41 protein-coding genes and 1 pseudogene (2 of these 42 only partly in view) are annotated in these 57,671 nt (G+C 72.3%); 18 read left to right on the top strand and 24 right to left on the bottom strand.

The features are described from left to right. The 4 genes from wzm to A6035_RS02020 form a co-directional block, all read left to right on the top strand. Positions 1-25 carry the 3' portion of a galactan export ABC transporter permease subunit Wzm/RfbD gene (gene wzm / locus A6035_RS02035; RefSeq protein WP_108846401.1) on the top strand. Its footprint begins 863 nt before the window's first position, so the window shows 25 of its 888 coding nt (coding positions 864-888); its start codon lies off the left edge, out of view; it ends in the stop codon at positions 23-25. Between the two features lie 12 nt (positions 26-37). Then, positions 38-856, top strand: a complete 819-nt coding sequence (wzt, locus tag A6035_RS02030; protein ID WP_108846400.1) for a galactan export ABC transporter ATP-binding subunit Wzt/RfbE — start codon at positions 38-40, stop codon at positions 854-856. After that, positions 846-1,823 (top strand): galactofuranosyltransferase GlfT1, encoded by a 978-nt coding sequence (glfT1, locus tag A6035_RS02025; RefSeq protein WP_108846399.1) that lies wholly within the window; start codon positions 846-848, stop codon positions 1,821-1,823. Before wzt ends, glfT1 begins: the two co-directional genes overlap by 11 nt. A gap of 122 nt (positions 1,824-1,945) precedes the next feature. Further along, on the top strand, positions 1,946-2,545 hold the full coding sequence (locus A6035_RS02020; protein ID WP_108846398.1) for a TIGR03086 family metal-binding protein: 600 nt from the start codon (positions 1,946-1,948) through the stop codon (positions 2,543-2,545). 25 nt (positions 2,546-2,570) lie between these two features. Here the strand turns inward: A6035_RS02020 and A6035_RS02015 are convergent, their stop codons facing one another. After that, positions 2,571-2,762 carry a ferredoxin gene (locus tag A6035_RS02015; RefSeq protein ID WP_108846397.1) on the bottom strand — a complete coding sequence of 64 codons (192 nt, stop codon included), beginning with the start codon at positions 2,760-2,762 and terminating at the stop codon, positions 2,571-2,573. Positions 2,763-2,905: 143 nt separating this feature from the next. Here A6035_RS02015 and A6035_RS02010 point away from each other — a divergent pair, with 143 nt between their 5' ends. After that, entirely contained in the window at positions 2,906-3,379 is a 474-nt protein-coding gene (locus A6035_RS02010; protein WP_108846396.1) for a PaaI family thioesterase, read from the top strand. A 121-nt stretch (positions 3,380-3,500) separates the two neighbouring features. Further along, entirely contained in the window at positions 3,501-4,703 is a 1,203-nt protein-coding gene (locus tag A6035_RS02005; protein ID WP_108846395.1) for a TerC family protein, read from the top strand. Between the two features lie 33 nt (positions 4,704-4,736). On the opposite strand, the gene A6035_RS02000 is transcribed toward A6035_RS02005, so the two are convergent. Both A6035_RS02000 and A6035_RS01995 read right to left on the bottom strand, forming a co-directional pair. Continuing rightward, complete coding sequence (locus tag A6035_RS02000) at positions 4,737-5,708, bottom strand: hypothetical protein (RefSeq protein WP_108846394.1); 972 nt, start codon at positions 5,706-5,708, stop codon at positions 4,737-4,739. 112 nt (positions 5,709-5,820) lie between these two features. After that, entirely contained in the window at positions 5,821-6,687 is an 867-nt protein-coding gene (locus A6035_RS01995; RefSeq protein WP_108846393.1) for a potassium channel family protein, read from the bottom strand. 82 nt (positions 6,688-6,769) lie between these two features. On the opposite strand from A6035_RS01995, the gene A6035_RS01990 reads away from it, so the two are divergent. Then, a complete protein-coding gene (locus A6035_RS01990) occupies positions 6,770-7,315 on the top strand; it encodes a CPBP family intramembrane glutamic endopeptidase (RefSeq protein WP_108846392.1) in 546 nt (181 codons plus the stop codon). A gap of 58 nt (positions 7,316-7,373) precedes the next feature. Here the strand turns inward: A6035_RS01990 and A6035_RS01985 are convergent, their stop codons facing one another. The 3 genes from A6035_RS01985 to A6035_RS01975 form a co-directional block, all read right to left on the bottom strand. Continuing rightward, on the bottom strand, positions 7,374-9,245 hold the full coding sequence (locus tag A6035_RS01985) for a glycosyltransferase (protein ID WP_108846391.1): 1,872 nt from the start codon (positions 9,243-9,245) through the stop codon (positions 7,374-7,376). A 70-nt stretch (positions 9,246-9,315) separates the two neighbouring features. Beyond that, entirely contained in the window at positions 9,316-11,382 is a 2,067-nt protein-coding gene (locus tag A6035_RS01980) for a DUF6541 family protein (RefSeq protein WP_108846390.1), read from the bottom strand. A gap of 5 nt (positions 11,383-11,387) precedes the next feature. Beyond that, on the bottom strand, positions 11,388-11,936 hold the full coding sequence (locus A6035_RS01975; RefSeq protein ID WP_341867179.1) for a GtrA family protein: 549 nt from the start codon (positions 11,934-11,936) through the stop codon (positions 11,388-11,390). Between the two features lie 333 nt (positions 11,937-12,269). Here A6035_RS01975 and A6035_RS01970 point away from each other — a divergent pair, with 333 nt between their 5' ends. The 7 genes from A6035_RS01970 (at position 12,270) to A6035_RS01940 (ending at position 25,452) form a co-directional block, all read left to right on the top strand. Then, positions 12,270-12,452, top strand: coding sequence for a hypothetical protein (locus tag A6035_RS01970; RefSeq protein WP_063972292.1), 183 nt, complete (start codon positions 12,270-12,272; stop codon positions 12,450-12,452). A 95-nt stretch (positions 12,453-12,547) separates the two neighbouring features. Further along, a complete protein-coding gene (locus tag A6035_RS01965; RefSeq protein ID WP_108846389.1) occupies positions 12,548-14,035 on the top strand; it encodes a lipase family protein in 1,488 nt (495 codons plus the stop codon). A 443-nt stretch (positions 14,036-14,478) separates the two neighbouring features. Continuing rightward, positions 14,479-15,927 carry a decaprenylphosphoryl-beta-D-ribose oxidase gene (dprE1, locus tag A6035_RS01960; RefSeq protein ID WP_108846388.1) on the top strand — a complete coding sequence of 483 codons (1,449 nt, stop codon included), beginning with the start codon at positions 14,479-14,481 and terminating at the stop codon, positions 15,925-15,927. 50 nt (positions 15,928-15,977) lie between these two features. Continuing rightward, the gene (dprE2, locus tag A6035_RS01955; RefSeq protein WP_108846387.1) at positions 15,978-16,739 is read left to right on the top strand and encodes a decaprenylphospho-beta-D-erythro-pentofuranosid-2-ulose 2-reductase; all 762 of its coding nucleotides are present in this window, start codon (positions 15,978-15,980) and stop codon (positions 16,737-16,739) included. Positions 16,740-16,741: 2 nt separating this feature from the next. After that, the gene (locus tag A6035_RS01950; RefSeq protein ID WP_108846386.1) at positions 16,742-18,685 is read left to right on the top strand and encodes an arabinofuranosyltransferase; all 1,944 of its coding nucleotides are present in this window, start codon (positions 16,742-16,744) and stop codon (positions 18,683-18,685) included. Between the two features lie 106 nt (positions 18,686-18,791). Then, entirely contained in the window at positions 18,792-22,070 is a 3,279-nt protein-coding gene (locus tag A6035_RS01945) for an arabinosyltransferase domain-containing protein (protein ID WP_167400755.1), read from the top strand. A 22-nt stretch (positions 22,071-22,092) separates the two neighbouring features. Then, positions 22,093-25,452 carry an arabinosyltransferase domain-containing protein gene (locus A6035_RS01940; RefSeq protein ID WP_108846384.1) on the top strand — a complete coding sequence of 1,120 codons (3,360 nt, stop codon included), beginning with the start codon at positions 22,093-22,095 and terminating at the stop codon, positions 25,450-25,452. Between the two features lie 383 nt (positions 25,453-25,835). Here the strand turns inward: A6035_RS01940 and A6035_RS01935 are convergent, their stop codons facing one another. The 12 genes and pseudogenes from A6035_RS01935 to A6035_RS01885 all read right to left on the bottom strand — a co-directional run bounded on the left by A6035_RS01935 (position 25,836) and on the right by A6035_RS01885 (position 45,550). Further along, positions 25,836-27,329 carry an acyl-CoA carboxylase subunit beta gene (locus A6035_RS01935; RefSeq protein ID WP_108849019.1) on the bottom strand — a complete coding sequence of 498 codons (1,494 nt, stop codon included), beginning with the start codon at positions 27,327-27,329 and terminating at the stop codon, positions 25,836-25,838. 56 nt (positions 27,330-27,385) lie between these two features. Beyond that, positions 27,386-32,398, bottom strand: a complete 5,013-nt coding sequence (gene pks13 / locus A6035_RS01930) for a polyketide synthase Pks13 (RefSeq protein ID WP_108846383.1) — start codon at positions 32,396-32,398, stop codon at positions 27,386-27,388. Between the two features lie 92 nt (positions 32,399-32,490). After that, positions 32,491-34,437: a long-chain-fatty-acid--AMP ligase FadD32 gene (gene fadD32, locus A6035_RS01925; protein WP_108846382.1), complete on the bottom strand. Its 1,947-nt coding sequence runs from the start codon at positions 34,435-34,437 to the stop codon at positions 32,491-32,493. Positions 34,438-34,611: 174 nt separating this feature from the next. Further along, positions 34,612-35,577: a cutinase family protein gene (locus tag A6035_RS01920; protein ID WP_108846381.1), complete on the bottom strand. Its 966-nt coding sequence runs from the start codon at positions 35,575-35,577 to the stop codon at positions 34,612-34,614. A gap of 145 nt (positions 35,578-35,722) precedes the next feature. Further along, positions 35,723-36,214 (bottom strand): DUF732 domain-containing protein, encoded by a 492-nt coding sequence (locus tag A6035_RS01915; protein WP_108846380.1) that lies wholly within the window; start codon positions 36,212-36,214, stop codon positions 35,723-35,725. After that, positions 36,211-36,981 (bottom strand): LGFP repeat-containing protein, encoded by a 771-nt coding sequence (locus A6035_RS19405; protein WP_412523633.1) that lies wholly within the window; start codon positions 36,979-36,981, stop codon positions 36,211-36,213. The genes A6035_RS01915 and A6035_RS19405 overlap by 4 nt, the downstream gene beginning before the upstream one ends. 129 nt (positions 36,982-37,110) lie before the next feature. Further along, positions 37,111-37,821: pseudogene (locus tag A6035_RS19400) on the bottom strand (alpha/beta hydrolase); the annotation flags it as partial. Between the two features lie 606 nt (positions 37,822-38,427). Then, the gene (locus A6035_RS01905; protein ID WP_108846378.1) at positions 38,428-39,561 is read right to left on the bottom strand and encodes an alpha/beta hydrolase; all 1,134 of its coding nucleotides are present in this window, start codon (positions 39,559-39,561) and stop codon (positions 38,428-38,430) included. 195 nt (positions 39,562-39,756) lie between these two features. Continuing rightward, positions 39,757-41,889 carry an arabinofuranosyltransferase AftB family protein gene (locus A6035_RS01900; protein WP_208635554.1) on the bottom strand — a complete coding sequence of 711 codons (2,133 nt, stop codon included), beginning with the start codon at positions 41,887-41,889 and terminating at the stop codon, positions 39,757-39,759. A 16-nt stretch (positions 41,890-41,905) separates the two neighbouring features. Continuing rightward, positions 41,906-42,943 (bottom strand): decaprenyl-phosphate phosphoribosyltransferase, encoded by a 1,038-nt coding sequence (locus A6035_RS01895; RefSeq protein ID WP_108846377.1) that lies wholly within the window; start codon positions 42,941-42,943, stop codon positions 41,906-41,908. Then, on the bottom strand, positions 42,940-43,557 hold the full coding sequence (locus A6035_RS01890) for a phosphatase PAP2 family protein (RefSeq protein ID WP_108846376.1): 618 nt from the start codon (positions 43,555-43,557) through the stop codon (positions 42,940-42,942). The genes A6035_RS01895 and A6035_RS01890 overlap by 4 nt, the downstream gene beginning before the upstream one ends. Beyond that, positions 43,550-45,550 carry a glycosyltransferase gene (locus tag A6035_RS01885; RefSeq protein ID WP_108846375.1) on the bottom strand — a complete coding sequence of 667 codons (2,001 nt, stop codon included), beginning with the start codon at positions 45,548-45,550 and terminating at the stop codon, positions 43,550-43,552. Before A6035_RS01885 ends, A6035_RS01890 begins: the two co-directional genes overlap by 8 nt. Positions 45,551-45,847: 297 nt before the next feature. Between A6035_RS01885 and A6035_RS01880 the strand changes: the two genes are divergently transcribed. Further along, entirely contained in the window at positions 45,848-46,573 is a 726-nt protein-coding gene (locus A6035_RS01880) for a peptidylprolyl isomerase (protein ID WP_108846374.1), read from the top strand. A gap of 281 nt (positions 46,574-46,854) precedes the next feature. On the opposite strand, the gene A6035_RS01875 is transcribed toward A6035_RS01880, so the two are convergent. Next, complete coding sequence (locus A6035_RS01875) at positions 46,855-48,366, bottom strand: DUF5129 domain-containing protein (RefSeq protein ID WP_108846373.1); 1,512 nt, start codon at positions 48,364-48,366, stop codon at positions 46,855-46,857. 73 nt (positions 48,367-48,439) lie between these two features. On the opposite strand from A6035_RS01875, the gene A6035_RS01870 reads away from it, so the two are divergent. Next, positions 48,440-49,948: a hypothetical protein gene (locus A6035_RS01870; RefSeq protein ID WP_108849018.1), complete on the top strand. Its 1,509-nt coding sequence runs from the start codon at positions 48,440-48,442 to the stop codon at positions 49,946-49,948. A gap of 37 nt (positions 49,949-49,985) precedes the next feature. Here A6035_RS01870 and glf read toward each other — a convergent pair whose 3' ends face one another. After that, positions 49,986-51,188, bottom strand: coding sequence for a UDP-galactopyranose mutase (gene glf, locus A6035_RS01865; RefSeq protein ID WP_108846372.1), 1,203 nt, complete (start codon positions 51,186-51,188; stop codon positions 49,986-49,988). A 408-nt stretch (positions 51,189-51,596) separates the two neighbouring features. Here glf and A6035_RS01860 point away from each other — a divergent pair, with 408 nt between their 5' ends. Then, complete coding sequence (locus A6035_RS01860; RefSeq protein WP_244192509.1) at positions 51,597-53,651, top strand: N-acetylmuramoyl-L-alanine amidase; 2,055 nt, start codon at positions 51,597-51,599, stop codon at positions 53,649-53,651. Between the two features lie 269 nt (positions 53,652-53,920). Here A6035_RS01860 and A6035_RS01855 read toward each other — a convergent pair whose 3' ends face one another. Beyond that, the gene (locus tag A6035_RS01855; RefSeq protein ID WP_108846370.1) at positions 53,921-54,754 is read right to left on the bottom strand and encodes an HAD family hydrolase; all 834 of its coding nucleotides are present in this window, start codon (positions 54,752-54,754) and stop codon (positions 53,921-53,923) included. Then, positions 54,751-55,578 (bottom strand): lysophospholipid acyltransferase family protein, encoded by an 828-nt coding sequence (locus A6035_RS01850; RefSeq protein WP_200836444.1) that lies wholly within the window; start codon positions 55,576-55,578, stop codon positions 54,751-54,753. Before A6035_RS01850 ends, A6035_RS01855 begins: the two co-directional genes overlap by 4 nt. A 96-nt stretch (positions 55,579-55,674) precedes the next feature. On the opposite strand from A6035_RS01850, the gene A6035_RS01845 reads away from it, so the two are divergent. After that, positions 55,675-56,157, top strand: a complete 483-nt coding sequence (locus A6035_RS01845; protein ID WP_235026795.1) for a PaaI family thioesterase — start codon at positions 55,675-55,677, stop codon at positions 56,155-56,157. Positions 56,158-56,297: 140 nt separating this feature from the next. Here A6035_RS01845 and serS read toward each other — a convergent pair whose 3' ends face one another. Together serS and A6035_RS01835 are read right to left on the bottom strand one after the other, a co-directional pair. Then, the gene (gene serS / locus A6035_RS01840) at positions 56,298-57,560 is read right to left on the bottom strand and encodes a serine--tRNA ligase (RefSeq protein WP_108846369.1); all 1,263 of its coding nucleotides are present in this window, start codon (positions 57,558-57,560) and stop codon (positions 56,298-56,300) included. A 56-nt stretch (positions 57,561-57,616) separates the two neighbouring features. Further along, positions 57,617-57,671, bottom strand: the end of a protein-coding gene (locus A6035_RS01835; protein WP_007631885.1) for an ankyrin repeat domain-containing protein. Its footprint extends 389 nt past the window's final position; only the last 55 of its 444 coding nucleotides appear in the window; the start codon falls outside the window, past its right edge — the gene reads right to left on this strand; its stop codon occupies positions 57,617-57,619.

Genomic DNA, 57,671 nt, shown 5'->3' with positions numbered 1-57,671 from the left:
CTCCCGAGTCCCGTACTGGGTGTAGGAGGTACATCCCATGAGCTCCGCTGCGCCCACCCCCGGCGGCGTGTCCATCGACTGCGTGGACGCGTGCGTGGACTTCCCGATCTTCGACGCCAAATCGCGGTCCCTCAAGAAGGCGGTCCTCGGCTCCGCGGGAGGCGCCATCGGCCGGAACGCGTCCAACGTCGTCGTCGTCGAAGCCCTCAAGGACATCACCCTCTCCCTCCGCGAGGGGGACCGCATCGGCCTCGTCGGGCACAACGGCGCCGGCAAGTCCACGCTGCTGCGCCTGCTGTCCGGCATCTACGAGCCCACCCGCGGCGCGGCGCGGATCCGCGGCCGCGTGGCACCCGTGTTCGACCTCGGTGTGGGCATGGATCCCGAGATCTCCGGCTACGAGAACATCATCATCCGCGGCCTCTTCCTCGGCCAGACGCGCAAGCAGATGAAGGCCAAGGTCGACGAGATCGCCGACTTCACCGAGCTCGGTGACTACCTGGACATGCCGCTGCGGACCTACTCCACCGGCATGCGCGTGCGCCTGGCCATGGGCGTGGTGACCTCGATCGACCCGGAGATCCTGCTGCTCGACGAGGGTATCGGCGCCGTGGACGCGGAGTTCATGAAGAAGGCGCGGGTCAAGCTCGCCGAGCTCGTCTCCCGCTCGGGAATCCTGGTGTTCGCCTCCCACTCCAACGAATTCCTGGCCCAGCTGTGCGACTCGGCCATGTGGATCGACCACGGCCGCATCCGCCAGCGCGGGAGCATCGAGGAGATCGTCACCGCCTACGAGGGCCCCGAGGCCGGGCGCTCGATCGGCGAGTACATCGGCAGGATGCAGCATGAGGGCTGAGAGCGGGGCCGCCGCGGGCGGCGCGGACCGGGGAGCGGCCGACGCCCGCCGGGTCGTGGCCGTGGTGGTCACCCACCGCCGACTCGAGCAGCTACGCGAGTCCCTGGCCGTGGTGTGCGGCCAGACCCGTCCGATCGACCACCTGGTGGTGGTGGACAACGCCGACGAGCACGCCGTGCGCGAGCTCGTCGAGTCCCAGCCGGTCGAGGCCACGTACATCGGCTCCAAGCACAACCTCGGCGGCGCCGGCGGCTTCGCGCTGGGCATGCTGCACGCGCTGGCCACTGGCGCCGACCTCGTATGGTGCGCGGACGACGACGGCCGCCCCGAGGGGCCCGACGTCCTGGCCACCCTGCTGCACTGCATGGACCACCACGGCCTCGCCGAGGTCTCGCCGGTGGTGTGCGACCTCGCCGACCCCGACCGACTGGCCTTCCCCCTGCGGCGCGGGGTGGTGTGGCGGCGCCGGCGCTCGGAGCTCTTCACCGGAGCGGGCGCGGCCGGCGACGGCGAGAACACCGAGGACCTGCTGCCCGGCATCGCGTCGCTGTTCAACGGCGCCCTGTTCACCGCCGACTGCCTGGACCGCGTGGGCGTGCCCGACCTGCGCCTGTTCATCCGCGGCGACGAGGTCGAGGTGCACCGCCGCCTCGTCCGCTCGGGCCTGCAGTTCGGCACGTGCCTGACCACCGCCTACCTGCACCCCCAGGGCTCGGACGAGTTCAAGCCGATCCTCGGTGGCCGCATGCACACACAGTTCCCGGACGACCCGGTCAAGCGGCACTTCACCTACCGCAACCGCGGCTACGTCCTCACCCAGCCCGGCAACCGGCGCCTCATCCCCCAGGAGATCGTGCGCTTCGGCTGGTACTTCCTCGTCTCGCGCCGCGATCCCGCGGGCTTCCGCGAGTGGCTGCGCCTGCAGCGCATGGGCGCGGGCGAGCGGTTCGAGAAGCCCGGCGCCTGACCCGCGAGAATCCGCTACCCCGGCTCCGGATCCGCTATGCCCGTAGGGGTAGCGGATCCCGAGGGAAGGTAGCGGATTTCGGGGGCCAGAGCCGGTGTGCGGAAATGCGGCAGGATGGGGGCATGACCGACTGGATCGCCCTGCAGACCCGCGCCGCCGACCTGTACGACGAGGTGCTCCCCGCCGTCACCGACTGGGACGCCGCCACCCCGTGTAGCGACTGGACCACGCGCGAGGTGTTGGCCCACGTCGTGGACGAGCAGCTCTGGGTGCCGGGATTGCTCGCCGGCGGCACGGTCGATGAGGTGTCCGACGACCTCGAGGACCGCCTGCGTCGCCTGCGCGACGCCTCCGGTCCCGAGCTGGTGGAGGACTGGGAGTCGGTGAAGGCACCGGTCGCCGCGGCGTGGCGCGGAACCGGCGACGACGACGAGGTGCACGTGTCCTACGGGCTGGCGCCCGCGAAGCACTACCTCGCCCAGCAGGTGTTCGACCTGGCCGTCCACGCGTGGGACATCGCCTCCTCGCAGGGCATGGACCTGCGCTGGGGCGACGAACTCGAGCGGGCCGTGTTGGAGTTCGTGCGGACCGACCTCGCCGAGAACCCGGCCCCGGAGCTGTTCGACCCGGCGGTCCCGGGCTTCGACGGCCCGGACGTGTCCGCGCGGGACGAGGCGCTCGCGCTCACCGGCCGCGACCCCTCGGCCTGGCCGGCCCGGTAGCCGCGGGGCCGCGGAGCCGCGCTCGTCAGGCCTCGCGCAGAGCCGCCATCGGGCACTTGGCGACGGCCTTGCGGGCGCGCTTCTCGTGCTCCTCGGGGATGTCGTCGACCAGCAGGCGCACCACCTCGTCGTCGTCATCCAGCGCGAACACCGCCGGCGCCAGTCCCACGCACACGGCCTGTCCCTCGCACCGGTCCGGATCCACGATGATCCTCATGTCACGCCTCCCCGCCTAGGACCCGCGGCCCTGTAGTCGATGGTCGTGGCCCTGAAAGTAGACAAAGGTCGGGCTCGTGTCCAGAGAATGCGTGGGATTGCCGGGTCCGCTGAACTGACTCGCCGGTAAGTTAGGATCGGGCGGTGCCCAAGACCATGCTGCACCGATACACCTCCAGCCCCCGGGCGTTCCCCGTCCTGGCCTCGCTCTACCCACCGCTGCTGGGGTCGGGGATCCGCATCCGGCACGTCGCCCCGGACTGGACCCGCGGCGAACTGAACATGCACGTGGCGCCGTGGACCGCCAACACCAACGGCACCGCGTTCGGCGGCGCGCTGTTCGCCGCGACCGACGTGCTCTACGGGGCGCTGCTGTCCGGACAGCTGGGCGGCGGCTACCAGGTGTGGACCAAGAGTGCGACGATCGACTTCCGCTCCCCCGGCCGCGGCCGGCTCCGGTGCGTCGTCGAGGTGCCGCACGCGGAGGCGGACTCGATCCGCGAACAGCTGACCACGCGGTCCAGCACCAGCGTGGTCCACACCGCGGTCGTGACCGACAGCCGCGGCAGGACGGTCGTCGAGGCCCGGCACACGATGTTCATCCGACGCCGCGCCTAGCGCCGCCCCCTGCGCGAACGGCTCCGTTCCGGCCCGCGGCGACCGGCCGTCGGGGGGTCACCTCCGCCACGCGCGGGTAGGATGATCCGGTCAACCGGCCCTCCCCGGAAAGGACCCCCCGTTGGGAGCCACCCCGCTCGCATGGTCGTTGTCAGTCGGCCTGATCGTCGCGCTGTTGCTGTTCGACTACTTCTTCCATGTGCGCAAGGAGCACATTCCGACGATCAGAGAGTCGGCGATCTGGTCCTCGCTCTACGTGGGCGTCGCGGTCCTCTTCGGCTTCGCCGTGTGGATATTCGGCGGCACGGACATGGGTATCGAGTACTTCGCCGGGTACCTCACCGAGAAGGCGCTCTCGGTGGACAACCTGTTCGTGTTCCTGCTGCTGCTGACCAGCTTCAAGGTGCCCAAGGCGGGTCAGCAGAAGGCGCTGCTGTTCGGCATCGTCTTCTCGATCATCGCCCGCACCGCGTTCATCTTCGTGGGCGCCGCACTGCTCAACCAGTTCAGCGCGCTGTTCTACGTGTTCGGCCTGTTCCTCATCGTCACCGCCGGCCGCCTGCTGGCCGAGGATGACGAGGACGACGACGAGGTCGACAACGTCATGGTCCGGTTCGCCAAGAAGGTCATCCCGGCGACCGATCACTACGACCACGACAAGCTGTTCACCGTCGAGAACGGCAAGCGCGTCATGACGCCCATGATGATCGTCATGGTCGCGATCGGCGGCACCGACATCATGTTCGCGCTGGACTCGATCCCCGCGATCTTCGGCCTCACCCAGAACGTCTTCATCGTCTTCACCGCCACCACGTTCTCGCTGCTCGGCCTGCGCCAGCTGTACTTCCTGCTGGAGGGCCTGCTCGACCGGCTCGTCTACCTCAAGTACGGCCTGGCGGCGATCCTGGGCTTCATCGGCGTCAAGCTGGTGCTGCACGCCCTGCACGAGAACAACCTGCCGTTCATCAACGGTGGCGAGCACGTCGACGTGGTCGAGGTGCCCACGCTGCTGTCGCTGGGCGTGATCGTGGTGGTGCTCGTGGTGACCATCGTGGCCTCGCTGGTCAGTCCGGCCGGCAAGGCGCTCACCGTCCTGGGGAACCTCAAGCGCTACTCGCGGGAGTACCTCAACAAGGACTTCACCGACGACCCGGTCGAGCGCGCCCGGCTGTGGAGCAAGATCCTCGAGAACGAGGACAAGCTCGGCACGATCGACCGCAAGTACTTCGGCAGCGAGGGCGACGTGTGGGAGCTCGAGCAGCTCCTGCGTCGGGTCTGGGACGAGCAGGGCCGCTACGAGAAGGCCACCGACTACACCCGCTGATCCGCCGTACCCACGGAATCCCGGCCCGCGGCCTCAACGCCGCGGGCCGGACCACATCCCGTGCGGGTCGGCCGCGGGGTCATCGGCCGGCGGGTAGGAGACCTCTGACGAGGGCCACCGCGCCCGCAGCACGGCGGCCGCGCGGTAGCCCACGCCGTGGTCACGCACCGCTGGTGCCACGGCGGCGGGTCCGCGGACCACGATCACGGTCCATCCGGCGTGCGACAACTGTTCGCGGTACCTCTCGGCGTCGCGACCGGGGCCCGAAGGCGCCGCCCCGTTGCCGGAGCTGAAGACCACGCAGCGGGCTCCGGGGTCGGCCAGGGGCAGCTCCACCGTGAAGTGCCCCAGTCGGACGGCGTGGCCGTGCCCGAAGTCGCCGACTCCCGCCGCGCGGAGCTCCAGTCGCGCCCGCGTCGAGAGGGCCGACCCCGATCGCGGGTCCGCGGCGCGGGCGACGGCGGCGAAGTCGCGGGCGCCTCGCCCTGCGGGGTGCTCGACCGCGCCCACCAGCTGCCCCGGCAGCTCGGGCACCATCGCGCACAGCCGCTCCACGGACACCACCGCCTCCTCGAATCCCAGGTCGCCGGCCAGGTCGCGGCATGTGCGCAGCGGGGTGGTGACCCGCAGTCCGTCAATCTCGGTGACGGCGGCGGGCGGGAGGGATCCGTAGCGGTACACCCGCCCCGGACGGGACCGACGCGTCGAGGGCAGCCAGATCTCGGGCAGTGCGTCCGCGGGCACCGAGTCGTCGCCCCACAGCAGGGCGGCGCTGCGTCCGCGCAGCACCCCCTCCGGCCAGGTCCGGGCCAGGGCCACGCTGCGCAGACGGAGGTCGTCGGGTTGATCCTCGCGCCGGTACACCCCGTGCCAGATCCGCTCGTAACGACGGCGGGCCCGGGCGTCGGGGACGGCGGCGGCCAGCTCGGCGGTGGTCAGCGGGCCCGGCGGCAATCCGGCGAGGTCGGCGGTCGGGCGGGTGCGGTCCAGAGTGGATGGGTCCATGCCCCACACTCTGCGGCACGCCGCTGCCGGGACCTGGCTACCGACGACGTCCCCGGGGCCCGCCTGTGGACACGTCGGGCCTGTGGATGAACGCCGGCCGGTGCGCGGCGACCTACGGGTGATGTTCGTCCAGGTAGGAGGCGAACACCTCGCTGGGCGAACCTTCGTTGTGCAGAAACTGCTGGTCCAACGTGCTCGCGAGCCGGTCCAGGGCGACGGCGAGCTGGCGAGAGCCCAGCTGCACCGCGGTGTGCGACCCCTCCGACGCGAGCTCTGACAGTCGTACAGCGTGCGCCAACTGTCGTGGCAGGGACAGATCCGCGGACTTCTCCCGGAAGTAGAAGCCCTCGGAGTGTTGGAAGAAGTCGATACGTACCGCCTCGACCTTGTCGGTCACCGCCGCCAGCCGGGCACACACCGGGTCCACGGGCAGCTCCGGGATCCGCCGGGCGTAGTCCACCTCGGCCAGTCGCGAGAGCTCCTGCGCGAGAGCCCGACGCCGCAACAGGGGTGGGTACACCTGGTTGAACCAGGTCAGGGCGGCGGTGAGCAACGCGAACCCCATCAACGCCTGGAGCGGCGAGGCCCACCGGATCCACGATCCGGAGGGGACCATGTCACCGAAGCCGACGGTCGCCAGGGTGACGAAGGAGAAGTACAGGGCCTCGGCGAACGCCGGCAGACTGTGTGGATCGATCCCGTCGGAGTAGGTGAAATCCGCGGGCACGTGTGGGTAGTAGATCAGTCCCCAGGCCAGCCCCACGAGCGCGACCCACACCAGGATGACCGTGACCACGGCCGTCGGGCCCACCGCGCCCGCCACCCGGTGACCCGTCGCTCGGGACACCCGCCAGACCAGCGCGAAGACGTGGGGACTCATGTACCCGGAGCCGGCGGGGTGCATCAGCGTGTGGAACACGTCCAGCAGAACCAACACGATGAGCGCGAGGCCCACCACGGAACACACGATCTCGACCATCAGCCCACCCTAGGTGCCGGTGAGTGCGGTAGCCCGTCACATAGCCGTCCGTGGCCGATCGGACCGGCCTTAGGCTGAGCCGGTGACCGAGTTCGTCCTCTTCAGCGGACCGGCGGTCGTCTACGTGATCGTGCGGTCGCGCGGTAGAGACCCGTCGGCCGCGACCGCGCTCGACCGGATCGGGGCGAGTCGGGGCGCGCCCTCGGACTACGGGTGGGCGCTGGTCCTGCTCGCGCCACTCCTGGCAGCGAGCTGGCTGGCGATCGCGTTGGCGCCCGTCGGCGTGGTGGACGATCCCGGCGTCACGATCGCCCGGGTCACCTCGACCGGGGCCGTCGTCGGCGTCGCGCTGCGGGCGGTGGGCGAGGAGGTGTTCTTCCGCGGACTCCTCGGCGGCGTCCTCGTGCGTCGACTCGGATTCGCCCGCGGGAACCTGCTGCAGGCGGCCGCCTTCGTCGTCCCGCACCTCGCCCTGCTCCTGATCGACGCCGGCATGTGGCCGATCGTCGTGATCCAGTTCGCGGCGGGCTACGCGTTGGGCTGGCTCCGACACCGGACCGGGACGTTCGTCCCCGGCGCCGTCGTCCACGTCGTCACCAACATCGTGGCGGGACTCGTCACCGCCTGACCACGCAGCCGGCGGGAGTCCCCGCGCAGCGGGCGGGATCGCCGCGGCGGCGGCGCCGCTACACCCCGTAGAGCCGCGCCCAGTTCTCCCGGGTCGTGAGCTCGGCCTGGGCCGCGCGCCACCGCCGCTGCGCGGCGGGCGCCTCGCGGACGAACCGGGCCAGCAGCGACGCGAGCCGCTTCTGCAGCTCGGAGACCCGCGCCGGGTCGACCTTCCGGTGGTGCACACCGGTCTGCGAGGCGTCGGTCACGTAGACCTCGTCGAACAGCGACACGTGCCACCAGGCGGCGTCCTCGTACGGGATCGCCACCACACCGCGGCGCTGCCGGCCGAGCTTCTGCGTGAGCAGCCGCTTGGCCAGCACCTGATCCTCACGGTCCTCCCGCGGGATCCCCACCTTGCGCTCGACGCCGATTCCGGCAGGCAGCACCTCCACCGCGAGCTTGGCGGTCTCGGGGTACTCCGCGCGCTCGGCCCGGATCGCGGCGAGCGCGGCCTGCCCGCCGTCGCCCATCCCGCGGGAGCCGTCGGGCCCGTCGAGGAACGCCTCGATCCCCCGCATCCGCGTGGCCGCCAACCCGTACTGCATACCCACCATCGCCCGCAGGACACTGCGCCCGAGGTTCTTGGCCATGCTCTTCGGATCGATCCCCTGCCGGATCGCGGCGGTGACCAGTGAGTTGCGCTGGGAGAAGAACTGACCGAAGTCGTCGCCGTCCTTCCAGTAGAAGTCCGCGTGCCACACGGCCGCACCCTGCAGCGTGCACGTCGGGATCCCGGCCTGCCGGCACCGCAGGCCGTACTCGATGTCGTCCCACTGGAAGAAGTACGGCATCGGCAGGCCCACCTCCTCCACCGCCTCGCCGGGAACGAGGCAGGACCACCAGGCGTTGTACTCGGCGTCGATCCGCCGCTCCTGCCGGTTCCCGACCACCGACTCGTCGCGCAGCGCGTACTCGTCGGCGTCCAGGCCGCCGCGGAGCTCGTCGAGCTGCGTGCGCTCGGCCGAGACCAGCAGGTAGTCGGGGTTGAACAGGTACAGCATCTGCGCGCCGACGAGCATCGGCTCGCGCGTCACGGCGGCGAAGGCGAACAGGCGCAGCACCGTCTCCGGCTCCACCCGGACGTCGTCGTCCATGAGCAGCACGTCGACCGGGCCGGCGGCGCCCGGAGCGGTGGCCTCGTACAGTCCGCGGCTGAAGCCCCCGGCGCCGCCGAGGTTGGGCTGGCGCAGGTAGTGCAGCCGGTCGCCGAACTCCTCGGCCGCGTGCCGGAACGGATCGCGGGTCTCCACCGGATCGGTGCCCTGATCCGTGACGTAGAGGTCGTCGATGAGGTCCGCGACGAGGGGATCGGAGGCCAGCGAGTCCACCGTGGCCGCACAGTCATCCGCCCTGTTGAACGTGCAGATCGCCACGGCGGCGCGGCGGGCCGGCCTCGTCGTCGTCGCACTCCACACCACCTCCGACACGGTCGCCGGCGCGTCCACGGCGTGCAGCTCCAACCACATCGCGCCACCGTCGGTGAACGCGTCCACCGGCACGTGCAGCACCGCCATCCCGTCACCGTGGTGGTGGACCACGTCCACCGTCCGCACGTGGGAGCCGATGTCGGAGGCGCGGACCAGCACGTCCAGCTGCCCGGTCGTCTCCACGGACACGCGCACGGTGAGCTCGGTGACCCAGGTCCACCGCTGCCAGTACGAGGCCTCGAACCGGCCGAAGTAGGTGTTGGTGTCGACGATCGCGCCGGCGTCCAGGTGCAGCTCGGCGCGGGTACGACGCACGACCCCGCGCACGATGCGCGAGTACAGGTCGTCGTTGACCCACCGGCGCGGGCCCGAGAACAGCGTGCGCTGGAGCAGCAGGTCGCGCTCGGGCTGCGGGGCGGCGGTGTCGGGGCCCGCGGCGGTCACGGTGGTGGCGTCCATGAGGCGATGCGCTCCTGGTGGGGTCGGTGCGGGGGACACGGCCCGTGGGGGCCGCGCGGCGGCGGGCCGCTCAGGGCCCGGTCGCGCCGTCCAGGCTAGTCGCCGGCCCGGCGCCCGCCGCGTCGACGACCGGTGAGTCGGTGTTCGGGGGCTGCACGGGCGGGGTGAACGGGGGGATCCCCGGCGGCGGCAGAAGCGGCGGGTGGTCCGCGGGCACCGGCAGGACCTCGTACAACCGGGCGCCAGAGTTGCCCTCGACGAGCCGCAGGTGGGGGTTGAGGTCGAGCCCGATGAACCCGCCCGGCCGCCCCGGCCCGCCCACGACGCCGGTGCCGACGATCACCCAGCGCACGTCCTGTCGCAGCACCTCGTGCGTGACCGACGGGTCGAAGCCGTAGCGGTTCATCGAGGTGTACAGGGTCATGCGGTCGGCGCCGACCTGCGCGACCGGGTCGTCGGCGAGCGGCGCGCCGAACACCACGGGCACCCCGTGCAGCGCGTACGCCCACGCGGTGCCGTCGAACGGGTCGCCCAGGACCACGCCGCCCTCGTGCCGCTCCCCCAGCGCGTCGAGCACCGCACGTTCGCGGTCGTTGACCGCCGGGCCGTCGTCGTAGCCCCACACCCGCAGGTCGCGGGCCAGGACCGCGTGCCCGGAGACCGTGAGCAGCCCCAGCACGGTCACCACCACGACACCGGTCCGAGCGGCCGGGCGGCGGACCGAGCCGCGCGGGACGAGCGCCCGCACGCCCGCGCCGGCCAGCACGGCCGACGGCAGCACCAGCAGGGAGGAGAACCGGTAGAAGTCGTCCCACCAGAAGCCGGTGAGCGCGCGCACCCAGTCGCCGTGCACCGCCGCGGCCAGGACGTACAGCGCCCCGTAGGCCACGAGCGCGGCGGCGGGGGCGGCGAGCGGGCGCCGCCGCCGCGGGTCGGCGACCGCCACCGCCAGGCCCACGAGCACCGCGACCGCCATGCCGATCGAGGACAGCGCGGTGGGCCCGAGGTCGAACACACCGGCCACCGCGCGCGGCACGCCCACCTCGCGCGGCCACGAGAACCCGGCGAGCGACTCGGTGGTCCCGGCCGAGACCATCGTCGCCGACCACAGCACGTACGGGGCCGCCGCGACCGCTGCCAGCGCGAAGCCACCGAGGACCGCGAGGCTCGGCCGCGTGCCGGGCGCGGCGACCAACCCGGCGACGGCCTGGCCGGCCAGCGGGATCGCCGCGGCGAGCGCCACCGACGGGTGCACCGACCACGCCCCCGCCGTGCCCGCCCCGAGCAGCAGCGCGTGCGCCATCATGCACGGCCGCCGCGCGGCGAGCTGCTCGCCCAGCAGGACCAGGCCCGGGATCACCGCCACGCCCAGCGCGAACGGCAGCACCGGTCCGCGGCCCAGCGCGAGGTACGGGAAGGTCCACGCCGCGCCCGCCACGACCGCCGCGCCGACCGCCGCGAGCCTCGACCCGCCGCACAGCCGCCCCGCCAGCACCGCGACGCCCAGCACGAACACCACGCCCGTGACCGCCGAGACGGCGTTGAGGGCCTCCGGCAGCCCGCCGCCGACGCCCAGCAGCAGGGAGGCCAGGGCGTGATAGGTGTCCGGGTAGAAGAAGTGCGGGTTGGCGGGCTGGCTCACCGGCGCGAGGTCGGTGAGACCGGCCAGCCCGGTCTCGGCGATGAACCGCGTGGCGCCGCCGTGGAAGATGGCGTCCCAGCCCTGCGGGATGGCCGCGAGACCGCGGGTGGCGACGAGGACCTGGACCGCCGGGACGAGGGCCAGGGCGACGACGACGAGGTCGGCCACCCCCGGGCCCGGCCCGCGACCGCGCACCTCGTCGTCGTCATCGGACCCCTCGCCCCGCCGCCACCTCCCCCGGTCGGTGACCCGGGCGGCGATACCGAGCGCGGCGGCGCCGAGCAACCCCACGAGGGCGGTCACGCCCGCCGAGGCGAGGTCCCACCGCACGTCGGCGGCGGCCGTGACCGCGCACCCCACCGCCACCACCGCTGTGGTCAGGGCGGGGCCCGCGGCGAGAGCGTCCCGCCACCGCGCGCCGGCAGCCAGGCAGATCAGCGCGCCTGGCACCACCAGCAGCGCCAGCGCGGCGGCGAGCAGGAGCGCGACGGACATGCCGGTCAGCGGACCCGGAAGATCACGGTCCGCTGGACGATGAAGTTGGTGACCGTCGCGACGCCCTGGGCGATGACGTACCCGATGGTCGTGGCCCAGAAGGTGCTCCAGTCCAGGCCGTGGAAGAACGGCACGAGGACCATGAACAGACCCCACTGCACGCCGAACATGAGGGCGTACAGGCACATCGTGGCGATGAAGCGCGCCCGCGACGGCTCGGCCCGGAACGTCCACCGGCGGTTGATGCCGTACGCGGTGAGCGTGCCCGCGACGAACGACAGCGCCTTGGCAGGGCCGTGGCCCAGGCCGGCCAGCATGAGCAGCTGGAGCAGGCCGTAGTCGACGACCGCCGACAGCACCCCGGTGAGGAAGAACCGCACGATCTGCGTCCTGAGATCGGTGCCCTCCCGCGGGTCGGACTCGCGGTGCGCCTCGAGCGGGTCCACGGCGCCCCGCAGCGAGTCCAGGACGGAATCGGCGGGATCGACCGGGTCGGCGGGATCGGCGGAGTCGCTCCTGGCGTCGGCGTCTCTCGGGGAAGAACTCACCAGCACAGGGTAGGCCGCGGCTCCGACGAGTGAACATCCACACAGGGGCTTGTGCGGCACCGGCGGGCGTGTCATCCTTTTCTCCATCGCGGGCACACCGGCCCGTTTCCGGTCGAACCGTCCGGCGACACCTCCGCCGACCACGTCCGACCCCGCTGGAGCGATCCGCTCGCGGCACACCCCATCTCTTCTCGGCGCCCACACCACGAGGTCCGCGCCTTCTCCCCGGGTGAGCCGCCGTCGCCTCCACCCGCACGCACCCGAACGACCCCCGTCGTCGTCCCGCCCCAGCGGTGACGAGCCGGGGCCGTCGTCCTTCCACGACCAGGAGTGAGTCCCATGTCGCAGTACCGCAGTCCCGCCATGAACAACGCGCCGACCGCGTTCTCCTACACGCCAACCGGGCGGGCGATCCCGCCGTCGTCGCCGCTGCGCACGCCCAACCGCCGCCCGGCGTCGCCGTCGTACACGCCCACCGGACGCGTCGTCCTGTCGACGCCCGCCACCCGCGGCTCCGCGTAGGGCGAGCCCACCTCCGTACCCGCGGTTCGCGCGCGCCGGTCACCCCCGGCGCGCGCGACGCGTCCGCCGCTGACCGCGCCGTATACCGTGAGCGTATGAGGTCGCGGCGTCCCCTCCGTTCCGGCCGCGCGGTCGCGGCGGCACTTCTGGCGCTGGCGTGCGCGCTCTCCGCGTCGCCCGCCGGGGCCGCTCAGCCCACCGGTACGGCACCGTCCGCGGGGGCGGCGCCGTCCGCGGTCGCGGCGCCGTCCGCGGGCGCGGCGCCGTCCGCGGGCGCGGCGCCGTCCGCGGGCGCGGCGTCGTACGGGGGCGCGGTCCCCGATCCGTTCGCCGCGCTCCGGCCCGTTCCCGAGCACGAGCGCACGCCCGAGCGCTACCTGCCCAGCCCGTCCCCGGACCCGTGGTACTCGTCGCCGCCGGCCGTGGACCCCGCGACCGCCCCGGGGACGATCCTCGCCTCGCGGGACGTGACGATCCCGCCGCACAACGTCCGCAACTTCGGCCGCGGCTGGCAGGTCCTGGTCCAGAGCACCGACTCCCACGACCGCCCGCAGCAGATAGTGTCGACCCTCATCGAGCCCGCCACCCAGTGGCCCGGGCCCGGTCCGCGGCCGCTCGTGTCGTTCAACGTCACGATCGACTCGCTCGGCCTGACGTGCATGCCGTCCCACACGCTGCCGCACACGTTCAACCTCGAACTCCCGCCGTTCCTGCAGATCCTCGCCGACCGCGGCTACGGCCTGGTCGTCACCGACTTCCAGGGGCCCAAGGCGGCCTATGCGGCGGGGCGCGCCAACGGCCGCGCGGTCCTCGACGGGATCCGCGCCGCCCGCGCCTTCGTCCCGCCCGGTGACGCCGGCCCGTTGTTCGCCGACTCGCGCGTCGTGCAGGTCGGCTACTCCGGCGGCGGCATCGCCACGGGCTGGGCCGCCCAGCTGCAACCCGTGTACGCCCCCGAGCTGACCGGCGTGCTCGTCGGCTCATCGGTCGGCGGCGTGCCCTCCGACTACTCCGACCTGTTCGACACGATGGACGGCACGATCGCCTCCGGCCTCTACCGCGCCGCCGTCCTGGGCCTGGCGCGCGAGTACCCCGAGCTGTACCCGCTGCTCAACGACACCGGCGACGTGATCGCGCACCACCTCCGCGACGCCTGCGCCGCCGCCAACACCGCCGGCGGGCTCATCCCGGCGCCGCTGTCCGCGCTGACCGACGTCGACCCCCGCACCGACCCCACGGTCGCGGCCGTCCTGACCCGCAACCGCCTGGGCACCCCCGATCCCGCCCACGGCGCGGACCCGCGGGAGGTGCCGACCGGGCCGGTCCAGGTCTGGCACGGTGACGCCGCCGCCCCGATCGGCCCCGGCCCGGGCTCCTCGCAGGGGCCGGGCGACCTGTTCGTCCCCGAGTGGACGGCCCGCCGGCTGGCGGACGAGTGGTGCGCGGCCGGTGCCGACGTCGAGTACACGCCGGTACCCGGCGAGCACATCCTCGCGGCGTACACCGCGGTCGGCCCGGCGTTGGACTGGGTCGACGACCGTGCCCGCGGCGTCCCCTTCACCTCCGGCTGCAGGCCCGACTGACCGGCGCGGGTCGGAGAGGTCCGCGGTGGCGGACGGCGGGGTCAGCGGCGTTGATCCGCCCTGCGGTCGATCCGCAGCGCGGCGGGTCCACAGAGCGGCGGGTCCACAGAGCGGTAGGTCCGCAGCGCGGTGGGTCCGCAGCGCGGTAGCCGCTCCGAGGGCGAAGCACCCGCGGGCCCGGCGGGCCGAGCAGACCGCCAGCGCGACCGGCACCGGATGCGCTGCCTCATCGCCCTACGCTGGCTCTTCGCCAGATTCGGCGGGGTTGCGCTGGCGGAATCGACCACGGCGGGCGCGTAAGTCGAAGACGCAGCGTATGTCGGCGCGGTCGCGCTGGCTGAGTGCACACCGGCCGCGGCGGGCGTGGCGTGCGGGCCGCCGCGGGTGCCCGGCGGGGACGTCGCGGGAGGGCTCCGACGCCGGCGAGCGGTAACCTCGACCGCGTGAGCACCGCGCAGAACACCACACCGGCCCCGACCGCGCTGGACACCGAGCTCCGGCGCCTGACCGGCTGGGGCCGCACCGCCCCGGCGTTGAGCCACGTGCTGACCCCGCGCTCGGTCGACGAGATCTCCGCGGCCGTCGCGGCGGTCAACGACTCCAACGCCTCCTCCCCGGCCCACCTGCGGCGCGGCGTGGTCGCCCGCGGGCTCGGCCGCTCGTACGGCGACAGCGCCCAGAACTCCGGCGGGCTCGTCGTGGACATGAGCCGGTTCAACCGCATCCACGAGCTCAACGCCGAGAGGGCGCTGGCCGTGGTCGACGCGGGCGTCAACCTCGACCAGCTCATGCGGGCGGCCCTGCCGTTCGGACTGTGGGTGCCGGTCCTGCCGGGCACGAGGCAGGTGACCGTCGGCGGCGCGATCGGCCACGACATCCACGGCAAGAACCACCACTCCGCCGGCTCATTCGGCAACCACGTCACGCGCATGGAACTGCTGGTCGCGGACGGCCGCGTGCTCACGCTCGAGCCGGGCGGCTCCGCCGACGACCCCGACGGCACGCTGTTCTGGGCCACCGTCGGCGGCAACGGACTCACCGGCATCATCCTCAAGGTGTGGATCTCCATGACCCGCACCGAGACCGCCTACTTCCTGGCCGACTCCGACCAGACCGGCTCGCTCGACGAGACGATCGCCCTGCACACCGACGGGTCAGAGTCGAAATACACCTACTCGTCCGCGTGGTTCGACGCGATCAGCGCGCCGCCGAAGCTCGGCCGCGCGGCGGTCTCCCGCGGCTCGCTCGCCACGCTCGCCCAGCTCGAGGAGTACGCGCCGAAGCTGGCGAAGAACCCGCTGGCGATGGACGCCAAGCCGCTCATCACGTTCCCGGACGTGTTCCCCAACGGCCTGGCCAACAAGTACACCTTCGGCCCCATCGGCGAGGTCTACTACCGCCTCGGCGGGACGTCGCGGAACCAGATCAAGACGCTGCCGGCGTTCTACCACATGCTCGACCTGTTCTCGGAGTGGAACCGGGCGTACGGATCCAAGGGGTTCCTGCAGTACCAGTTCATCGTCCCGCCGGGCGCGGTCGAGGGTTTCAAGGAGATCATCGGCGACATCCAGCGCTCGGGGCACTACTCGTTCCTCAACGTGTTCAAGCTGTTCGGCCCCGGGAACCAGGCCCCGCTGTCCTTCCCCATGGAGGGCTGGAACGTGTGCGTGGACTTCCCCATCAACGACCGGCTCAACAGCTTCGTCAACCACCTCGACGCCAAGGTCATGTCGATGGGCGGGCGGCTCTACACGGCCAAGGACTCGCGCGTCCCGGCCGAGCGGTTCCACGCCATGTACCCCGAGATCGACTCGTGGATCGCCACCCGCCGCGGCATCGACCCCCACGGGGTGTTCGCCTCCGACATGGGCCGGCGGCTCGAACTGCTCTGACCGGGTGAGCGCCCCCGGCGGTGTCGGACGCCCTCGGTAGACTCCTGCCCATGATCAATGCCGTCGGCGTCCCCCAGACCCTGCTCCTGCTCGGTGGAACCTCCGAGATCGGCCTGGCCATCTGCGCCGAGTACCTGCAGCAGGGCCCGATGCGCGTGATCCTGGCCTGCCTGCCCGGTGACCCCGGTGTGGAGGACGCGCGGGCGGAGATGACGGCCGCCGGCGCGAGCGCCGTGGAGGTCGTGGACTTCGACGCCGCGGCCACCGACACGCACCCGGCGGCGTTCGAGACGATCTTCGCCGGCGGGGACGTCGACGTGGCGATCGTCGCGTTCGGCCTCCTCGGGGAGAACGAGGAACTCTGGTCCGACCAGCGCAAGGCCGTCCAGATCGCGCAGATCAACTACACCGGCGCGGTCTCGGTGGGCGTGCTGCTCGCCGAGCGGATGAAGGCCCAGGGCTTCGGCCGGATCATCGCCATGAGTTCGGCCGCCGGCCTGCGGGCCCGCCGCTCCAACTTCGTCTACGGCTCCACCAAGGCGGGTCTGGACTCCTTCTACACCGGTCTCGGGTACGCACTCGACGAGCACGGGGTGGACGTCCTGGTGATCCGGCCCGGCCAGGTGCGCACCCGGATGTCGGCGCACGTCAAGGAGGCGCCGCTGACCATCAACAAGGAGGAGGTCGCCCGCATCGCGGTGAAGAACGCCGGCGCCGGTAAGGGCGCGGTCTTCGCCCCCGCCGCGTTCGGCGGGGTCATGGCCGTGCTCACGCACGTGCCGCGCCCCATCTTCCGCAAGCTCCCCTTCTGACCATGCCGCCGGCACTCCGCGGACCCGGTCTGGCCGGGGCGGCGACGCTGCTCGCCGCAGCCGTCACCGCCGTGGTCCTGGTCGGCTTCTCGCTCGTCTCCTTCCCCGCCTACGGCAACTCCAACGTCCTGCGGGCGCTGACCGTGGTCGGTCAGACCGCCGCGGTCGCGCTGGTGGCGGCGGGCATCCTCGCCGCGCGCGCCGGAGAGCGGCCGGGAGGTCGGCCCGCGCTGGTGCGGCTGGGCAAGCTCGCCGCCCCCACCGGCTCGGCGCTGCTGGTGGCGGCCACGCTGGGCATCCCGCTGGCGGCGTCGCGGCTGTACCTGCACGGCGTGAGCGTGGACCAGGAGTTCCGCACCCAGTTCCTCGGCCGCTCGGCGACCTCGCTCGGGCTGCCCGACATGGCGTACATCGACCTGCCGTCGTTCTACCCGTCGGGGTGGTTCTGGCTGGGCGGCCGGTTCGCCAACCTCGTGGGTCTCGAGGGCTGGGCGGCGTTCAAGCCGTGGGCGATCCTGTCGCTGGCCGTTGCGGCCGCGCTGGTCACTGTGCTGTGGACGCGGATCCTGCGCACCGACCTCGGCGCCGCGGTGGGCCTGGTCTCGACCTCGATCGTGCTCGCCTACGGCAGCCCCGAGCCGTACGGCGCCGTGGTGGCGCTGTTCCTGCCGCCGGTCCTCATCCTCGCGTGGCACGCGGTCAGCCCGACGGCCCGCCACGCCGGCCGCGGCGCCACCGTGGCCACGACCCTCTTCCTCGGGGCCTCGGCCTGCACCTACACGCTGTACACCGGCCTGGCGGCGGGCACGGTCGTCCTCATGGCGCTCGTCGCGACCGTCGCCGCGGTGCTCGCCGCGCGGCGCGGTCGACGCGTGATCCCGCTCTGGCTGCCCGCGGCCCGCCTCGCCGTGATCGGGTTCGGGTCGATCTTCATCGCCCTGCTCGTGTGGGCGCCCTACCTGCTGGCCGCGCTCCGCGGCGAGCCCGCCGACTCCGGCACGGCCATGCACTACCTGCCCGAGGCCGGGGCGCGGTTGCCGCTGCCCATGACCGCGGGCGGCCTGACCGGTTGGGTGTGCCTGGCCGGCCTGGTGTGGATCATCGCGCGGGCGTGGACCTCGCGCCGCGCGCAGGCACTCGGCTTGGGCGTCGTGGCCGTCTACCTGTGGTGCCTGGCCTCGATGGCCGTCACCGTCCTGGGCACCACCATGCTGGGGTTCCGGCTCGAGCCGGTGCTCATCCTCCTCCTCGTGGTGGCCGGGGTGTTCGCCGTCGTCGACGTCGCCGGGGTCGTCGTCCGCGCGGCCGGGCGACAGGCCGGTGAGGCCCGGCCCGCCGCGGAGGCCGCCGACCGTCGTCAGCGCGCCGGTGCCGTGGTGGGCGTGCTGGCCGCCCTCGCCGTCCTCGCCCACGCGCAGGGGATCCCCGACCATCTGCACGACGAGATCCGGCTGGCCTACACCGACACGGACGGCCACGGCGAGCGGGCCGACCGCTACCCGCCCGGCCCCGAGTCCCACTACGCCGAGGTCGACCGCGTCATCGGAGAGTCGTTCCCCGGCCGCGACCGGACCGACCTCGTCGTCGCCAGCACCGCCGACGCGTTCCTGGCCTACCACCCGTACTTCGCCTATCAGGCCGTCACCTCGCACTACGCCAACCCGCTGGGGCGCTACGCCGACCGCAACGAGTCCATGGTCGCGTGGCAGGACGCCACCAGCGGCGACGAGCTGTTCGCGATGATGCGCTCCACGCCGTGGCGCGGCCCCGACGCGATCGTCACGCGCCGGTCGGGCGACGGCTTCTCCCTGCGCCTGGCCGAGGACACCTACCCCAACGACCCCAACGTCCGCCGCTTCGGCGTCACCATCCCCGGCGAGGCCGTCGAGGGGGAGCACTTCGAGGTCCACGACGTGGGTCCGTTCGCCGTGATCGTGGTGCGGTGATCAGCCGGTGACAGCGGAGCGGACGGGAACCGTGAGACAGGGCGACGACGACGAGGTGCGCGACACCGACGACGGGCGTCCCCTCGGTTTGCACCCGTACCCGGGCATGGACCGCGACCGCCGGTGGGCGGTCATCACCGGCTTCCTCGGGGCGGTCCTGGCGATCCTCGCCGGGTTCCTCCCCGTGCACCAGGACACCACGCGGGTGCAGTGGACGGCCGGGCCCGACTACGCCTCGGTCACCGCCCCGCTCGTCTCCGGGCGACCGCTCGACCTCACCATCACCGCGCCGTGCGCGCCGCTGGCCCAGGTCCCAGAGAACACGATCGTGTTCTCCACCCTGCCGGAGGACGCCCCCGGGCGGATCTCCGACGGGCTGGTGGTCCAACGCGCCGAGGACGCGGCGGGCGACCCGGTCATCGAGGTGGCGGTGCGCAACATCACGCTGCTGTCGGTGCCGCTGTCCACCCTGCGCGACCCCGCGTGCGAGACGCTGAACGTGCGCGCGGAGACGGGCATCCTCGTCGCCGAGTTCACCGGCCTCGAGCGCGACCCGGACGACGCCGACGACGCGGTCCGCGCCGCCGTCCCGGGGACCATGCGCCCGCAGGTCACCGGGGTCTTCACCGACCTCACGCCCGTGACCGCGCCCGACGGCCTCGGCTCGTCCACGGTCGAGGTCACCGTCGACTCCCGGTACTCCTCCAGCCCCACGGCGCTCAAGCTCGTGCTCATGGTGATCGGGGTGCTCGCCACCCTCGCCTCCGTGGTGTTCCTGCACCGCCTCGACGGCATCGACGGCCGCTCGCACCGCCGGTTCGTCCCGCGGTCCTGGTCGCGGCTGTCCGGGGTCGACGGGGTCGTCATCGGCGTCCTGGGCTTCTGGCACCTCGTGGGCGCCAACACCTCCGACGACGGCTACCTGCTCACCATGGCCCGCTCGGCCGGACCCAGCGGGTACATGGCCAACTACTTCCGTTGGCTCGGCTCCCCCGAGTCCCCGGTCGGCTGGTACTACGAGATCCTGCGCGTGTTCGCCGAGATTTCCACCGCCAGCCCGTGGATGCGGCTGCCCACCCTGCTGTGCGGCATCCTGTCGTGGCTCATCATCAGCCGCGAGGTCGTGCCCCGGCTGGGCCGCCTCGCCCGCACCTGGCGCGGACCGCGCTGGACGGGCGCCGCCCTGTTCCTGGCCTTCTGGATGGCGTTCAACAACGGGCTGCGGCCCGAGCCGGTGATCGCGCTCGGCGCCCTGCTCACGTGGTCGCTGGTCGAGCGGTCCATCGCCACCCGCCGGCTCGTGCCCGGCGTCGCGGCGATCGGCGTGGCCGCGTTCTCCCTCGGCGTCGGCCCCACCGGGCTCATGTGCGTCGCGGCGCTCGCGGCGGGCGCCCGCGAGTTCCTCCGCATGGCCCGCCGGCGCGCGCAGGTGGTCGGCTGGGCCCCGATCCTCGGCCCGGTCCTGGCCGTGGGCCTCGCGCTGCTCTACACCGTGTTCGCCGACCAGACGCTGGCCGCGGTCCTCGAGGCCACCCGCATCCGCACCGAACTCGGGCCGAGCCTGCCCTGGTACGGGGAGAAGGAGCGGTGGGAGGCGCTGTTCGGGGTCTCCGCCGACGGGGGCGTCGCCCGCCGGTTCCCCGTCCTGCTCATGCTCATGTGCCTGGTGCTGGTCACCGCCGTCATGCTGAGGCGCGGAAAGATCCCCGGCGCGGCCGCCGGGCCCTCGCGCCGACTCATCGGCGTCCTCGCGGGATCGCTGCTGTTCCTGGTGTTCACCCCCACCAAATGGACCCACCACTTCGGGGTCTTCGCCGGTCTGGCGGGGGCGCTCGCCGTCCTGGCCGTCATCGCCCTGCGCTCCTCGACGGTCTCGCTCAATCGGAGTCGCTGGCTGGTGTGGGCGGCGCTGTGCTTTGTCGTCGGCCTGTCCACCGCCACCAACAACACCTGGTGGTACGTCTCCGACTACGGCATCCCCTTCTCCGACTCCTTCCCCGCCGTGGGCGCGGTCCAGGTGCAGTACGTCGCGTTCATCGGCGCCCTGGTGTGCCTGCTCATCGCCGGGCTCATCCACTCCGGCCTCGTACCCGAGGAACCCGGCGCCGCCCTGTGGCTCCGGATCCGACGCACGGCGCCGTTCCTGCGGACGCACGCCGACACCCCCGCCGCCCGCCGCCGCACCGACGGCCGGAGCCGTGGGATCGGCGGCACCCCGCTGACGGTGGTCGCGTTCTCCGTGGTGATCTTCGAGCTGATCTCCGCGGTCACCGCCGTGTTCGTCCAGAGCCCCGCCTACAGCGTCGGGCGCGGCAACATCCGCGCGCTGTCCGGCGAACCGTGCGCGCTCGCCGACTCCGTGCTCGTCGAGGAGGACTCCAACGACGGCCTGCTCAGCGCGGTCGGCGCCGGACCCGAGATCTCCCTCGGCGCGGGCGTCGTCAACGGCTTCGCCCCCAACGGCCTGCCGGACTCCATCACCGTCGACAGCGCGGAGACCTCCGGCGCGCTCGCGACCTCCGAGTCCGGCGAACGCGACCCCGGTGACGGCGTGGACGCCGGCACCACCGGCGGCCGCGGCGCCGTCACCGTCAACGGCTCGACCGTCGCGCTGCCGTTCGGTCTCGACCCGGACACCACCCCGGTCCTGGGCTCCTACCGCCGGGGCCCGCAGGTCGCGGCCGAGCTCACCTCCGCGTGGTACGAGTTGCCCGCCCGCAGCGCCAACCGCCCGCTCCTCGTCATGGCGGCCGCCGGACGCATCGGCAACGGCGCCCTGCGCATCGAGTACGGGCGCCCCGGCCGGGTCGGCGCGACCGGGCCCACCGACTTCGAGGTCATGGGCTCCACCACCCCCATCGACGTCGGCCCCGCGCCCGCCTGGCGGAACCTGCGCATCCCGCTCGACTCGATCCCCGAGGACGCCCAGGTCGTGCGCGTGGTGGCCGCGGACGGCAACCTCGACCCCGACCAGTGGCTGGCCGTCACCCCGCCGCGGAACCCGCGGCTGCGGACCCTCGACGAGGTCGTCGGCTACACCGACCCCGTGCTCATCGACTGGGTCGTCGCGCTGGCCTTCCCGTGCCAGCGCCCGTTCGTCCACAACGGGGGCGTCGCCGAGATCCCCCGCTACCGGATCCTCGCCGACCGCGAGTCGTCGTCCGCTGCCAACTGGTGGCAGAGCGCCGGCGGCGGTGGGCCGCTCCTGTGGACCAGGCAGACCGTCGAGGCCATCACCGTCCCCACCTACCTCGACCACGACTGGGCCCGCGACTGGGGCTCACTGCAGCGGTTCGAACCCCTCGACCCGGAGGCCTCTCCCTCCGAACTCCTGCGCGGAAGCGAGGTGCGTTGGGGCTGGACCACGCCGGGTCCGATGAACTGATCGTCGCCTAGAATCGGCTGTCGTGTCAGACTCCTCCCCGGAACCGTCCCCGGCCCGTCCCCCGGCTCCCAGTCCGGCCTCCGGCGCGATCGCCGCCGACCCCCGGGTCGCGAGGCTCCGGCTCATCGCCATCGTCAGCGGCCTCCTGGGCACGCTGTGCTTCCTGGCCCTGCCGTTCCTGCCGGTCTCCCAGACCACCTCGACCGTGCAGTGGCCGCAGAACGGGTCGGTCGGCTCGGTCACCGCGCCCCTTATGGCGCATTCCCCGCAGCAGTTCACCGCCACCGCGCCGTGCGACCTGGTCGGTGAGCTGCCCGCCGACGGGGGCATCCTGCTGTCCACCGCCCCGGCGGGCGGCGAGGAGGCCGGCGACCGCGCCCTGTTCGTCCGGGCCTCCGTCGACACGGTCGACGTGGTCTCCCGCAACCGCGTCATCGTCTCCGCGCCCCGCGACCGGGTCGAGGCCGGCGACTGCACGCAGCTCAGCGTGGTCGCCGCGCCCACCTACGTCGAGGCGTCGTTCGAAGGCATCGACGATGCCGCGCGCCGCGTCGACGCCGACGACCTGCGCCCGATGGTCGTGGGCGTCTACACCGACCTGCCCGCCGACACCGCGGTGCCCGAGGGCCTCGACGTCACCGTGCAGGCCGACTCCCGCTTCACCACCGACCCCACCGCGTGGAAGTGGGCGGCGATCGTCATCGGCCTGCTGTCGACGGCCGTCGCCCTGTGGGCGCTGCACGCGCTGGACCAGACCGACGGCCGCCGCGCACGCCGCTTCCTGCCGCGCGGTTGGTTCCGGATCCGGCCGCCCGACATCGCCGTGATCGGCACGCTCGGCGTCTGGCACTTCGTCGGCGGCAACACCTCCGACGACGGCTACATCCTGTCCATGGCCCGCGCCGCCGATCCCGCCGGCTACATGGCCAACTACTACCGCTGGTACGGGGTCCCCGAGTCGCCGTTCGGCTCGCCCTACTACGACCTGCTGACGCTGTTCTCCCACGTGTCCACCGCGAGCCCGTGGATGCGGCTGCCCGCTCTCCTGGCCGCGATCCTGTGCTGGCTCGTCATCAGCCGCGAGGTGCTGCCCCGCCTCGGACGCGCCGCCCGCACCACCCCGGTCGTCGTGTGGAGCGCCGCCGCCGTCTTCCTCGCCTTCTGGATGGCCTTCAACAACGGCCTGCGGCCCGAGCCCATCATCGCGCTGGGCGCGCTGCTGACCTGGGTCTCCGTGGAACGGGCCATCGCCACCCGGCGGATGCTGCCGTTCGCGATCGCCGTCATCATCGCGTCGTTCTCGCTGGCCACCGGTCCCACCGGGCTCATGGCCGTCGCGGCACTGCTGATGGGCCTGCGGGCCGTCGTGCGTACCGTCGTCGTCCGCGGCCGCGTGATCGGCTCGCACCTCGCGCTCGTCGCGCCCGTCCTGGCCTCCGGCACGATGGTGCTGATCTGCGTGTTCGGCGTGCAGACCCTCGCCGCCGTGCTCGAGGCCATCCGGGTCCGCGGCGAAATCGGCCCCAGCCTGAGCTGGTTCGAGGAGTTCGTCCGCTACTACTACCTCATGATCCCGACGGTGGACGGCTCGCTCGCCCGTCGACTGCCGGTCCTGCTGGTGCTGCTCTGTCTCGCCGTCGTCGTCGGCACCCTGCTGCGCCGCGGCAAGGTACCGGGCGCCGCCTCGGGCCCGGTCTGGCGTCTGGTCGGCGTGGTCGTGGGCACCGCCTTCTTCATGATGTTCTCGCCCACCAAGTGGACCCACCACTTCGGTGTCTACGCGGGCATCGGCGGGGCGATCGCCGCCCTCGGCGCCCTGGCGATCTCCGCGTCCGCCGTCCGCACCGCCCGTAACCGCACGCTGTTCCTCGGCGTGATCCTCGTGGTGGTGGCGCTGGCGTTCGCCGGCCCCAACGGCTGGTGGTACGTCTCGAGCTACGGCATCCCCTGGTGGGACAAGGCGCCGAGCATCCGCGGCATCGACGCAGCCACCGTGCTGCTCGTCCTGGCGGTGCTCACGTTCGCCTACGCCGCGTGGCAGCACCTGCGTCGTGACTACACCGGAGACAAGGCGCCCCGGACCACGGAGGGCCGGCGCCGCGTGCGGACCTTCGCCGCGGCACCGATCGCCGTGGTCGCCGGCCTGCTGGTCATCTTCTCGATCGCCTCGTTCGCCAAGGGCGTCCACAAGCAGTTCCCGGCGTACACGATCGCCGAGGGTAACCTCTCCGCGCTCGCCGGGGACCCCTGCATGCTCGCCGACCGCGTCCTCGTCGAGCCCGACACCAACGACGGCATGCTCACCCCGCTCGACGCCACCCCCCTGCCCGACGGCACCGTCGACCCGCAGGACCGTGCCGCGGCCATCGAGGCCGGCGGGAACACCGGGTTCACGCCGGACGGGGTCGCCCCCGACCTGTCCGCCGACGCGGTGGTCGCCGATCCCGGCGCCGCGAACACCACCTCCGAGCCCGGCGGCGGCCCGTCGGTCAACACCGGTGAGAGCGCCGGGACCGGAGGCGGCCGGGGCGCCGAGGGTGTCAACGCCTCGACCGTCGCGCTGCCGTTCGGGCTCGACCCCGCCACGACGCCGGTGCTCGGCTCATTCCTCGTGGGCCCGCAGCGGGAGGCCAGCCTGGAGACGGGCTGGTACCGCCTGCCGGAGAACCGGGAGTCGCATCCCCTGCTGGTCATCTCGGCGGCGGGTCGGATCGGCCGCTTCGACGCGGACGGCATCTACAGGTACGGCCAGAGCGTCGTCGTCGAGTTCGGCCGCTCGGGCGAGGCCGGCGTCGATGCGGTCGGCGAGCCGGTCGTGCCGTTTGACATCGGCCCCGCCCCCACGTGGCGGAACCTGCGCGTGGACATGCAGGACGCCCCCGCGGACGCCGACGTGATGCGTGTCCGGGTCGACGACAATGACCTCACCCCCGAGCAGTGGGCCGCGATCACGCCCCCGCGCGCCCCCGAGCTCGTGACGGTCCAGGAGATGGTGGGGTCCGAGTCGCCGGTCCTGCTGGACTGGGCGGTGAGCCTGCAGTTCCCGTGCCAGCGACCGTTCGAGCACTACGCGGGCGTGGCCGAGCTGCCCGAGTTCCGGATCCTGCCGGACCGACCGCTGGCGGTCAGCGCCACCAGCACGTGGATGTCATACGAGGCCGGTGGGCCGCTGGGCTGGGTGGAGACCGCCCAGCGGGCCCGGACGATCCCGTCGTATCTGCGGCACGACTGGAACCGCGACTGGGGTTCGATCGAGGCCTACACCCCGCTGGGCACCTACCAGGAGGACCCGCCGGCCCCCGCCGAGGTGACCACGGGCACCGAGACCCGCTGGGGCTGGTGGCAGCCCGAGGGGCCGATCCTGGTGACCGACCCCGAGTGACCCGCACAGCGCGCGGGGCCGCGGCGGCCTGACGAGTTCCGCACCGGCCTGACGAGGGCCCGCCGGAGGCAGCAGCTGCCGGCGGGCCCGCGGTCGTTCACACGGGTCCAACCTGAGCTCTCTTCGCGAGCACAGCCGCCCGCCGACATGGCGTCTCGCGCGCACCGCGGCGACGGCGAGACGCCAGGTCCAGGAGCGGCTGCGGCCAGCGCAGGCAGAAGCGGGAGCGAGACGCCAGGTTGAGGAGCGGCTGCGGCCAGCGCAGGCGGAGCAGGCGGCCGGGCGAGTGGGCAGGCGGCGGTCGGGCGACGGCGGCGAAATGCGCGACGGGCGGCCCCCGGAGTCGGTGGGCCGCCCGTCGGAGCGCCGGTCGAGCTAGGAGATCACAGCGGGAAGATGGCGTGCTTGCGCGGCGGCTCGACCCGCGTCTTGTCCCGCAATTGCGCCAGCGCACCGCGCAGCACCAGGCGCGTGTGCGACGGCTCGATCACCGCGTCGATGTAGCCCCGCTCGGCGGCCGTGTACGGCGTCGCGATGAACTCGTTGTACATGTCGATGAGCTGCTTGCGGAGCTTCGGCCCCTCCTCGGGCCCCGCCTCCTCGATCTGCCGACGCTGCAGGAGGTCGACCGCGCCCTCGGCGCCCATCACGGCGATCCGGGCGGTCGGCCACGCGAAGTTGAGGTCACCGCCGAGGTTCTTGGAGCCCATCACGGCATAGGCCCCGCCGTAGGCCTTGCGCACCACGAAGGTCACCTTGGGAACCGACGTCGCAGCCACCGCGAAGCCCATCTTCGCGCCACGGTGGATGATGCCCAGCTTCTCCTGCTCCACGCCGGGCAGGTAGCCGGGGGTGTCCACCACGAAGACCAGCGGGATCGAGTAGGCGTCGCACAGCATCATGTGCCGGGTCGCCTTCTCGGAGGCGTCGATGTCCAGTGAACCGGACAGGTGCAGGGGCTGGTTGGCGACGACGCCCACCGGCTCACCGTCCACGCGCGCGAATCCCGTGATGATGTTGGAGGCGAACTGCCCCGAGGTCTCGACGAACTCGCCGTCGTCGAACATCCGGATCAGCACGTCGTGCATGTCGTACGCGGCGTTGTCCGAGTCCGGGATGATCGTGTCGAGCTGCAGGTCCGACTCCGTCGTCTCCGGCTCGAGTCCCGGGTTGATCCGCGGGGCCTTCTCGCTCGCCGACGACGGCAGGTAGCTGAGCAGGTTGCGCACGTACATGAACGCCTCGTGCTCGCTGACCGCCACGTGATTGACGTTGCCCCGCTTCGCCTGCTGGAGCGCGGAACCGAGCTCGTCCATCGTGACGTCCTCGCCGGTCACCTGACGGATGACGTCGGGGCCGGTGACGAACATGTACGCCTGGTCCTGGACGGCGACCACGAAGTCGGTCGTCACGGGCGCGTACACGGCACCGCCCGCGCACTTGCCCAGCATGATCGAGATCTGCGGCACGTAGCCCGACGCGGGGTACTGACGCCGCGAGATCTCCGAGTAGTACGCGAGCGAGGTGACGGCGTCCTGGACGCGGGCACCGCCGGAGTCGTTGATGCCGATGATCGGGCAGCCGATCTTGATCGCGAAGTCCATGATGGCGCAGACCTTCTTGCCGAAGCCCTCGCCGACGGACCCGCCGAACACCGTGTTGTCGTGCGCGTACACGGCCACCGGGCGGCCGTCGATCGTGCCGCGCCCGGTCACCACGCCGTCGCCGAACGGGTTGTCGGGATTACCCGGCGCCTTGGCCAGCTGGCCCATCTCCACGAAGCTGCCCGCGTCGAGGAGCTCGGCGATCCGCTGCCGCGGCGGCGTGTGCCCCGCGGCGTCGCGGCGGGCCTTGGCCCGATCGCTACCCGGGTCCATGGCCTGCTCGGTCTTGACCCGCAGTTCAGCGAGCTTCTCCGCGGTCGTCTTCGCCGTCACGCGTTCGTTCCCTTCCGTACGCCCGCGTCGAGCTCCGTGAGCCGACGCGCCAGATGCTTACCGACCGTACCGACCACCGGCTCGTCGACCATCGCGAGGTGGTCCCCCTCGAGGTGGACCACCTCCAGATCGGTCACCACGGCGGCCCAGCCGCCGTCCGGGTCGATGCGCTCGTAGCGCGGCTCCAGTTCGATCGCCCCGTCGTGCATCCGCTCGGCCCGGTACAGCACGAACGGCACCTCGGCGCCGACGCCGGCCCACGAGCTCATGTCCGCGCTCTGCAGGATGCGGTTGTCCACGAAGCTGGCCCGCTGGTGCTCGATCACGCCACCGCCCATCGCGTTGGCCTCGGCGCCCAGCACCCCCATCAACATGTCCAGCACGCCGTCCTCACCGTGCTCGGCCAGGAAGTCGCGCGGCACCTCCACGTCGAGCCCGTACGTCCGCTTCGCGAACTCCGAGTACCGCTTCCAGCGCGCCTCGGCCTCGTCGAGCGTGTCCGGGATCGGCTCGGACGGCTGCACGGTGTCCAGTAGGACGACCAGCGAGACGTCGTCGCCCGCGGCCCGCAGCTGGCGGGCCACCTCGACGGCCAACGCGCCGCCGAAGGACCAGCCGCCCAGCGCCACCGTGCGGCCGGCGGCGAGCTCGCGGATCCGCTCGAGGTAGCTGGCGGCACGCGCCTCCAGCGGACCCTCGACGCGCTCGACGCCGTACACCGGGGTGCCCTCGCCGAGGCGCTCGACGAGCGGCTCGTAGACGAACGACGATCCGCCGGCCGCGTGGAACAGGAACAGCGGCGTGCGTCCCTCCTGCCCCTGCGCGAGCACGCGGATGTTGCCCTCCACGGCGACCTCGGTGAACGGGCGCAGCAGATCGGCCACCTCGGCGATCGTCGTCGCCCCGGCCAGCTGGTCGGCGGTGATGTCGCCGCCGGACCGCTCGGACAGTCGCCGGGCCAGCGCCTCGCGGGTGGCCTCGTCGATCGGGGGCAGCGCGCCGGTCACGCCGGGCGCCGCCGCGCCGGTCACCACGGCCCACGCGCCGAACGCCATGCGCTCGGTGTCGTCGCGCGGGGCGACGGACACGGCGTCGCCGGCCGGGGCCGCGCCGTCGGTGGAGTCGCCGTCGCGCAGGGCCGCCACGTCCACGGCGCCCTCACCGCGGGCCTGCTGGGCCGCCAGCTCTCCGACCTCCTCCGGGTTCTCCACCGCGAACCGGACCATCTCCGCCACATCGTTCAGCGACGCGTCACGCATGGCCTGCAACTCGAGCGGCGGGATGGAGAACTCGTGCTCGACGCGGTTCTTGATCCGCACGGCCATGAGCGAATCCAGGCCGAGATCGAGCAGTGCCAGCTCCCTCGGCAGGTCGTCGGGGCTGTACCCCATCGAGGAGCCGATGATCCGGGCGAGCCTGTCGCTGATCGACTCGCCGGACTCGGGGTTCCAGCGGGTGTCGGCCTCGTCGTCGTCCTCGTCCTCGGCGACCACCGGGGCGTCGGACTCGTCCGACTCGAAGTGCGGCATCTCCGGTGCCGTCGACGGATCGATCGGCGCGCCACCACTGACCGCACCGGAGGCGACCAGCACGAACGGCGCGGACTCCTCGTCCGACCGGGCGTGGACCTGCAGCGACGCCCCGCCCGGGTGCGGGGTCAGGGTCGTGGTGACCGATCCCGAGGCGGGGAGGACGCCGGGCCGGTCGACGGCGGTGAGGGTCGCGCCCTCGACCACCGCGGCGGCCGCGGCGGACATCAGCGCGTCCACGCTGGGCACCACCTCGGCGCGGACCTGCCATGCGTGGCGGCCGTCGGGCAGCGCGACGTACGACCCCGGCATACGGCCGTCACCGGAGCCGCCACCCGCGGTGACCTCGGGCCACAGGGTGCGGCGCTTCCACGCGGTGCCCGGCACCGGCGCGTACCGGTCGGGGCCGGTGACGTAGCCGTGGATCATCTCCACGACGCTGGGCATGTCGATCGTGTGCCCGTGGACGTACAGCTGCGCGATCGCGTGCAGCAGCGTGTCGGCCTCGGACTCCTTGCGCTTGAGCGCGTGGAGGAGGTTGGGCTCCATGAGACCGGCGTCGAAGCACGTCGCGGCCACCGACATCGCGGCCACCGGGTTGGGGGCCAGCTCGAGGAAGGTCACGTACCCGGCGTCGACGGCCTTGCGCACGGCGTGGGTGAACCACACGGAGTGACGCATGCCCTTGACCCAGTACTCCTCCGCGTGGACCGGCTCGTGGCCGGCGCGGTAGAAGGTCTCGCGGTCGACGGAGGAGAACAGCCCGGAGGTGAGCTCGCGCGGCTCGAGGCCGGCGATCTCCGCGGCCAGCTCGCCCAGCAGCATGTCGACGTCCGAGGTGTGCCCGGCCCCGCGGACCTGCAGCTGACGGGCGAACTTGCCCTGCTCCTCCACCCACGCGACGAAGTCGGCGACGGGCTTGGCGCGGCCGCCGACCGTGGTGTGGGTGGGCGCGGCGTAGACGGCGGGCTCGATGGAGGCGAACTGCGGGTTGTCGGCGATGATCTGCGCGATCTCCTCGGCCGAGTACTCGACCAGCGCCATCGCGCCGGCCTCCTCCTCCGAGACCTGCCCCTCGGCGTCGCCCATGAGGCGCGAGCGCACGGTGATCACGCGCACCGCGTCCTCGAGGTTCAGGCCGCCGGTCGCGTAGGCGGCGGCGACCTCGCCCATCGAGTGGCCGATCACGGCCTCGGGCTTGGCGCCGAGCGCGCGCAGGGTGTCGACCAGCGCCACCTGGATGGCGAAGATGCCGACCTGGGAGTTCTCGAGCTCGTAGGTCTGCGAGTCGTCGAGAATCAACTCGGCGATCCGGTAGCCGGCCTCGAAGTCGATGAGCTCGTCCACCGCGTCCAGGCACGAGGCGAACAGCGGGTTGGACAGGTACAGCTCCTTGGCCATCTTGCGGTGCTGGGAGCCGAAGCCGGAGAACACCCACACGTCGCCGGTACCCGCGGGGGCGTCGGCGCTGAACACGCCGGGGCCCGGGTCGCCGGCGGCCAGTGCGCGCAGTCCGGCGACGAGCTCGGCGCGGGTGTGGCCGACGACCGCGCCGCGCGAGCGGCCGTGGTTGCGGGTGGACAGGGTGCGGGCGACGGCGCCGAGGTCGATCGAGTCGTCCTGCGCCTCGAGCCAGTCCGCGATCTGGCCGGCCGTGGCCTTGCGGCGGGACGGCAGGGACGCGGACACGACCAGCACGGTGGCGGGCGCGCCCGGCACGGCGCTGCCGGTGGTGGCCAGCTCGTCGGCGTTGCGCGCGACGGCCTCGACCACGCAGCGCGAGACGTCGTCCTCGGCGGCCGAGGTGGTGGTCGCGTCGGTGGTGGCCGCCGTGGTCGGGTCGGTGTCGGCCGGGGCGTCGACGACGACGTGGGCCGGCTGCGGCCGGTACTCGGCCACCACCACGTGCGCGTTGGTGCCTCCGAAGCCGAAACCGGAGATGCCGGCGACGGCGCGCCCGCTGTAGCGCGGCCACGGGGTGGTCTCGGTGACCACGCTGAGCCGGGCGGCGTCGAAGTCGATGTACGGGTTGGGGCCCGCGTAGTTGATCGTGGGCGGCACGGCGTCGTGCTGCATGCCCAGGATGATCTTGGCCAGGCCGGCGGCACCGGCCGCGGACTCCATGTGGCCGAAGTTGGTCTTGGCCGAGCCCAGGAGCGTGGGCCGGTCGGCGTCGCGCCCGCGGCCGAGCACCTGCCCCAGGGCGGTGGCCTCGATGGGGTCGCCGAGGATCGTTCCGGTGCCGTGGGCCTCGATGTAGTCGACCTCGCGCGGGTCCACGCCGGCGTCGGCGTAGGCCTGGCGCAGGACGGAGACCTGGGCGTCGGGGTTGGGGGCGGTCATGCCGTTGGAGCGACCGTCCGAGTTCACGGCGGACCCCTTGATGACGGCGAGGACCTCGTCACCGTCCCGTTCCGCCTCGGACAGGCGCTTCAGGATGAACACGCCGCCGCCCTCGGAGCGGCAGATGCCGTTGGCGTCGGAGGAGAACGCCTTGATGCGCCCGTCGGGGCTGAGCGCGGCGCCGGTCTTGGCGAAGCCCATGGTGGCGGCGGGCGCGAGCATCATGTTGACGCCACCGGCCACGACGAGGTCCGACTCGTGCAGGCGCAGGGAGTTGACGGCCTCGTGGATCGCGACCAGCGACGTCGAGCAGGCGGTGTCCAGCGTCATGGACGGGCCGCGGAAGTCGAACGTGTACGAGATCCGGTTGGAGATGATCGAGTTGGAGGCGCCGGTGACCGCGTACGGGGAGGCCGCCGCCGAGTCCGAGGTGAGCAGGACCTGGTAGTCGCTGGACGACGAGCCCATGAACACGCCGACCTCACGGCCCTTGAGGTCACTGGCCGGGATGTGGGCGTTTTCCAGGGCCTCCCAGGTGAGCTCGAGCGCGAGCCGCTGCTGCGGGTCGACCATCTCGGCCTCGCGCGGGCTCATGCCGAAGAACTCGGCGTCGAAGTCCTTGACCTCGGTGTCGTCGAGCCAGCCGCCGCGGTTCGGGGCCTCGGCCAGGACCTGCTGGACGTAGGCGTCGCCCGCCCACTCCGACCAGCGGCCGTCGGGGCGCGGGGTCGTGGCGTCGCGGCCGGAGGCCAGCAGCTCCCAGGTCGCCTCGGGGGTGTCGGCGCCGCCGGGGAAGCGGGTCGCGAACCCGATGACGGCCACGTCGAACTCCATGCCGGCGCCGCGCTCGCGGAAGGTGTGCAGGTCGGTGGGCTCGTCGATCTCCGCCGGCCCGTTGACCACGTACTCGGCGAGCGAGGCGATGGTGGGGTGCTGGTAGGCGACGGTCGCGTCGAGCGGACGGCCGATGAGGTCCTCGAGGTCGGCGGACAGGGACACCGCGTCGCGGGACGACAGACCGTACTCCTCCAGCGAGCGGTCGTCGGTCACCTTGGAGACGTCGAGCCCGGTGGCCCGGCAGACCCAGCCCCGCATCCATTCGCGGAGCTCCACTACCGTCATCTCGCTCTGTGCCATCGTCGTGGCTCGCCTTTCCTCGGGTGTCGTCCGGTGTGTCCCGTCGCGGCGGGGCACCCGTGGTGCCATGAACCGGCCCGGCCGGGAGGACGCTACTGCGCCGGCAGGTCCGGGAAGGCGGTCTGCTGGTAGCCCCCGCGCAGTGTGCCGTCCACGTACGCCGCCTTGCAGGCCCGGCGCGCGATCTTGCCACTGGAGGTGCGGGGGATGGATCCGGCGGGGACCAGGAGCACGTCCTGGGCGGTCACGCCGTGTCGCGCGGAGATCGCCGATCGGACGGCGTCCGCGACGGGACCGGGGTCGGCCTTGCCCGCCCCGGGCGCACGCTCGGCGACCACGACGAGCGTCTCCGAGGAGTCATCGGCGGCGATGTCCGCGCCGTTACGCGCGTCGATCGGCAGCTGGTTGGCCGGCACGGAGAACGCGGCCACGAAGCCGGGGCGCAGGGCGTCGGACGCGCTCTGTGCGGTGTTCTCCAGGTCCTGCGGGTAGTGGTTGCGGCCGGCGACGATCACGAGATCCTTGACGCGACCGGTGATGTACAGCTGCCCGTCGACGTACGCACCGTAGTCGCCGGTGCGCAACCATCTGGCGTCCTCGGGCACGGTCCCGAACTCGCGGACGGTCTTGGAACCCTCCTCGAGCCGCTCGACGAGCCGGTTGCCGAAGGTGGCCTCGGACTCCTCGGGGCGTCCCCAGTAGGCCCGGCCGACGTTGGTCCCGTGGAGCCAGATCTCGCCGACGCGGCCCTCGGGGAGTTCGCGGCCGGTGCCGTCGTGCTCCCCGGTGGCCTCGTCGATGTTCGCCTCGACGATCGTCGCCCACTGGCTGGGCGCGACGTAGCCACAGGCGACCTGCGGGATGGCGTCCTCGTTGCCCTCGACCTGCGACGGGTCGAGCACGGTGATGACACCGCGGTTGAGGTCGGAACGGTCGACGTGGATGACGATCGCCTCGTCGTCGCGACGGGGCGAGGAGACGAACAGCGTCGCCTCCGCCATGCCGTAGGACGGCTTGATGACGGTCGGCTCGAGCCCGTAGGGGGCGAACGCCTCGTTGAAGGCACGCATCGACGCCGGGGTGACGGGCTCCGAGCCGTTGATGATGCTCGTGACGCCCGACAGGTCGAGGGTCTCACCCTCCTTGGGCAGGCCGCGGCGGGCCGCGTGCTCGAACGCGAAGTTGGGGGCGGCGGCGAACACGCCGTCGCAGCCGGACTGGGCACCCAGTTGAGTGACCCAGCGGCCCGGCCGCTGGACGAACGCGCGGGGGCTCATCACCGTGATGGTGGCCCCTCCCATCGCGGGCAGGATGACGGTCAGCAGGCCCATGTCGTGGAACAGCGGCAGCCAGGTGACGCCGCGCGAGGCGCGGGTCAGCCCCAGCCCGTCGAAGAGCTGCATGACGTTGGTGACCACGTTGCGGTGCGTGATCTCCACACCGGCGGGCACCCGGGTCGAGCCCGAGGTGTACTGCAGGTAGGCGATGTCGTCGGCGCCGAGGTCCGGACGGGACCAGCCCGTGCCGAGCTCGTCGGGGATGGCGTCGACGGCGACGGTGCGCGGACGCTCGCGTGCGGGTAGCTCCCTGAAGAGCTTCCGGACCCCGGCTGCGGATTCGGTCGAGGTGAGGATGACCGCCGGCGCGCAGTCGCCCAGGACCGCGTGGAGGCGGTCGTGGTGGCCCGGCTCGTCCGGGTCGAACAGCGGCACGGCGATGAGCCCGGCCTGGATCGCGGCGAAGAAGGACACGATGTAGTCCAGGCCCTGCGGGGCGAGGATGGCCACCCGGTCCCCCGGCTTCGCGACCTGCTGCAGGCGGGCCGCGATGGCGTTGAGCCGCTCGCCGAACCGCGTCCACGACAGCTCGTGCACCTCACCGTCGCGGGAGGTCGAGTAGTCGATGTAGCGGTAGACCAGCCCGTCATGGGCGGGGTCCTGGCGTGCGGCGGAGACGTTGGCTTCGACGAAGTCGACAAGGGTGGTGCGATCAGGGATGACGATCGCCCCACCGGCGTCGTGATACTGCTCGAACTCCACGTTGCTCCGTTCCGATCCGTCCTACGTTGGTCGACGTCGTCGACCACGGATATGCCGGGTGCACTGACGACAAGCTTTGTCGATCCTACAGCGTGCCTCAGGGCACATCCGAACTCCGAATCATCGCCTCGCCAGGCGTGTCGCTCGGCGGGCGCCGGGGACGGGGCGCGACGGTCACTCGTGGGCGATCTCCGGAGCGGCGTCGACGAGCTCGTTGACGTGGCCGATCGTCCACTCGGGGACGGTGGTCCCGGCGATGACGTCCGGGTTCGTGGCGTACATGGCGTGGATCGCGTTGTTGGCGACGAACTCCTGGAACCGGGCGGCGCCGTCGACCACGTTGAGCGGGGCGTTGCAGATCAGGTCGCGGGAGTCGCAGATCTGGGCCGTGCGGTCAGCGAGTTCGCCGAACCCGCCCGGGCGCGGCCCGGTCATGGTGGCGCCCGCGATGAGCTGGGTCAGCCCGGTGGCCGGCTGCAGGGAGATCTCCATCCCCTGACCGTTGCCGGGTGACAGTCCCGGCGACTGGCCCTCTCCGGGCAGGCGGCGTCCGTCGGCGATGAGGACGGACCCGCGCACCAGATCGGCGGGGACGGGGCCGTTGCCGGTGCCGATCTCGTTGGTCAGGTCGCCGGCGATCACCGCGCCCTGCGAGAAGCCCAGCAGGATGAACGAGGTGTACGGGCAGCGGCCGTGCACGGCGGCGAGCTCGGCACGGGCGCGCTCGGTGCCCTCCGCGCGGCTCTGGTCGTAGGTGATCTCGTTGGGCCGCTGCGGGTTCCGGAACTGCGCCACGTACGGGACGGTGAACACCTCGAGGCGCTCGTCCGGGTACTGCTCGCTCAGCGGGTCGGTGATCGTGCGCAGCAGCGCGTTGGGCAGGAAGCCCGGGTTGAACGGGTCGTCGGTGGGGCTGCTCTCCCACGTCCCAGGGACGGCGATCATCTGAACGTCCGGGCAGTCGGCGGGCTGGGTCTGCTCGGTCTCGTCCGGACCGGGCAGCGGGCCGTCGGGGCCGGTCGGCAACCCGCGGTTGCCGAGCCACCACCCGATGCCGAGCACGAGCAGGACGATCAGGACGAGCGCCCCCAGCGAGCAGCCGAGACGGCGGCCTCCCCCACGACGCGTTCCGCGAGCCACGATACGAACTCCTTCCCGACCTCCCGCACGACTGTGGCGGGTGGCCGACGACCGGTTCAACGCCCAGCAGGCCGCGCGGGTTCCTCAGGCGCCGGGTGAGGTGTCCGGGCTCACCCGGAGCGGCCGCCGCACGCCACGTGAGCCGCTACGGGCAGAGCTGCCCGGCCGAGGCGTCCACGACGATTCGGGACAGCTCGTCGACCTCGCGGTCGGAATAGCCGCCCGCGGAGATCTGGCCGGCGACCGCGTCGGCGATCGTCGTGGTCTCGTCGGCGGCTCCGCCGGTGGTGCGGATGCGGCAGATGGTGTTGCCGGCGGCGACGAGCGAGTCCGACAGGTCGGCGGTCTCGATGCCCTCCTCCTCCAGGGCGGAGAGGTAGCCGCGCTCGCGCGCACCGACGGCCGGCGCGGTGTACCCCGGCGCGTCCGGGGCGACCGGGGCGGGCGCCTCGGTGTACCGGCCGGAGTCCTCCGTCGCCGGGACGCGGGAGGCGCCGGCGGAGCCGCCACCCGGCGGCGGGGCGAGCGTCTCGGAGTCGGGCACGCCGGAGACCGTCGAGTCCCCGCCCCCGCAGGCGGTGAGCATCCCGCCGGCGACGAGGAGCGCGGCGCCGAGCGTGAGCGCGCGGGACCTCACGAGATCTCCGCCCGGCCGCCGGACACGGTGATCCGGCCACCTTCGAACTCCATCACCTGGCCGCCGGCGGTGTTGCGCAGCGGGCCGGTCGGGTAGCCGAGCCGGCCGCGCTCGTAGTCGACCGTGCCCCAGGCGTCGAACACGGGGCCGCGGGGGACGACGTGGGCGCCCGTGCGCGGGGACCAGTAGATCGCGCCGCCCTGGAACCGGCTGAACGCGCCGCGCCGGGTGTCGAGCGCGATCTCGTCGGTCACGGGGTAGCCGAGCTCGGAGTTCTCGGCACCGGCCTCGCGGTAGGCCTTGAGGATGTCCCCCTCGACCACCTTGGGGCCGGTCTCCTCCGACCAGTAGACCGTCCCGCCCTGGAAGCCCTGGACGACGCCCGGCTTGTTGGGGTTGGTGATCTCGTCGGTCGTCGGGTAACCGAGGTCGCCGCGCTCCGCGCCACGCTCCTGCCACATCGCCCGGATGCCGCCGCGCACCGCGTGCGCGCCGGTGGAGGGCGACCAGTAGATGACGCCGTTCTGGAAGGTGGAGAACCGGCCGCGCCCGTCCGGGGTGGTCGTCTCCCCGGACGTCGGCAGCCCGAGCACGCCGTCCGGCCCGCCCTCGGACTGGTAGGCGGCGCCGATCGCGCCGAGGACGGAGTGGGCCCCCGTGGACTGCGACCAGAACACGCGGCCGAAGCGGAAATCGGTGGCCTTTCCGCCGCGGACGTCGTACTCGCCGGTGAGGCACGGCCCGAGCCCGGGCTGACGCTCGGCCACGCGGGCGATCTCGCCCGCCGCCGCACACGGCTTCTCGACGTTCTCGATGCCCACCGCGGCGGCGAACTGCGGCCACGCCTGGGTCATCTCGAACTGCCAGTACGGCCACGTGTGGGTACCGGACGGGCGGAAGTTCGCGGTGACCTCGACGCCCTCGGCGCGGGCCTTGTTGACGAAGGTCTGGGTGGTCATCCGCGAGAGCAGCTCGAGCCCGTAGCCGGGGAAGTTGGTGGGGATGTCCGGCAGGCCCGACGGCTGATCCCAGGGCCCGGTGTTGCCGCTGCCCGCGGAGACGTAGACGCTCTGCCCGCGCATCTTCTCGGTGTGGAGCTTGGGGTCCTGCTCCTGCCACCGGTCCGAGCCGAGCGGCCCCCACATGTTCTCCGCCGGGTAACCGCCGGCGTCCTGCATGGCCACCTTGATGGCCTCGGGCATGCCGAAGCTGGTGGTGTCGAGGAAACCGGAGTAGCTGGCCGCGAACTGGAAGTGCTCGGGGTAGCGCTGGGCGAGCATCATGGCGGCCGTGCCGCCCATGGACAGCCCGGCCACGCCGTGCTCGTCGCCGACGCGCCAGTCACGCGCCAGCAGCGGGGGCAGCTCCTGCATGAGGAACGTCTCCCACTGGTAGGCCGCGCCCTTCGCGTCGGAGACCCAGTCGGTGTAGAAGCTCGACTCACCGCCGACGGGCAGGACGACGACCGCGTTCTTGGCGTCGAAGAACTGGGAGATCTTGGTCTCCAGCGTCCAGCCGCTCGCGTCGTCGCGGGCACGCAGTCCGTCGAGCAGCAGCAGGGACGGGTAGGTGCGGCCGGGGTCGGCGTTCCACTGGGCGGGGAGCATGAGCTGAACCTGCACGGCCTGCTCCATGGCCGGCGACTGCACCCACAGGGCCACGCGGTTGGCCGACTTCCACTCGACCTTGTCCAGGCGCACGCCGGAGGGCGGCGCCGCGGGCACGCGCAGGCTCGGCGCGTCGGGCGCGCCCGCCGGGTCCGGCGCGGCGGTCGTCGACCGCGACTGCGTCGTCTGCGTGGGACTGCTCTGCGCCGGGGCCGGCCGGGTCGGCGTCTCCTGCGCCGCGGCGACGGGCGGCAGGACGAGACCGGACCCCACCACCGACGCCACGAGGGGAGCCGCGAGGAGGGACGCCCACCGGGAACGGGGGCTCGCGTGTGCGCTGGGGGTCGCCATGTGTTGTTCTCTTTCTTGCCGCGTCGTCTCGCCGGATCGTCTGGTGGGCGCGCGTCGCACCCGGCCCGCGTCACCCGTGTCCGGGGCCCGGGTCCGCGGCGCGCCCGCGGGTTCCCCTCCCGCGGCCGAACCCGGTGGTCACAAGCGACCGGGGCCCCGCACAGAATCTACGCGCGGGGCCCCGGTGTGACGGGTGAGGACTCGCTGTGAGAGGGCGAATCCGTCCTATTTAGTTGTGCCGGGCGACTGTGCGGCTCAGTAGCCGGCCCAGGCGTGGGCGTTCATCACGTTCAGGATCTGCGCCGAGCGCGCCGCGATGAGGTCGTCGTTCCAGTAGCCCCAGCCATGGATGCCGGTGGTGCGGTACTCGAAGATGGCCTTGTTCGGGGCCGCGTTCATCGTGTTCTGGAACGCCAGGGTCGAACCGCGGGACAGGCCCTCGAGGATGATGCCGTTGAACGTGTTGAACACGGCCTGCAGGCTGGAGGGCTGGTCGTACTGGCCCGGGATCGCGGAGCCGGCGGTGACGTACATCGGGATGTCGCGCAGCTTCGCGGCGTTGAGCAGCGGGTCGTTCTCACCCCAGCGCGGGGAGCCGGGCAGGCCCCACATGGCGAACGGATCGCACCTGCACTGGTCGAACATCGCCAGCGGGATCATGGTGTACATGCCCGGGGCGGTGGGGTTCATGTAGCCGGAGAACACCGAGACCTGCTTGAACTGGTCCGGGTGCTTGGCTGCGAGCGCCGCGGCGGCGGAGCCGCCCATCGACAGGCCGGCGATGGCGTTGTTGTCGCGCCGCACGCCGAAGTGGTCCGCCAGGTAGTTCGGCAGCTCCTGGGTCAGGAACGTCTCGTACTTGTACTCCAGCAGGTTGCCGCCCAGGTTGATGGGCCGCTCCCAGTCGGAGTAGAAGGACACCTGGCCGCCGACGGGCATGACCAGGGTGATGTTGTCCTGCAGGAAGATGCGCTGCGCCTGGGCGTCGTGGGTCCACGCGTTCCAGTCGTCACGCGCACGCAGGCCGTCGAGCAGGTACAGGCCGGCGTTGCCGCCGAAGCGGGCGGGCTGGACCTGGACCTTGATGGGCCGGTTCATGGACGGCGAGTGGACCGTGCACAGCTGGACCCAGGACGCGACCGGGTCCCACTCGCAGCCGGGGCGCAGCCAGTTGCGGAAACCGACCGGGTTCTCGTCACCACCGGCGGGCCGGAACGCGGGGGCGGGCGGCGGCGGTGCCGACGAGCCCGCGGACCCGAGGCTGGCGGAGGAACCCTGCTCGGTCGCCTGCGCGCCGACCAGTGCCGGGGCTCCGACGATGAGCCCGGCGGCCGTCGCCAGAGCGGTGAGCCCGGCGGCGAACCTGCGCCGGAGGGTGGAGTGGGACATTCGTTGGTTCCTTTGTTCGTTCCTGGTGCCCCGCAGGGCATCGGTGACGTTCATCGGACCGGCCCCACCAGGGGAGGACCGGAACTGCGACATCGAGGTCATCGATACTGTCGCGCACTTTGGGACAGGTGTTACAGGTCGGGGACCGATTCGACCCCGGACTGTTACCGTTTCGAGACAACAGCGAGCGCCACCCTACCGAGTGCCCTGATACTTCTCCACCTTCTCAGGCATCGGCAACCCGCACCTCTGCACCTCGTACGCAGGGATTCTGTTGATCCGGTACTCGGCGAATGAGAATGCGTTAACGAGGTTCGACCACCGCCGCTCGGGGGTCAACGGGGCGGAATAGGAGTCGATCAGCGCCTGTGTGGCCGGACACTGCAACGCGACCTCGGCCTGGTTGACCCAGTTGACGTCGATCCACCGCGGAAAGTTGACCGGGTCCTCGACGACCCCGGTCCGCGCGAGCACCCAGTCGTACGGCAGGAACTTGTCGTGCCCGATCCGCCCGTCCTCCATCCGGTCCGTGTGCGCGGCCAGCGGCGAGGCCAGGCCGACCGTGTCGTAGACGTCCACGTCGAGCGGCAGGTTCATGCTCGTCATGCCGAGGTTGAGGAACACGACGGTCTTGACGGGGTTCTCGGGCAACTCGAACGGGGCGAGCCCGGGCATCGGATGGTCGTAGGAGACCACGTCCCAGCGATCCTGGAAGCCCGGCACCGGCAGGAACACCGCCCCCGTCTCGTTGCGGGAGACGTCACGCACGAGCGCGCGCATGCGCGGGAAATCGAGGTAGTCGTCGGCGAGGAGCGGGTGCTTGTGACCCGTGCGCTGGATGTAGAACTGCCGCTCGTCGACGATGCCGGCCGACGTGATGGACTCCGGTTCCTCGCGGAAGGGGTCCTCGGTGACCTGGACGGTCACCGCCCATCCGACGACGACGAGCCACGCGGCCGCGGTCACGGGTACCGCCACCCGCCGCACGGAGGCGTCCGCGGACCCGCGGGCGGGCCCTACGGGCAGGGGCACCACAGAGACGGGCAGGAGGATCAGGAACAGGGACGGCAGCAGCACGCGGCCGTGCATGAAGTCGCCGCCGACGCGGGTGACGTACAGCAGCATCACCAGGGCCACGACGAGGAACGCGACCGTGACGACCGGGGTGGAGCGGACCCGGCCCCGCAGGCGGAGCAGCCGGCCGCCCTCGTCGTCGTCACCTTCTCCCGACCGGGAATCCGCTACCGTCCCTCCGGATGCGCTACCCCTGTGAGGGGAGCGGATCCCGAGTCGGAGTAGCGGATGTCCGGACGATGCCGGTCCGGCCGCCCGGCTGGGGGCCGACCGCGCCCACAGGGCCACGAGGCCCGCGACGAGGACGGCGATCAGCGGCAGCAGCAGCACGTACGGCGCGAGCAGATCCCACAGGTACTCGGCGCCCTTGTCCCACTTGGAGCCGCCGGCGTCCTTGGCCACGGCCGTGAGCGGGTACGGCAGCGCGTAGTAGGACATCCGCCAGAGCTGGTAGGCGACCGGCACCGTGCCCGCGATGACCACGAGCCAGCCAAGGTGCCGCCACGACTGGCGGGAGGCCGCCATCATCGCGAGGAAGACCGCCGCCGCCAGCGCCATCTCGGGCCGCACGAGCGGTCCCAGCCCGGCGATGAACGCGATCGCCGCCGTCCCCGGCGCGGGCAGGCCGGAGCGGCCCTCGCGGTGCGGGGACCGGGCCCACAGCTGCAGGCCCAGCCACATGACGCCGATCCAGCAGATCACCAGCCCCGTCTCGAGTCCGGAACTGGCGAAGTCGCGGGCCGGCGGCAGCATGACGTAGATGAGGACGCCGAACGGTAGGAGCAGCATCGGGCCGCCCGCCGGGGCGCGTCGGGTGCCGCGGTACATCACGCGGGCGCCCAGCATCGCGCACGCCACCGCCGCCATGCTCAGCGTCAGCGTTAGTCCCAGCGCGACCAGCTCGAGGCGGTAGCCGACGACCTCGTGGGTGCCGTAGATGAGGTAGGTCCACAGCGTGGAGGTGTTGGACTCGACCCGCTCCCCCGCGTTGAACACCGGCCCGTTGCCGGCCACGAGGTTGCGGACCGTCCGCAGCACGATGAGACCGTCGTCGGCGATCCACCGACGCTGCCACGCGCCGGCGAAGAAGATCGCCACCACCACGGCGAGCCCGGTCCAGAAGACCGCGTCGCCCCGCCCGGCGCGGGTCCCGGCGCTACCGCCCCGCCCGTCGCGGGTCCCGGCGCTACCGCCCCGCCCGTCGCGGGTCCCTGCGCGGCGACCGTCACGGCTCTCCGCCGTCACCTCCGACATCGTGTGTCCGCCGGGGTCAGGCCAGCGACGGGACGATATAGACCCCGATCACCACGGTCAGGACCCACAGCGCGGCGAGGACCTGCAGGACCCGGTCGCCCAGCGCGATGTCCTCGGGCTCGCCGGCCTGCGCGGCGTCGACGTCGACCGCGTAGCGCAGGACGGCGATGGTGAACGGCACGATCGAGATCTGCAGCCAGATCGCCGCGCCGCTCGGCTGGGTGGGATCCGAGCCCCGGTCGTACGCCCACAGCGCGTAGCAGAGCACGAGCACCGTGGCCGACAGCGTCCAGACGAACCGCAGGTAGGTGGGCGTGTAGCTCTCCAGAGCCTTGCGGATCTTCGCGCCCGTCTTCAGGTGCAGGCTCAGCTCCGCGTACCGCTTGCCCGCGGCCATGAACAGCGAACCGAACGCCATGACGAGCAGGAACCACTGCGAGATCTCGACCTCGGCGGCCGCACCGCCGGCGACCGCGCGCAGCAGGAAGCCGGACGAGACGAACGCGATGTCGAGCACCGGCTGGTGCTTGAGCCCGAAGCAGTACATGAGCTGCAGCACGATGTACACGGCCACGACGATCGCCAGGGCCGGGTGCGCGAACAGCACCGAGAGGACGAGCGCGGCGACGATGAGCACCACCGCCATCGCGTAGGCGAGGCCGACGGGCAGGACGCCCGCCGCGATGGGCCGGAAGCGCTTGGTCGGGTGCGCACGGTCGGCCTCGACGTCCATCGCGTCGTTGATGAGGTACACGCTCGAAGCGGCCATACAGAACGCCACGAACGCGATGAAGACGGAGAACAGGACGCTGCCGTCGGTGAGCGTCTGCGAACCCGCCGCGGCGGGCGCGGCGATGACGAGGACGTTCTTGACCCACTGACGCGGCCGGAGGGCCTTGACCATGCCGTCGAGCAGGTTCTTCGGGGGCGCGCCCCCGGACTCCTCGACAGCCTCCTCGATGTCGTCGATCTCGTTGGCCGTGTGCGGTTCGGCGCCCAGGAGATGGTGTTCCGTCCCGCCCCGGGCGGCCGGCACTCCGGTCTGATCGGTCATCGCTTCTCCTCGGGAATCTGGGTGGCGCGCGGGCCCGCCGCGCCGTCGCGCAGTGCCCCGGGCAGGACCTGCTGGACCGCGTCCGAGGGCCAGACCGCGCGGGTGAGGGCAGCGCAGCCCGCACCGACGGCGGCACCGGCGACCACATCCGAAGGGTAATGGACTCCGAGCACCAACCTGGACGCCAGCATCAGCGGCACGAGCGCCGGCGCGACCGGAACGCCTGACACCGACCCCGCGAGCAGGGCGAACGCGGTCGTCGAGGTGGCGTGGGACGAGGGGAAGCTCAACTTGGAGGGGGTGCCCACCCCCACGGCGACGGACGGGTGGTCCGGTCGCCGGCGGCGTACGACCCGCTTGACGACGACGGACGTGGCGTGGGCGCCGAAGCTGCCGACACCGACCATGGCCCAGCGGCCACGGCGGTCGGGGTCGACGACCATGCCGGCCGCCGCGATCGCCATCCAGCCGAGGGCGTGCTCGCCGACGTGGGACATCGCCACGGCCGCCTGACGCGACCCGGGCACCGCGAGCAGGCGCTTCTGCACCGCCGCCAGGAGCCGGACCTCGCCGGTGGGTACGGGGATCTCGACCGAACCCGCGGGATCAGGCATCGAAGACACGGCTCCAGGCCTCCTTGGTGACGAGTTCGGTGTGGGCGTCACGGTAGCGACGCCGCATCTCGGGGAACCGCCGGAACAGCTCACGGTGCAGGGCCGCCGACTCCTTGAACAGCGCGGTGGCCAGCTCGCGGTCGCGCTTGCGGTAGACCACCCCGCGGCCGTCGGCGGTGGTGACGGTGGCGCCGTCGACCCGGCTGAGCGAGTACCAGCGCGCCTCGATCGGCGGGAAGTTGGCCTGCGGCACCTCGTGGTGACGCTTGTCGTCCTTGCTCAGGGTGTGCGCGAGCCCCCTGGCCAACGCGACGGCCTTGCGGACCGGGCCGCGGGGTTCGGAGTGGATCCCGGCCGGGCCGCCCGACGGTGCGGGCAGGTCGACGGCCGACGGGATGAGCACGGCGTCCGGGAACTCCGCGCGCATCGCCCGCACCTTGGGCAGCGCGGTGGGCAGCAACTCGTACAGGGCCTCGGGGCCGCGGAGGAAGTCGCGGATCGCCTCGATCTGGATGGCCACCGTCGAGTACTCGAGACAGACCAGGTGCTTGACCAGCGCCTTGAGGCTGGACTGCATGATCCCCTTGTGGTCGCCGTCGTGGTAGAGCGACGCCACCACGAGGCGGTTGCGCAGGTGGAAGTAGGCCTGCCAGTCGATCGCGTCGTCCTTGTCCGACCACGCCATGTGCCAGATCGCCACGCCGGGCATGGTGACCGTGGGGTGGCCGGCCCGTCGCGCGCGCAGGCCGTACTCCGCGTCGTCCCACTTGATGAACAGCGGCAGCGGCTGGCCGATCTTCTCGGCCACCACGCGCGGGATGAGGCACATCCACCAGCCGTTGTAGTCCACGTCGATCCGGCGGTGCAGCGGCTTGGGGTTGTCGCGGTCCGTGAGCTGGTACGTGGAGAAGTCGTAGTCGTAGTCCGCGTGCGGGGCGGCGGTCCACATGAAGTCGTGGGCGCCCACCACCTCGCCCATCGTATGCAGGTGGCTGCGTTCCTGCAGGTTGAGCATCTGCCCGCCGACCAGCATCGGGACGGTGGCGAAACGCCCGAACGCCAGCGACCGCAGGATCGAGTCGGGTTCGATCTCGATGTCGTCGTCCATGTACAGGATGTACGGGGAGTCCGTCAGCCTCCGCGCCTCGTACATGATGCGGCTGTAGCCGCCCGAGCCGCCGAGGTTCGGCTGGTCGAAGATGTGCAGCCGGTCGCCGAGAAACTCCGCCGCCTCCGCGAACCCGGGCTCGTCGCGGACCTTCCTGTCGCCCTGGTCCGGCATGAGGACCGCGTCGATCACCGCGTCGACCTCCGGGTCGGACGTCAGCGCCCGCAGCGCGGCCACCGCGTCACCGGGCCGGTTGAACGTGGGGATACCGACGGTCACGCGGCGGTCGTTGGGCACCTGCACGGCCGGGTCAGGCCGACCGTCCGGGCCGGCGTCCGGGCGCGTGGCCGGGGCGTCGACCGCGGAGTACCAGCCGCCAGAGAGAAGCTCGACGTCCGTGTCGGAGGTGAGGTCGAACCAGATCCAGCCGCCGTCCTCGAACGGACCCAGGTCGCACACGAACTCGACCGTGGTGACCTGTCCGGCCTGTCCCGGCTCGCCGACGACGTCCCCGGTTACCGCGATGCGGGAGCCGTCGATCTTCGAGCGGTACAGGTCGACGCGGCCGGCGCCGCGGACGGTCAGCCGCAGGACGACCTCGTCCAGGACCGTCCACCGGCGCCAGTAGGCCGCGGCGAACGCGTTGAAGTAGGTGGCGAAGGAGACCTCGGAGTCCGCGCCGATGCCGAGCGACGTCCGGGTGGACGAGTGGGCGCGGCGGGTGTTGGTGGGGGCCTCGTCGAGGTAGAGCGAGCGCACGTCGAGCGGCTCGCCGGCCCGCGGCAGGATGATCCGCTGGAGGCATTCCCGGCCACGTGGATCGGCGAGCGCGGCGACCGATCGCTCGACCTCGTCGACCAACTCGTGGTGGCCGTGATGTTCCATGTGTGCGTGTCCCCGTCCCGACGGCCGGGGCCGCCCTCGTCCACATTGCTGTGCCCTGTCGCACCTCCGCGCCCGCTGCGCCGCCGCCGGGGAGGCGCGGGTGCGGGACGAAAGCCGGGTCGATCGTACCCGTCGGGGCCGACGCACCCCGCCCACCACGCGCCGGGGCCCCACCCGCGCACATGCGGGCGTCCATCCCGGGGCGTAGGCGGGCACCCACCCGGGCGCGTATGCGGTGCCCACCCCGGCGCGTAGGCGGGCGCCCACTCGGACCGGCTCACCACCTAGTCTCGTCCCATGCACCTCACCGCTTCGCCACGCCGCCGCCCGACCGTCCGCACCGCCCTCGGAGTGCTCGCCCTCGCCGCGCCCCTCGCGCTCGCCGGCTGCGGCTCCGACGACACGACCTCCGACGAGCAGGCGACCGGCGGGACGACCAGCGCGACGCAGAGTGAGGGCCGCGAGTCGGGCGGCGAAGTCGAGTGCCCGCCCGCCGAGGGGACCGCCGAGCGCACCACCGAGTTCGATTCGGCCCCGCCGATGTGTCTGACCCCGGGGGTCGACTACTCGGCCGTCATCACCACCGACGCCGGGGCCGTCACCGTGGACCTGCTCGAGGAGAAGGCCCCGGAGACGGTCAACAACTTCGTCTTCCTGGCCCGCCACAACTACTACGACGGCATCACGTTCCACCGCGTGATCCCCGGCTTCATGATCCAGGGCGGCGATCCGAAGGGCACCGGCAGCGGCGGCCCGGGCTACGAGTTCGCCGACGAGCTGCCCGCCGGGGGCGAGTACGAGATCGGGTCGATGGCCATGGCCAACGCCGGGCCGGACACCAACGGTTCTCAGTTCTTCATCGTCACCGGCGACGCCGGCGTCTCGCTGCCGCCGGACTACAGCCTGTTCGGCACCGTCACCGAGGGCATGGAGGCCGTCACCGCGATCGAGTCCGACGGCAGCCCCCAGGGGCGGCCCCAGACCACGCACACCATCGAGTCGGTGGAGATCGTCGAGGGCTGACCCCGGCCCGCGGCGGCGTGCACTCAGCCAGCGTGAGTCCCGCCAGATGCGCTGCCTCACCGGCTTACGCTGGCGAAATGGTCCACTCGCCCAGCGCAAGCGGGCTGAAATCGGGCATTCTCCCAGCGTAAGCCGGTGGGGCAGCGTACGTCAGGGCAGGTGCGCTGCCTCGTTGCCCGGGTCGCGCACCCGGCCGGAGCCCGCCCGGACTCCGGTGGGGTAGCCGATAGTCGCGCCGCGCCCGACCGCGCGCCGAGTACACGCCGGGCAGCCGCACCGGGTCAGTACCCGCTCGACCCGCCGCCACCCGAGAACGACGGGTTGGAGTAGCTCGTGTTGGTCGAGCTCGCCGACTGCGCCGCCTGCACGTCATGGGCGTGCCAGCTCGACACGACGTAGTACGGGACGAAGCCGTTGTAGCCGTAGCCGGCGCGCCAGTCGCGGTCGTACAGCCGGGGCGCGTGGCGGTCCCCCGCGTCCTTGGCGGTCTTCACATCCGACATCTCCCGCTCGCGGATCGCCTCCACGACGAGCCTGTAGTCCACCACCAGGCGCGCATATCGGTCCATGAAATCGGGCGCCTGTGTGTCGCGGGCCAGCTCGTCCGCCCGAGCGTCCAAAGCCCGGGCCTCCGCGGCCAACCGCTCGTCCTTCGTCCCCAGCGCGGCCGCAGCCATGTCCTCGTGTAGCTCGCCGAGCTGGCGTCGGCGCACGTCGCCGTCGCCCTGCTCCATGCGGAACAGCTGGTCGATGTTCTTCTCGGCGGTCTCCATCTGGTCGACCGTCGTGTGCGCGAGCTCGATGTCGGTGGCCTTGGCCCGGAACTCCGAGTCGGTCGAGTCGGGCCGCAGGTCCCCGATCCGGCCCATCACGGTGTCCAGCGAGACGAACCGGTCCCGAACGTCCGCCCACTGGGACCGCAGCTCGTCGTCGGCCAGCGGGGAGGTGAGCGAGTTGGCGCGCACGTCCAGCCCGGTGAGCTCCTGCGCGACCCGCCCGTATTCGCGGGAGACCCGGTCGTAGCGCTCCCTCGCCGTCGTCGCCTTCTTCTTACGGCTCGACGCGACGGCCGCACCGACCGCGCCCGCACCCACGACACCCGCACCGGCGAACGCCCATGGCAGCCAGGCCGGCGCCTCCTCGGGCTCCGGGCCCGTCACGGTCGGGTCGTTCGCGGCCTGCGCACCCGCGAGCAGACCCATCGCGTGGTTCTCCCGCCGCATCGGGTCCTTCATCGCCTCCAGCGCGCCGTCGAGGTGCGGGCCCTCGAAGATGTCGAGGGCGCCGCAGACGTCGTCGCCGCAGTAGATGCCCACGTCGCGCGCCTCGGTGTCGTTGGCCACGATGAGCGTGCCCGGTGCCCACTTCTCCCTGTCCTCGGCGACGAGGTCGGGCCGCTCGGACTGGGCGAAGCGCTCGGTCGTGTCGTTGAGGTTGTCGCCGCCGTCGTCGAAGACCAGGTACTCGACGCGCGTGACCTGCGGCGGGAACGCGATCCGCGCGGTCTCGGCGCGCAGCAGGTCCTGGTCGCCTGACGACAGGACGCCGGCCCGGTCGGTGACGCCCACGGCCACCTCGGTGGCGGCCGGCGCCTCGGCGGGAGTCTGGGGAGCCGGTGCCTGCGCGGGCACGGGCGCGGGAGCCTGGGCGCGGGCCGGCGCGAACGGCATGAGGAACAGCGCCAGTAGCAGCGCGGCCGCGACGCCGCACAGGACCGCCGCCCGGCCCGGGGCGGGGTCGGCGACGGGAGCGGGCACCGCGCGGGGCAGGGGCCGGACGATCGTGCGGGTCATGCCAGAAGCCTAGGCCCGCCCCGGAGGCCGCGTCGCCACTTCGCGGCCGGTGTCCGAGGCGACCGATACGCTCATGCGCGTGTTCGTCCTCGAAACGCTCATCGCCATCACGGTCGCGCTGACCACCGCGTTCGGTGGGCTGGTCGCGGAGGACCTCATCGCCCGCGATGCGTCGTGCACGATCTCCACGGTGTCCGACCTGTGGTCCGAGACGTGCACCTCGCCGTCGCGGTTGGGCTGGTTCCTCGGCACCCTGCTCGTGCTGGTGGCGGCGATGGCCCTGCGCGCGTGGCTCATGGCGCACAACGGCACGCTGTACTACCTGCGACTCCTGCCGGCCGAGAGCGCGGACCGGATGCGTGCCGCCGTGGACGTGGCCAACGCCCGCAGTCTCGGTTTCCGCTCTGCGACGGGCTGGTTCGGCACCGCCAACGCCGTGGTGGACCTACGCCGCGAGGTCGACCACATCTCCGACGAGCTCGAGCGGGCGATGAACGACGACGACGACGCGACCGGCTTCCTCCTGGCGCCGAACCTCGCGTTCCCGGCGGCGCTGGCGGTCGGCTACGACACCCTCCTGCGCGAGCGCACGCACCTCGCCGAGCTGCCCGTGGCAGCCCGGAAGCGGCGCCTTCCGGGCGGGGACACAGGCGTGCGCACCGTGTATTTCGACGACGGCGACGACGAGTGGACCGAGCGGCGGTGGCGGTCCCGCCGCAGCCAACCCGGCGCGGAACTGGCGATGGTGACCCTGCCCGCCGGGTCGGCGGTCGAGGCGCCAGCGGACCGGACTTCCGTGCGGCGGGTCTGGCTCTCGCTCCAGCTTGAAGGGGGCGGACCGGTCTCCGAGGTGGACGCGGGACATCCGCTGCGGGAGGCGGCGGACCTCGTCGTCGTCGTCGGACCCGCCGAGCGCGCGGACGGAGCCGACCGGACAGGCTCCGCCACCGCGAACGCCGTCGGCACGGACGCCGGCGGGGGCACGAACGCGGGCGCGGCGGGCGAGGCCACCCTCCGCCCGTGGACGCTTCCGGCCGGGCGCTGGTACCCGGGCGCGAGCGGTCGGCAGGTAAACCGGCGGGCGTTCGCCCGGCTGGTGGAGGAGCTGTCCGGGGCGGTGGAGCAGGTGCTCGACGACTACCCGGAGGCGCACGTGCTGCTGTCCGGGCGGATGCCGCGGAGTGTGGCATTCGCGCTGGGGTACGTCATCTCGCAGCGCAAGGACGACCGGATCGAGGGCAAGCGCGCCGCCCTGCACCCCACACGCGCCGACGACACGCGGGCCGAGCGGGCGCAGGCGCGGGCCGAGAACGAGGGCCTGAGCTCGCTGAGCCGCTTCTGGACGTCGGTGACCCCGGTCCTGGTGCACCTGGGCGAGGCCAAGCCGACGATCGTGCACGCCGCGCAGCGTGACGCCGCCGTCCACGGGCTGGTCGCCGACGCGCCCACGGCCGCCACACCCGCGGGCACCGCACCCGCGGGCACCGCACCCGCGGGCACCGCACCCGCGGGCACCGCACCCGCGGGCACCGCACCCGAATCCGCTACCCCGACGACGGATCCGCTACCCCGGCAGGAGTAGCAGATCCCGCCGGGGAGTAGCGGATTTCGCGGGGGGATCAGCCGTCGGCGAGCGGCGCTCCGACGCGCAGGTGCGGCGCCAGCGTGTTGTCGAACATCGTCAGCGCGGACGCGATGGCCATGTGCATGTCGAGGTACTGGTACGTGCCCAGCCGGCCACCGAACAGCACCTTGTTGGCGGCGGTCTCGGCCTTGGCGCGGTCGCGGTAGGCGGCCAGCTTCTCGCGGTCGGTGGACTCGTTGATCGGGTAGTACGGCTCGTCCTCGCGCTCGGCGAACCGGCTGTACTCGCGCATGATCACGGTCTTGTCCGTGGGGTAGTTCTTGCGCTCGGGGTGGAAGTGGCGGAACTCGTGGATGCGGGTGTAGTCGTACTCCGCGTCGTTGTAGTTCATCACCGGGGTGCCCTGGAAGTCGCCGGTCGGCAGGACCTCGGTCTCGAAGTCCAGGGTGCGCCAGCCCAGCTCGCCGTCGGCGTAGTCGAAGTAGCGGTCCAGCGGGCCGGTGTAGACGACGGGCGCATCGGGGCTCGCCGCGCGGACGGCCTCGCGGACGTCGAACCAGTCGGTGTCCAGCACCACGTCGATCCGCTCGTCGGCCGCCATGTTCTCCAGCCACGCGGTGTAGCCGTCGACGGGCAGGCCCTCGTAGGTGTCGTTGAAGTAGCGGTTGTCGAACGTGTACCGCACGGGCAGGCGGGTGATGTTGCCGGCGGGCAGGTTCTTGGGATCGGTCTGCCACTGCTTGGCCGTGTAGTCCTTGATGAACGCCTCGTAGAGCGGGCGGCCGATGAGGGAGATGGCCTTCTCCTCGAAGTTCGCCGCCTCCTCGGAGGAGAACTCGGAGGCCTGCTCGGCGATGAGCGCGCGCGCCTCGTCGGGCGAGTAGTAGCGGCCGAAGAACTGGCAGATCAGGCCCAGGCCCATGGGGAACTGGTACGCGGTGCCCTTGTGCATGGCGAACACGCGGTGCTGGTAGCCGGTGAAGGACGTGAAGCGGTTGACGTACTCCCACACGCGCTCGTTGGAGGTGTGGAACAGGTGCGCGCCGTACTTGTGGATCTCGATGCCGGTCTCGGGCTCGGGCTCGGAGTAGGCGTTGCCGCCGATGTGGTGACGCCGCTCGAGCACCAGCACGCGCTTGCCGAGCTCGCTCGCCGCCCGCTCGGCGACCGTCAGACCGTAGAAACCCGACCCCACCACGATGAGGTCATAGGTGCCCCACTGCCGTTCGCCTGCCATAAGTCTCGAGCCTTCCCTAGTCCGTGGCGGCGGTCCGTCGCCGTGTCGCCCGCGCCGTCCGCTCGCCTGGCCACGCGCCGGTCGGCGCGGGTCCGGGTCCAAGGGTATCCGGCGGGTCGGGGGTGGGTTCAGGGCACGCCGACGACGACGAGGAGGACGACTTCTCGGCGCGACTGCAGTGGCCCATGGCGCAGGTGGGGCGCTCTCGTCGTCGTACGCCGGTTCGAAACTACATCCTTGTAGTCCCAACATTCACAGTTTTACCACTTGGTTTCAGTCGTTTCTTGGCTAACATTGACCCCGTTCGTCACACACGTCCCTGTGGTCTCGCTCCGGCGAGGCCTGACGGGCAGTAGTGCCACGCAGCCCGCGCAGCCGCGTGACACAGATCCTGATCTGGAGAAGCCCTTGAGAACACGACGCCGCCCCCTGTACGTCAGCGGTCGACGCCGGACCCTCGCCCTGGCGGTGGCGGTCGCGGCGTCCGTCGTCACGCCCCTCGCCGTGTACGGGGCGGACCAGGTCGTCCAGTCCGGCGACGACATCACCGCCACCGCCGGTGGCGGGCTACCGACCGGCGAGACGGCGGTCCCGCTGGCCGAGGCACCGCCCGCCGCGGGCGTGGACAGCGATGTCGCCTCCGGCGGTTCGCCCGTCCGCGAGGTCACGTCCGAGACGCCGTTCTCGATGGTCGGCGTCACGTGGAAGGGCCACAACCCGGCCGCCGTCGCGCAGGTCCGTGCGAAGAACCCCGACGGCTCGTGGGGCCCCTGGTACGAGGCCGAGTCCACCGACGGCAAGGGCGAGAGCGTCACCGGCACCGGCGGCACCGAGCCCGTCTTCCTGGGGCTCGACACCACGGCGGTCCAGATCTCGCTGTCCGGCATCGACATCGAGGACACCTCACTGGCCGACGCGCCCGAGGCGACCCCGGACGAGCCCGCGCCGGCCTCCGGCGACGAGGACGTCGCCGCCACGCGCGCCGCCGAGTCCGCTCCCACGCCGTCGGCCGTGCCGACCCCCGCCGCGCCCGCCGGCCCGACGTCCGCCCCGGCCCGTCCGGCCGCCGACGACGCCCCGCCCGCGCCGACCCGCTACGCGGACATCAAGCCCGTCGCCGAGAGCTCCGACCTCGACCCCGACTCGGTGCAGGCCGTCCTGCTCTCCCCCGACGACACGCCGACGCCCGACCCCGAGGCGTTCGCCGACGTCACCGCCTCCGGCGGCACGGGTGCGCACGGTGACATCGCGGCCAGGCAACCGTCCATCATCACCAGGGCCGGCTGGGGCGCCGACGAGTCGATCCGCTGCGGCGGCACCTCCTACGACCCCACGCTCGCCGCGGCCGTCGTCCACCACACGGCCGGCAGTAACAACTACACCCGCGAGGGCTCGGCCGGCGTCATGCGCGGCATCTACACCTACCACGCACGCACGCTGGGCTGGTGCGACGTGGGCTACAACGTGCTGGTCGACAAGTACGGCCAGGCCTTCGAGGGCCGCCGCGGCGGACTCGACCGCAACGTCCAGGGCGCCCATGCCGGCGGCTTCAACGGCAACACGTGGGGCATCTCGATGATGGGCGACTACTCGACCGTCTCCCCGTCCGACGCCACGATCCGCAAGGTCGGCGAGATCATCGGCTGGCGTCTGTCGGTCGCGGGCGTCGACCCCAAGGGCTCGGACACGCACTACTCCGAGGGCACCTCGTACACCAAGTACTCGTACGGCACCGCCGTGCGACTGCCCAACATCTTCGCCCACCGCGACGTCGGCCTCACCACCTGCCCGGGCAACGCCGGCTACGCCAAGATGGGCCAGATCCGCGACATCGCCGCCTCCTACGCCAAGAGCGGCGGCGGGGGCGCGGCCCCGGCCCCGTCCAACCCGGGCACCGGCGGCGGCGGTGGCGGAGGCGGAGGCGGCGGCACCGGAAGCGCCGGCCTGCCCACGATCACCCAGTCCGGCATCCAGGAGGCCGTCACCTCGGCCCTGCGGACCGTGCTCACCGGCGGCCGACTCGATCCCGCCGCCCTGACCCGCACGCTCCTCGGCGGCAAGACGCTGGCGGACATCCCGCTGAACGCCGGCTCGGTGCAGGACGCGATCGGCATCGACGCCGGCTCCGCGCAGGACCTCATCGGTGGCGACTTCCGCGGCTTCGGCCAGCAACTCGGCGCCCAGCTCGGCAAGGCGCTGTCCGGTGTCCAGCGCTTCGGCAACGTCTCCCTGGTCAAGCACGAGAACGGCGCGCTGTACTCGTCGCCCGAGACCGGCACGCACCCGGTGTGGGGCGTGATCGGCGACGCGTGGGCGGCGCAGGGCTTCGAGCACGGCCCGCTCGGGCTGCCGGTCTCCGCGGAGGCCGAGCGCGAGGACGGCATGATCGCGCAGCGGTTCGTCGGCGGCACGCTCGTCTACGACCCGGAGACCAAGCAGCTCAGCGTCGAGCCCAACCCCTGATCGACGGCCGGGTCGCCCGCCGCACGCGCGGCGGGCGACCCTCGTGGTCTCCGGCACGGCGCCTCGGGGCTTCTCGTCGCGGCGGCCATTTCAGACTTGCGGACCGGCTCCCACCAGGTGTGCCCCTCCCCCACCGGGGCTAGGGGTACACCGGGGAAGTGGTGGGGACCGGTCCGCGACCTATTTCGGCGCAGTAGCGCCCGGCGGCCTGAACTCGAGCGGGCCGGCTCAGGCGGGCGCGGGAACAGAGCGCCGGCCGACCCCGCGGGTCAGACCCACCAGCGCCGCAGGACGTGCGCCAGGCCGGCCTCGTCGTTGGTCAGCGTGACCTCGTCGGCGGCGGCGTGGACCGCGGGGATGGCGTTGCCCATCGCCACGCCGTGATCGGCCCAGCGCAGCATCTCCAGGTCGTTGGGCATGTCGCCGAACGCGACCGTCACGGGCACGTCCGCCGACGGGGTGGCGGTCGCGGCCGCGGTGGACGCCGCGATCCGCGACAGCCCGCTCGCCTTGGTCACCCCGCGGGCGGCGAACTCGATGAGCCCGTTGGTCGTGGAGTACGTGACGTCGGCAAGGTGATCGACCTCGCCGCGCAGGGCGGCCAGCATCTCGGCACTGGGCATGCCCGGCACGCGCGCCAGCAGTTTGAGCACGGGCTCGGAGAGGACCTCGGCGTGCCCCACCTCGAGATGCGCGGGGTGGATCCAGGCGTGCTCGTAGTCCGGGCTGGCCACGAAGTCGGCATCGGCGGCGTCGGCACCGAGCCGCTCGGCCGCGATCCCACTGCCCGGCAGCCGCTCCCGCAGGACATCGTCGATCGCCGCGAGCGTGTCGGGGTCGAGCAGGCTGGTCTCGAGGAACTCGCCGCTGCCGGTGTCCATGATCACGGCGCCGTTCGCGCACACCGCCAGTGGCGCGACGGGCAACTGGTCGACCACCTGCGCGAGCCAGCGCGGAGGGCGACCGGTGGCCAGGACGAAGGTCGCACCGTCGGCGACGAGGTCCTCGACGACCGCCAGGTTGGCGGCGGGCACGAGGTCGTCCGAGCCGATCAGTGTCCCGTCGACGTCCGTGGCGACGAGGATCGGCCGCGACCGGCTCACGGAGCGTCCGGGCCCGCCGGTCCCTTCGGGGTGTCGACATCGGCCACCGACGTGCCCTCGGCGGCCGCCTTCTCGGCGCGACGACGGAGACGCTCCGCGTGCTCGGCCTCGTCCAGGGCCGTGGCCTGCTCCAGCGTGGGGGCGGATCCTCCGAGGCGGGCCGGCACCCAGTTCGCGCCGGCCGGGTACGGCCCGTAGCGCTCCGCGTACTCGTCCCGGAGCCGCTCGAGGTCCGCCTGCATGCGCGAGCGGACCTCCCGGGTGCACTCGTCGATCGGCTCGTACGCCTTCATCGGCGCGCCGACCTCCATCATGATCGGCATCTTCGGTCGCAGGAGCTTCTTGGGCAGTCCCTTCGTCCACACGCGCTGGGACCCCCACAGGGTGACGGTGATGATCGGGACGTCCGCCGCGAGCGCCATCCGCACGGCACCGGACTTGAAGCCCTTGATCTCGAAGCTGCGGCTGATGGTCGCCTCGGGGAACACGCCCACCAGCTCGCCGGCCCTGAGGCGATCGACGGCCTCGTCGAACGACGCCTTGCCGGCCGTGCGGTCGACGGGGATGTGCTTGAGCTCGCGCATGATCGGCCCGGCCACGGGGTGTTCGAACACCTCGTGCTTGGCCATGTAGCGGATGAACCGCTTGTGCACGCGGGCGGGGAGGCCGGCGTAGACGAAGTCGAAGTAGCCGGTGTGGTTGATCACCACGACCGCCCCGCCGACCGCCGGGAAGTGGTGTTCCCCGCGCACGGTGATGTCCAGTCCCTGGACCTTGAACATCGTCCGGGCGAACCCGATGATCCCTGTATAGAGCAGCTCCACGGGCCCCAGGGTAGCGGCCCGCGGCGGCGGGTGTCCGCGACCGCCGGTAGGTTCGGCGGGGTGGACCACGACGCCCCCTTCGATTCGGTCGATCCGATGACGCGCAGCCGTCACTACTCCTGGCCGCCGCTCCCGGACGCCGCCGACCGCTCACCGCACGCCGGCCTCGACGCCCTTCAACTCATCATCGACGGGAAGCGGCACCTCTCCCCCGGCGCACACTCGCTCGGTGTCCGGCTGACCGCCGCCGAGGAGGGCGCGGTGACCATGACGGCCGAGCCGGCGGAGTGGGCGCTGAACCGCGGCGGCACGGTCCACGGCGGGATCGTCTCCGGCTGGGTGGACTCGGCGCTCGGCTACGCGACCACGACAGTCGTCGAGGAGGGCACCGGGTACAGCACGCTGGACCTCACCGTCCGCTACATCCGGGCTCTACGCCTGGAGAAGACCCCCGCCACGATCCGCGCCGAGGTCGAGCACGCCGGCCGGTCGACGTGCGTGGTCCAGGCGCGGGTCACCGACACGGACGGCCGCACGTGCGCCAGCGCGAGCGGTGTGATGATGCTGTTTCGGCCGTGACCGCCGGGTAGGGGCGGACGGACGCCTGGAGCGACGCGGCGCGGCGCGGCGCGACGGTGCGCGACGCGACGGGGACGAGGCGCGGGGCCGCCCCGAGACCGGGACGACGAGGACGACGACGACGACGAGGTCGCGATCCCTCAGCGGATCGGCTCGAGCACGTCCTTTCCGACGAACGGCCGCAGCGCCTCGGGCACGACGACGGACCCGTCGGCCTGCTGGTGGTTCTCGAGGATCGCCACGAGCCACCGCGTGGTGGCGAGAGTGCCGTTGAGGGTGGCGGCGGTCTGCGTCCGGCCCTCGTCGTCGCGGTAGCGTACCCCGAGCCGGCGGGCCTGGAACGTCGTGCAGTTGGACGTCGAGGTGAGCTCCCGGTAGGCCCCCTGGGTGGGCACCCACGCCTCGCAGTCGTACTTGCGGGCGGCCGAGGAGCCGAGGTCGCCGCCGGCGATGTCGATGACGCGGAACGGCAGTCCCATCGCCTCGAGCATCTCCTTCTCGAAGCTCAGCAGACGCTTGTGCTCCTCATGCGCCTCCTCGGGCTTGCACCACGAGAACATCTCGACCTTGTCGAACTGGTGGACGCGGATGATGCCGCGGGTGTCCTTGCCGTGGCTGCCGGCCTCGCGGCGGAAGCACGAGGACCAGCCGCAGTAGCGCTTGGGACCGGCCGAGAGATCCAGGATCTCGCCCTGGTGGTAGCCGGCCAACGCGACCTCGGAGGTGCCGACCAGGTAGAGGTCGTCGTCCTCGAGCCGGTAGACCTCGTCGGCGTGGTGGCCGAGGAACCCGGTGCCCTGCATGATCTCGGGCCGCACGAGCACGGGCGGGATCATCATGGTGAAGCCGTTGGCGGTGGCCTTCTGCGCGGCGAGCTGCAGCATGCCCAGCTGGAGCAGGGCGCCGTAGCCGGTGAGGAAGTAGAAGCGGGCGCCGGAGACCTTCGCGCCGCGTTCCATGTCGAGCAGTCCGAGGCTCTCGCCCAGCTCGAGGTGGTCCTTCGGCTCGAAGTCGAAGGTGGGGATCTCGCCGATCCGCTCGATCTCCACGAAGTCGTCCTCGCCGCCGGCGGGCGTGCCCTCCTCGACGACGTTCGACAGCAGACGCTGGAGTCGGTCGACCTCGGCCGCCGCGGCCTTCTCGGCCTCCTCGGCGTCCTTGACCGCCTGCTTGAGGGCGCCCGCGGCCTCGAGCAGCGCCGGGCGCTCCTCGGGCGAGGCCTTGCCGACCTTCTTGCCGTGAGCCTTCTGCTCGGCGCGGGCGGAGTCCGCGGCCGCGATGGAGGAGCGGCGGGCCTCGTCGGCGGCCAGCAGCTGGTCGACCAGCGACGGATCCTCGCCACGGGTGCGCTGGGAGTCGCGGACGAGGTCGGGGTTCTCGCGGAGCAGCTTGAGATCGATCACGCATCTCAGCCTAGCGGCCCGGGCGGAACGCCCCGATCCGCCACCGCCCGCGGGGGTCAGACTCCGAACAGCTCGAGGAACGCGTCCTTCTCGAACATGCGCGCGGTGTCG

It is taken from the genome of Dietzia lutea (genome assembly GCF_003096075.1).
GTDB lineage: Bacteria > Actinomycetota > Actinomycetes > Mycobacteriales > Mycobacteriaceae > Dietzia > Dietzia lutea.
This window is presented reverse-complemented; position numbering and strand designations above follow the sequence as displayed.

What these genes read in the sequence shown, in the direction of transcription:
- A6035_RS01970 (WP_063972292.1), top strand. Translation starts at nt 12,270, where the DNA reads ATGTCGCAGTACCGCAGTCCCGCCATGAACAACGCGCCGACCGCGTTC.
- pks13 (WP_108846383.1), bottom strand. Translation starts at nt 32,398, where the DNA reads ATGGCACAGAGCGAGATGACGGTAGTGGAGCTCCGCGAATGGATGCGG.
- glfT1 (WP_108846399.1), top strand. Translation starts at nt 846, where the DNA reads ATGAGGGCTGAGAGCGGGGCCGCCGCGGGCGGCGCGGACCGGGGAGCG.
- A6035_RS01870 (WP_108849018.1), top strand. Translation starts at nt 48,440, where the DNA reads ATGCGCGTGTTCGTCCTCGAAACGCTCATCGCCATCACGGTCGCGCTG.
- A6035_RS01965 (WP_108846389.1), top strand. Translation starts at nt 12,548, where the DNA reads ATGAGGTCGCGGCGTCCCCTCCGTTCCGGCCGCGCGGTCGCGGCGGCA.
- A6035_RS01895 (WP_108846377.1), bottom strand. Translation starts at nt 42,943, where the DNA reads ATGACCGATCAGACCGGAGTGCCGGCCGCCCGGGGCGGGACGGAACAC.
- A6035_RS01985 (WP_108846391.1), bottom strand. Translation starts at nt 9,245, where the DNA reads ATGGACGCCACCACCGTGACCGCCGCGGGCCCCGACACCGCCGCCCCG.
- dprE2 (WP_108846387.1), top strand. Translation starts at nt 15,978, where the DNA reads ATGATCAATGCCGTCGGCGTCCCCCAGACCCTGCTCCTGCTCGGTGGA.
- A6035_RS01950 (WP_108846386.1), top strand. Translation starts at nt 16,742, where the DNA reads ATGCCGCCGGCACTCCGCGGACCCGGTCTGGCCGGGGCGGCGACGCTG.
- A6035_RS01945 (WP_167400755.1), top strand. Translation starts at nt 18,792, where the DNA reads ATGGACCGCGACCGCCGGTGGGCGGTCATCACCGGCTTCCTCGGGGCG.
- A6035_RS01845 (WP_235026795.1), top strand. Translation starts at nt 55,675, where the DNA reads ATGACGCGCAGCCGTCACTACTCCTGGCCGCCGCTCCCGGACGCCGCC.
- A6035_RS02015 (WP_108846397.1), bottom strand. Translation starts at nt 2,762, where the DNA reads ATGAGGATCATCGTGGATCCGGACCGGTGCGAGGGACAGGCCGTGTGC.
- wzt (WP_108846400.1), top strand. Translation starts at nt 38, where the DNA reads ATGAGCTCCGCTGCGCCCACCCCCGGCGGCGTGTCCATCGACTGCGTG.
- A6035_RS01995 (WP_108846393.1), bottom strand. Translation starts at nt 6,687, where the DNA reads ATGGTCGAGATCGTGTGTTCCGTGGTGGGCCTCGCGCTCATCGTGTTG.
- A6035_RS01890 (WP_108846376.1), bottom strand. Translation starts at nt 43,557, where the DNA reads ATGCCTGATCCCGCGGGTTCGGTCGAGATCCCCGTACCCACCGGCGAG.
- A6035_RS02000 (WP_108846394.1), bottom strand. Translation starts at nt 5,708, where the DNA reads ATGGACCCATCCACTCTGGACCGCACCCGCCCGACCGCCGACCTCGCC.
- A6035_RS01880 (WP_108846374.1), top strand. Translation starts at nt 45,848, where the DNA reads ATGCACCTCACCGCTTCGCCACGCCGCCGCCCGACCGTCCGCACCGCC.
- A6035_RS02020 (WP_108846398.1), top strand. Translation starts at nt 1,946, where the DNA reads ATGACCGACTGGATCGCCCTGCAGACCCGCGCCGCCGACCTGTACGAC.
- A6035_RS01905 (WP_108846378.1), bottom strand. Translation starts at nt 39,561, where the DNA reads ATGTCCCACTCCACCCTCCGGCGCAGGTTCGCCGCCGGGCTCACCGCT.
- A6035_RS01980 (WP_108846390.1), bottom strand. Translation starts at nt 11,382, where the DNA reads ATGTCCGTCGCGCTCCTGCTCGCCGCCGCGCTGGCGCTGCTGGTGGTG.
- A6035_RS01875 (WP_108846373.1), bottom strand. Translation starts at nt 48,366, where the DNA reads ATGACCCGCACGATCGTCCGGCCCCTGCCCCGCGCGGTGCCCGCTCCC.
- A6035_RS01885 (WP_108846375.1), bottom strand. Translation starts at nt 45,550, where the DNA reads ATGGAACATCACGGCCACCACGAGTTGGTCGACGAGGTCGAGCGATCG.
- A6035_RS01900 (WP_208635554.1), bottom strand. Translation starts at nt 41,889, where the DNA reads ATGTCGGAGGTGACGGCGGAGAGCCGTGACGGTCGCCGCGCAGGGACC.
- glf (WP_108846372.1), bottom strand. Translation starts at nt 51,188, where the DNA reads ATGGCAGGCGAACGGCAGTGGGGCACCTATGACCTCATCGTGGTGGGG.
- A6035_RS01935 (WP_108849019.1), bottom strand. Translation starts at nt 27,329, where the DNA reads ATGGACCCGGGTAGCGATCGGGCCAAGGCCCGCCGCGACGCCGCGGGG.